Annotated in this window: 49 protein-coding genes and 1 pseudogene (2 of these 50 cut by a window edge); 18 read left to right on the top strand and 32 right to left on the bottom strand. The window is 69.8% G+C overall.

The genetic code is table 11. From position 1 onward, the window contains the following. On the bottom strand, nt 1-2,044 hold the 5' portion of the coding sequence (gene ppc, locus ABZ845_RS07485; RefSeq protein ID WP_360974154.1) for a phosphoenolpyruvate carboxylase. The gene continues 689 nt to the left of window position 1, outside the view; only the first 2,044 of its 2,733 coding nucleotides appear in the window; the start codon lies at nt 2,042-2,044; the stop codon falls past the left edge of the window. Nucleotides 2,045-2,363: 319 nt separating this feature from the next. Between ppc and ABZ845_RS07480 the strand changes: the two genes are divergently transcribed. Together ABZ845_RS07480 and ABZ845_RS07475 are read left to right on the top strand one after the other, a co-directional pair. Next, nucleotides 2,364-3,374, top strand: a complete 1,011-nt coding sequence (locus ABZ845_RS07480) for an acyl-CoA desaturase (RefSeq protein ID WP_360974151.1) — start codon at nt 2,364-2,366, stop codon at nt 3,372-3,374. Continuing rightward, complete coding sequence (locus ABZ845_RS07475) at nt 3,371-4,048, top strand: TetR/AcrR family transcriptional regulator (RefSeq protein WP_360974148.1); 678 nt, start codon at nt 3,371-3,373, stop codon at nt 4,046-4,048. The genes ABZ845_RS07480 and ABZ845_RS07475 overlap by 4 nt, the downstream gene beginning before the upstream one ends. 16 nt (nt 4,049-4,064) lie before the next feature. Here ABZ845_RS07475 and ABZ845_RS07470 read toward each other — a convergent pair whose 3' ends face one another. Together ABZ845_RS07470 and ABZ845_RS07465 are read right to left on the bottom strand one after the other, a co-directional pair. Then, on the bottom strand, nt 4,065-4,457 hold the full coding sequence (locus tag ABZ845_RS07470) for a VOC family protein (RefSeq protein ID WP_360974145.1): 393 nt from the start codon (nt 4,455-4,457) through the stop codon (nt 4,065-4,067). A 3-nt stretch (nt 4,458-4,460) separates the two neighbouring features. After that, on the bottom strand, nt 4,461-5,267 hold the full coding sequence (locus ABZ845_RS07465) for a trans-aconitate 2-methyltransferase (RefSeq protein WP_360974142.1): 807 nt from the start codon (nt 5,265-5,267) through the stop codon (nt 4,461-4,463). Between the two features lie 238 nt (nt 5,268-5,505). Here ABZ845_RS07465 and tamR point away from each other — a divergent pair, with 238 nt between their 5' ends. After that, nucleotides 5,506-6,003 carry a MarR family transcriptional regulator TamR gene (gene tamR, locus ABZ845_RS07460; RefSeq protein ID WP_360974139.1) on the top strand — a complete coding sequence of 166 codons (498 nt, stop codon included), beginning with the start codon at nt 5,506-5,508 and terminating at the stop codon, nt 6,001-6,003. Here the strand turns inward: tamR and ABZ845_RS07455 are convergent. Further along, a complete protein-coding gene (locus ABZ845_RS07455) occupies nt 5,962-6,735 on the bottom strand; it encodes a response regulator transcription factor (protein ID WP_360974136.1) in 774 nt (257 codons plus the stop codon). The two genes, tamR and ABZ845_RS07455, sit on opposite strands and share 42 nt — an antisense overlap. A 233-nt stretch (nt 6,736-6,968) precedes the next feature. Here ABZ845_RS07455 and ABZ845_RS07450 point away from each other — a divergent pair, with 233 nt between their 5' ends. Then, nucleotides 6,969-7,424 (top strand): GNAT family N-acetyltransferase, encoded by a 456-nt coding sequence (locus tag ABZ845_RS07450; RefSeq protein WP_360974451.1) that lies wholly within the window; start codon nt 6,969-6,971, stop codon nt 7,422-7,424. 34 nt (nt 7,425-7,458) lie between these two features. On the opposite strand, the gene galK is transcribed toward ABZ845_RS07450, so the two are convergent. The 3 genes from galK to galT are packed head-to-tail and all read right to left on the bottom strand — an operon-like array spanning nt 7,459 to nt 10,637. Next, entirely contained in the window at nt 7,459-8,601 is a 1,143-nt protein-coding gene (gene galK, locus ABZ845_RS07445; protein ID WP_360974133.1) for a galactokinase, read from the bottom strand. Continuing rightward, nucleotides 8,602-9,570: a UDP-glucose 4-epimerase GalE gene (galE, locus tag ABZ845_RS07440; RefSeq protein WP_360974130.1), complete on the bottom strand. Its 969-nt coding sequence runs from the start codon at nt 9,568-9,570 to the stop codon at nt 8,602-8,604. It lies immediately after the preceding gene. Further along, nucleotides 9,567-10,637, bottom strand: coding sequence for a galactose-1-phosphate uridylyltransferase (gene galT / locus ABZ845_RS07435; protein ID WP_360974127.1), 1,071 nt, complete (start codon nt 10,635-10,637; stop codon nt 9,567-9,569). The genes galE and galT overlap by 4 nt, the downstream gene beginning before the upstream one ends. Before the next feature lie 224 nt (nt 10,638-10,861). Between galT and ABZ845_RS07430 the strand changes: the two genes are divergently transcribed. Further along, nucleotides 10,862-12,541 carry a sodium:solute symporter family protein gene (locus ABZ845_RS07430; RefSeq protein ID WP_360974124.1) on the top strand — a complete coding sequence of 560 codons (1,680 nt, stop codon included), beginning with the start codon at nt 10,862-10,864 and terminating at the stop codon, nt 12,539-12,541. 21 nt (nt 12,542-12,562) lie between these two features. After that, the gene (locus ABZ845_RS07425; protein WP_360974121.1) at nt 12,563-12,883 is read left to right on the top strand and encodes a hypothetical protein; all 321 of its coding nucleotides are present in this window, start codon (nt 12,563-12,565) and stop codon (nt 12,881-12,883) included. A 94-nt stretch (nt 12,884-12,977) separates the two neighbouring features. Here the strand turns inward: ABZ845_RS07425 and ABZ845_RS07420 are convergent, their stop codons facing one another. The 4 genes from ABZ845_RS07420 to ABZ845_RS07405 all read right to left on the bottom strand — a co-directional run bounded on the left by ABZ845_RS07420 (nt 12,978) and on the right by ABZ845_RS07405 (nt 18,441). After that, nucleotides 12,978-13,691: a LuxR C-terminal-related transcriptional regulator gene (locus ABZ845_RS07420; RefSeq protein WP_360974118.1), complete on the bottom strand. Its 714-nt coding sequence runs from the start codon at nt 13,689-13,691 to the stop codon at nt 12,978-12,980. 249 nt (nt 13,692-13,940) lie between these two features. Beyond that, complete coding sequence (locus ABZ845_RS07415; RefSeq protein WP_360974115.1) at nt 13,941-15,749, bottom strand: PQQ-binding-like beta-propeller repeat protein; 1,809 nt, start codon at nt 15,747-15,749, stop codon at nt 13,941-13,943. Nucleotides 15,750-15,819: 70 nt separating this feature from the next. Continuing rightward, nucleotides 15,820-16,410, bottom strand: coding sequence for a hypothetical protein (locus tag ABZ845_RS07410; protein ID WP_360974112.1), 591 nt, complete (start codon nt 16,408-16,410; stop codon nt 15,820-15,822). A gap of 225 nt (nt 16,411-16,635) precedes the next feature. Then, nucleotides 16,636-18,441, bottom strand: a complete 1,806-nt coding sequence (locus tag ABZ845_RS07405) for an ABC-F family ATP-binding cassette domain-containing protein (protein WP_360974109.1) — start codon at nt 18,439-18,441, stop codon at nt 16,636-16,638. 144 nt (nt 18,442-18,585) lie between these two features. Here ABZ845_RS07405 and ABZ845_RS07400 point away from each other — a divergent pair, with 144 nt between their 5' ends. Next, nucleotides 18,586-19,188 (top strand): Uma2 family endonuclease, encoded by a 603-nt coding sequence (locus ABZ845_RS07400; protein WP_360974106.1) that lies wholly within the window; start codon nt 18,586-18,588, stop codon nt 19,186-19,188. Between the two features lie 3 nt (nt 19,189-19,191). Here the strand turns inward: ABZ845_RS07400 and ABZ845_RS07395 are convergent, their stop codons facing one another. The 7 genes from ABZ845_RS07395 to rsmI form a co-directional block, all read right to left on the bottom strand. Further along, nucleotides 19,192-20,508, bottom strand: coding sequence for an acyltransferase (locus tag ABZ845_RS07395; protein WP_360974103.1), 1,317 nt, complete (start codon nt 20,506-20,508; stop codon nt 19,192-19,194). Nucleotides 20,509-20,598: 90 nt separating this feature from the next. Then, entirely contained in the window at nt 20,599-21,492 is an 894-nt protein-coding gene (locus ABZ845_RS07390) for a 4-(cytidine 5'-diphospho)-2-C-methyl-D-erythritol kinase (protein WP_360974100.1), read from the bottom strand. Further along, on the bottom strand, nt 21,489-22,376 hold the full coding sequence (gene rsmA, locus ABZ845_RS07385) for a 16S rRNA (adenine(1518)-N(6)/adenine(1519)-N(6))-dimethyltransferase RsmA (protein ID WP_360974097.1): 888 nt from the start codon (nt 22,374-22,376) through the stop codon (nt 21,489-21,491). Before rsmA ends, ABZ845_RS07390 begins: the two co-directional genes overlap by 4 nt. A 115-nt stretch (nt 22,377-22,491) precedes the next feature. Further along, the gene (locus ABZ845_RS07380; protein ID WP_360974094.1) at nt 22,492-23,949 is read right to left on the bottom strand and encodes a ubiquitin-like domain-containing protein; all 1,458 of its coding nucleotides are present in this window, start codon (nt 23,947-23,949) and stop codon (nt 22,492-22,494) included. 177 nt (nt 23,950-24,126) lie between these two features. Then, complete coding sequence (locus ABZ845_RS07375) at nt 24,127-25,008, bottom strand: TatD family hydrolase (RefSeq protein WP_360974091.1); 882 nt, start codon at nt 25,006-25,008, stop codon at nt 24,127-24,129. Between the two features lie 67 nt (nt 25,009-25,075). After that, a complete protein-coding gene (locus tag ABZ845_RS07370; protein ID WP_360974088.1) occupies nt 25,076-25,483 on the bottom strand; it encodes a hypothetical protein in 408 nt (135 codons plus the stop codon). A gap of 354 nt (nt 25,484-25,837) precedes the next feature. After that, the gene (gene rsmI / locus ABZ845_RS07365) at nt 25,838-26,692 is read right to left on the bottom strand and encodes a 16S rRNA (cytidine(1402)-2'-O)-methyltransferase (protein WP_360974085.1); all 855 of its coding nucleotides are present in this window, start codon (nt 26,690-26,692) and stop codon (nt 25,838-25,840) included. A gap of 63 nt (nt 26,693-26,755) precedes the next feature. On the opposite strand from rsmI, the gene ABZ845_RS07360 reads away from it, so the two are divergent. Continuing rightward, complete coding sequence (locus tag ABZ845_RS07360) at nt 26,756-28,495, top strand: phospholipid carrier-dependent glycosyltransferase (protein ID WP_360974082.1); 1,740 nt, start codon at nt 26,756-26,758, stop codon at nt 28,493-28,495. Nucleotides 28,496-28,622: 127 nt separating this feature from the next. Here the strand turns inward: ABZ845_RS07360 and ABZ845_RS07355 are convergent, their stop codons facing one another. Next, entirely contained in the window at nt 28,623-29,159 is a 537-nt protein-coding gene (locus tag ABZ845_RS07355; protein WP_360974079.1) for a DUF3883 domain-containing protein, read from the bottom strand. A 62-nt stretch (nt 29,160-29,221) separates the two neighbouring features. Next, nucleotides 29,222-29,410 (bottom strand): hypothetical protein, encoded by a 189-nt coding sequence (locus ABZ845_RS07350; protein WP_360974076.1) that lies wholly within the window; start codon nt 29,408-29,410, stop codon nt 29,222-29,224. Nucleotides 29,411-29,580: 170 nt separating this feature from the next. On the opposite strand from ABZ845_RS07350, the gene ABZ845_RS07345 reads away from it, so the two are divergent. Next, complete coding sequence (locus ABZ845_RS07345) at nt 29,581-30,786, top strand: helix-turn-helix domain-containing protein (protein WP_360974073.1); 1,206 nt, start codon at nt 29,581-29,583, stop codon at nt 30,784-30,786. A gap of 663 nt (nt 30,787-31,449) precedes the next feature. Then, a complete protein-coding gene (locus ABZ845_RS07340) occupies nt 31,450-32,607 on the top strand; it encodes a hypothetical protein (protein WP_360974070.1) in 1,158 nt (385 codons plus the stop codon). Nucleotides 32,608-32,837: 230 nt separating this feature from the next. Here ABZ845_RS07340 and ABZ845_RS07335 read toward each other — a convergent pair whose 3' ends face one another. Next, on the bottom strand, nt 32,838-34,319 hold the full coding sequence (locus ABZ845_RS07335) for an IS1182 family transposase (protein ID WP_360974448.1): 1,482 nt from the start codon (nt 34,317-34,319) through the stop codon (nt 32,838-32,840). A gap of 317 nt (nt 34,320-34,636) precedes the next feature. On the opposite strand from ABZ845_RS07335, the gene ABZ845_RS07330 reads away from it, so the two are divergent. From ABZ845_RS07330 to ABZ845_RS07315, 4 genes and pseudogenes are all read left to right on the top strand, one after another. Continuing rightward, nucleotides 34,637-35,449 (top strand): hypothetical protein, encoded by an 813-nt coding sequence (locus ABZ845_RS07330; protein ID WP_360974067.1) that lies wholly within the window; start codon nt 34,637-34,639, stop codon nt 35,447-35,449. 473 nt (nt 35,450-35,922) lie between these two features. After that, nucleotides 35,923-37,092: pseudogene (locus ABZ845_RS07325) on the top strand (site-specific integrase). A 723-nt stretch (nt 37,093-37,815) separates the two neighbouring features. Next, nucleotides 37,816-39,444, top strand: coding sequence for a penicillin-binding transpeptidase domain-containing protein (locus ABZ845_RS07320; protein ID WP_360974064.1), 1,629 nt, complete (start codon nt 37,816-37,818; stop codon nt 39,442-39,444). 95 nt (nt 39,445-39,539) lie between these two features. Then, a complete protein-coding gene (locus tag ABZ845_RS07315; protein WP_360974061.1) occupies nt 39,540-41,207 on the top strand; it encodes a penicillin-binding transpeptidase domain-containing protein in 1,668 nt (555 codons plus the stop codon). A 43-nt stretch (nt 41,208-41,250) separates the two neighbouring features. On the opposite strand, the gene ABZ845_RS07310 is transcribed toward ABZ845_RS07315, so the two are convergent. Next, the gene (locus tag ABZ845_RS07310; protein WP_360974058.1) at nt 41,251-41,631 is read right to left on the bottom strand and encodes an SsgA family sporulation/cell division regulator; all 381 of its coding nucleotides are present in this window, start codon (nt 41,629-41,631) and stop codon (nt 41,251-41,253) included. A gap of 209 nt (nt 41,632-41,840) precedes the next feature. On the opposite strand from ABZ845_RS07310, the gene ABZ845_RS07305 reads away from it, so the two are divergent. Continuing rightward, nucleotides 41,841-43,004 (top strand): serine hydrolase domain-containing protein, encoded by a 1,164-nt coding sequence (locus tag ABZ845_RS07305; RefSeq protein ID WP_360974055.1) that lies wholly within the window; start codon nt 41,841-41,843, stop codon nt 43,002-43,004. A gap of 53 nt (nt 43,005-43,057) precedes the next feature. On the opposite strand, the gene ABZ845_RS07300 is transcribed toward ABZ845_RS07305, so the two are convergent. From ABZ845_RS07300 to ABZ845_RS07280, 5 genes are all read right to left on the bottom strand, one after another. Next, nucleotides 43,058-43,333: a DUF1876 domain-containing protein gene (locus tag ABZ845_RS07300; protein WP_360974052.1), complete on the bottom strand. Its 276-nt coding sequence runs from the start codon at nt 43,331-43,333 to the stop codon at nt 43,058-43,060. A gap of 79 nt (nt 43,334-43,412) precedes the next feature. Continuing rightward, entirely contained in the window at nt 43,413-44,312 is a 900-nt protein-coding gene (locus ABZ845_RS07295; RefSeq protein ID WP_360974049.1) for an NAD(P)-dependent oxidoreductase, read from the bottom strand. A gap of 512 nt (nt 44,313-44,824) precedes the next feature. Next, a complete protein-coding gene (locus tag ABZ845_RS07290; protein ID WP_360974046.1) occupies nt 44,825-45,670 on the bottom strand; it encodes a DMT family transporter in 846 nt (281 codons plus the stop codon). 184 nt (nt 45,671-45,854) lie between these two features. After that, nucleotides 45,855-48,080, bottom strand: coding sequence for an MMPL family transporter (locus tag ABZ845_RS07285; protein ID WP_360974043.1), 2,226 nt, complete (start codon nt 48,078-48,080; stop codon nt 45,855-45,857). 108 nt (nt 48,081-48,188) lie between these two features. Further along, nucleotides 48,189-48,788, bottom strand: coding sequence for a TetR/AcrR family transcriptional regulator (locus ABZ845_RS07280; RefSeq protein WP_360974040.1), 600 nt, complete (start codon nt 48,786-48,788; stop codon nt 48,189-48,191). Nucleotides 48,789-49,051: 263 nt separating this feature from the next. Here ABZ845_RS07280 and ABZ845_RS07275 point away from each other — a divergent pair, with 263 nt between their 5' ends. Further along, nucleotides 49,052-49,393, top strand: a complete 342-nt coding sequence (locus ABZ845_RS07275; RefSeq protein ID WP_360974037.1) for a hypothetical protein — start codon at nt 49,052-49,054, stop codon at nt 49,391-49,393. Between the two features lie 151 nt (nt 49,394-49,544). Beyond that, nucleotides 49,545-52,877, top strand: coding sequence for a S41 family peptidase (locus ABZ845_RS07270; RefSeq protein ID WP_360974034.1), 3,333 nt, complete (start codon nt 49,545-49,547; stop codon nt 52,875-52,877). Between the two features lie 90 nt (nt 52,878-52,967). On the opposite strand, the gene ABZ845_RS07265 is transcribed toward ABZ845_RS07270, so the two are convergent. The 4 genes from ABZ845_RS07265 to ABZ845_RS07250 all read right to left on the bottom strand — a co-directional run bounded on the left by ABZ845_RS07265 (nt 52,968) and on the right by ABZ845_RS07250 (nt 56,652). Continuing rightward, nucleotides 52,968-53,186 (bottom strand): hypothetical protein, encoded by a 219-nt coding sequence (locus tag ABZ845_RS07265; protein ID WP_360974031.1) that lies wholly within the window; start codon nt 53,184-53,186, stop codon nt 52,968-52,970. 87 nt (nt 53,187-53,273) lie between these two features. Beyond that, nucleotides 53,274-54,158 (bottom strand): SDR family oxidoreductase, encoded by an 885-nt coding sequence (locus tag ABZ845_RS07260; RefSeq protein WP_360974028.1) that lies wholly within the window; start codon nt 54,156-54,158, stop codon nt 53,274-53,276. After that, nucleotides 54,155-55,087 carry an alpha/beta hydrolase gene (locus tag ABZ845_RS07255; RefSeq protein ID WP_360974025.1) on the bottom strand — a complete coding sequence of 311 codons (933 nt, stop codon included), beginning with the start codon at nt 55,085-55,087 and terminating at the stop codon, nt 54,155-54,157. The genes ABZ845_RS07260 and ABZ845_RS07255 overlap by 4 nt, the downstream gene beginning before the upstream one ends. After that, nucleotides 55,084-56,652, bottom strand: coding sequence for an NAD(P)/FAD-dependent oxidoreductase (locus tag ABZ845_RS07250; RefSeq protein ID WP_360974022.1), 1,569 nt, complete (start codon nt 56,650-56,652; stop codon nt 55,084-55,086). The genes ABZ845_RS07255 and ABZ845_RS07250 overlap by 4 nt, the downstream gene beginning before the upstream one ends. A 174-nt stretch (nt 56,653-56,826) precedes the next feature. Between ABZ845_RS07250 and ABZ845_RS07245 the strand changes: the two genes are divergently transcribed. Continuing rightward, complete coding sequence (locus ABZ845_RS07245) at nt 56,827-57,486, top strand: MerR family transcriptional regulator (RefSeq protein WP_360974019.1); 660 nt, start codon at nt 56,827-56,829, stop codon at nt 57,484-57,486. Nucleotides 57,487-57,500: 14 nt separating this feature from the next. On the opposite strand, the gene ABZ845_RS07240 is transcribed toward ABZ845_RS07245, so the two are convergent. Continuing rightward, nucleotides 57,501-57,671, bottom strand: the end of a protein-coding gene (locus ABZ845_RS07240) for an exodeoxyribonuclease III (protein ID WP_360974016.1). The gene runs 633 nt beyond the window's last position; 171 of the gene's 804 nt are visible here — the last part of the coding sequence; its start codon lies off the right edge, out of view; the stop codon is at nt 57,501-57,503.

Here is a 57,671-nt window from a genome sequence, read left to right as displayed (position 1 = left end):
CGTCCCAGCGGTTGAGGGCCTCGTCGGACTGGCGGGGGGCGGTGTGCAGGGCGGAGGCCTGGAGGGTGGCGGCGACGGTGAGTTCCAGGTTCTCGCGGGCGAGGGAGGGGATGAGGTACTTGTCGGAGATGACCTCGCCCTGTTCGGTGACCTTGATCTCGCCTTCGAGGGTGCCCCAGGGCTGGGCGAGGATGGCGTCGTGGGTGGGGCCGCCGCCTCGGCCTACGGTGCCGCCCCGTCCGTGGAAGAGGCGCAGTCGTACTCCGTAGCGGTGGGCGACGTCGCGCAGGCGGCGCTGGGCGCGGTGGATCTCCCACTGTGAGGTGGTGATGCCGCCGAACTTGGAGGAGTCGCTGTAGCCGAGCATGACCTCCTGGACGTCGCCGCGCAGGGCGACGAGCCGTCGGTAGGAGGGGTCGGAGAGCATGTCCTCGAGGATGGTGTCGGCGGCCTTGAGTTCGTCGGTGGTTTCGAGGAGCGGGACGATGCCGATCTTGGCCCAGCCGGCGTGGAGGTCGACGAGGCCTGCCTCGCGGGCGAGGACGGCGGCGGCGAAGACGTCGTCGGCCCCCTGGCACATCGAGATGATGTAGGACTCGATGACTTCGGGGCCGAAGGCGTCGAGGGCACGTCCGACGGTTTCGAAGGTGCCGAGGGTCTTGGCGCCGGCGGCGTCGAGGGGGGCGGGGGTGGGGGCGAGGGGCCTGCGTGAGCGGAGTTCCTTGGCGAGCAGCTTGTGCCGGTACTCCCGGGGCATGTCGTCGTAGCGCCAGGATTCCTCGCCGAGGCGGTCGAATAGCTGGCCGAGGGCGTGGTGGTGGGCGTCGGCGTGTTCGCGGACGTCCATGGTGGCCAGTTGCAGTCCGAACGCGGCGAGGGTGCGGATGGTGCGGGCGAGGCGGCCGTCGGCGAAGAGTCCGCCGCGGTGGGCGCGCAGTGAGGTCTGGACGATCCTGAGGTCGTGGAGGAGTTCGGCGGTGCCGAGGTAGTCGCGTCCGGGTTCGTGCCGGGTGTTCGCGGCGAGGCGCTTCTTGGTGTTGGTGAGCTTCTCGCGGATGCAGGTGGCCTTGAGGCGGTAGGGCTCTTCGGCGTTGAGGCGCTTGTAGCGGGGGCTGATCCCGGGCAGGAGGTCCAGGTCGGCCCGGAGGGATTCGAGGAGTTCCTCGGTGGCTCCGGTGTAACGGATGGACTGGGAGAGCAGGCCGCGCAGTTCGTCGATGGTGTCGAGTGCGTCGTTGATGCCGTGCTCGTGCTGGAGGATCAGGACGTCCCAGGTGACCTGGGGGGTGACGTTGGGGTTGCCGTCGCGGTCGCCGCCGATCCAGGTGCCGAAGGTGAGGGGCCTGGTGGTGTCGGGGAGCTTGACGCCGACGCGTTCGAGTTCGGCGGTGAGGTCTTCGAGGACGTCTCCGACGGCGTGGGCGTGGAGTTCGTCGAGGTAGTAGATGGCGTTGCGGGCCTCGTCGGCGGGCTCGGGGCGTACGACGCGGAGTTCGTCGGTCTGCCATACGAGGTCGATGTTCTCGGCGAGGCGGGAGTCGTGGCGGCGGCGGTCGGCCGCGGTGACGGGGGTTTCGAGCAGTTCCGCGACGCGCCTGAGCTTGTTGAGGACCGAGCGGCGTGCGGCTTCGGTGGGGTGTGCGGTGAAGACGGGGCGCACGGTGAGGTTCTCGACGCTTTCGCGTACGTGCTGCGGGTCGGCGTCCTTGAGACGGTCGGCGGTGCGGGCGAGGAGTCCGCCTTCGGCTTCGCGCCGGGCGCGCAGTTCGCGGCCTCGGTGGACCTGTTCGGCGACGTTGGCCAGGTGGAAGTAGGTGGAGAAGGCGCGTACCAGTCTGGCGGCGGTCTCGAGTTCGGTGCCGCGCAGGAGTTCGGCGGCTGCCTCGCCGTCCTCGCGGGTCAGCCGGCGGACTCGTTCGACCAGCTCCAGGAGTTCGGGGCCTTCTTGCCTCACCAGGGTCTCGCCGAGCAGATCACCCAGTCGGCGGATGTCGGCGCGAAGTTCGCTGCTGGTCGTCGTGGTCTGGTCGTCGGCACTGCTCACAGGTGCGGCTCCTTGCAGTGTTGAAGCTCGTCTGGAGGGGACCCGGAAGGGGTGCCGTGCGGCGGGTGCCGCTCAGAGCCCTGGCGTCCGGGAAGGAATCAGAGCGGACCGCGCTGTCCGACCGGCTCCCAGGATAGGTGTCCACACGGACGCGCAGGGTCAGGGGCTCTTGCCGCGGGGTGGCACACTGCCATACTTACGACGCCGTAGGTTACGGAGCCGTAGGGACTCCCGTCAGATCCGGGGGGGCACCCTGTTCCGTATCCGGGCACTTGCCTCGACCCTCGACCCTCGACCCTCGACCCCCCAGGGGACGCCCATGGCCACAAGCTCCGACGTGATCGATGACGCCCCGGAGGCGGACGGCGACCTGCCGCAGCTCTCCGCGACGCTGGGCGGCGAGCACAAGGGCTCGATCGAGCAGTTCACGCTGCTGCTGTTCATCATCGTCCCGTTCCTGGCGCTCGTCGCTGCGGTGCCGCTGGTCTGGGGGTGGGGGGTGAGCTGGCTCGATCTGAGTCTGATGGTCTTCTTCTACTTCCTGGGCTGTCACGGCATCACGATCGGCTTCCACCGCTATTTCACGCATGGCTCCTTCAAGGCCAAGCGGCCGCTCAGGATCGCGCTGGCGATCGCGGGGTCGCTGGCGGTCGAGGGTCCGCTGGTGCGCTGGGTGGCCGACCACCGCAAGCACCACAAGTTCTCGGACGCGGAGGGCGACCCGCATTCTCCGTGGCGGTTCGGTGAGACCGTTCCGGCCCTGATGAAGGGCCTGTGGTGGGCGCATATCGGCTGGCTGTTCGACGAGGAGCAGACGTCGCAGGAGAAGTACGCGCCCGATCTGATCAAGGATCCGGCGATCCGGGCCATCTCCCGTCAGTTCGTGCTGTGGACGGGTGTGTCCCTGCTGCTGCCACCGCTGATCGGCGGGCTGGTGACGATGTCGTGGTGGGGCGCGTTCACCGCGTTGTTCTGGGGCTCACTCGTCCGGGTGGCGCTGTTGCACCATGTGACCTGGTCGATCAACTCGATCTGCCATGCGGTGGGCAAGCGCCCGTTCAAGTCGCGGGACCGTTCGGGCAATGTGTGGTGGCTGGCGATCCTGTCGTGCGGCGAGTCCTGGCACAACCTGCACCACGCGGACCCGACGTCGGCGCGGCACGGTGTGGAGCGCGGTCAGCTCGACTCCTCGGCGCGGCTGATCCGCTGGTTCGAACGGCTCGGCTGGGCGTACGACGTGCGCTGGCCGTCACGCTCACGTATCGATTCGCGCCGCAGCACGGGTGGGGACGGCTCCCGGCGCGGGAGGGCGACCGCTGACGCGGCATGATTGAGAGCGTGGCGACCGACTCATCCAGCACCCCGAGCAGCGAGAAGCAGCGGCGTACGCGCCGCACCCGGATGACCGGCGCGGAGCGGCGTCAGCAGTTGCTGGAGATCGGTCGCACGCTGTTCGCCGCGAAGGGGTTCGAGGGCACTTCGGTGGAGGAGATCGCGGCGAAGGCCGGGGTGTCCAAGCCGGTGGTGTACGAGCACTTCGGCGGCAAGGAGGGGCTGTACGCGGTGGTCGTGGACCGCGAGATGCGCCGCCTGCTGGACATGGTGACGAGTTCGCTGACGGCGGGACACCCGCGGGAGCTGTGCGAGCAGGCGGCCTTCGCTCTTCTGGATTACATCGAGGAGTACACGGACGGGTTCCGCATCCTGGTGCGGGACTCGCCCATTCCGCAGTCGACGGGTTCGTTCGCGTCGCTGATCTCCGACATCGCGACCCAGGTGGAGGACATCCTGGGCCGCGAGTTCAAGAGCCGCGGTTTCGATCCGAAGCTGGCTCCGCTGTACGCGCAGGCGCTGGTCGGCATGGTGGCGCTGACGGGGCAGTGGTGGCTGGACGTGCGACGCCCGAAGAAGGCGGAGGTGGCCGCGCATCTGGTGAACCTGGCGTGGCACGGGCTGGACGGGCTCGAGCCGAAGCCGCGGCTGATCGGGCACCGGAAGAGCTGAGGCGCGGGCGGCGCGGTCACTCGTCGTGATGACCGGTGCCGTGGCGGGCGGCCACCGGTTCCAGGAACTCCAGCCGGTTGCCCACGGGGTCCTCGGAGTAGAAGCGGCGGTGGCCGGGGAGGGTGTCGTCCCAGGTGACCGCCGCCCCATGGGCGACCAGCCGGGCGGCGCAGGCCTCGATGTCCGTCACCCGCAGCCCGGGATGTGCCTTCTTCGCGGGCCGGAAGTCTTTCTCGATGCCGAGGTGCAGTTGTACGGCCCCTGCCCGGAACCAGCAGCCTCCGCGTGCGGCGAGCACCGGCGGCTTGGGGATCTCGGTCATGCCGAGGGCGTCGGTGTAGTAGGCGCGCAGCAGGTTCTCCGAGCCGGGGGGTGCGGCGAGCTGGACGTGGTCGAGGGCGGCGAGCATCGCTCAGGCCTTTTTCGTGGCGACGGCGAAGACGCGGCGGAAGGGGAACACGGTGCCGTGGCCGGTGGGCGGGTATTCCTGGCGCAGTGCCGCGCGGTACTCGGTGACGAAGTCCTCCGCGTCCTCGCCCAGCTCGGTGAGCACCGGCCGCAGTCCGGTGCCCTTCACCCAGTCGAGGACCGGGTCCTCGCCCTCCAGCAGATGGAGGTAGGTGGTCTCCCAGACGTCGGCGGTGCAGCCGAGGGCGGTGAGGTGCTCCAGATAGGCCTCGGGCGTGAGGACGGCGTCGTCGTGGCGCAGGGTGTCGCCGAGGCGGTCCTTCCAGCGGGCGGAGTGGGCGATCTCCCGCATGAGGCGGTGGCTTGGCGAGCCGAAGTTGCCGGGCACCTGGAAGGCGAAGGTGCCGCCGGGGGTGAGGGCGCCGATCCAGTCGGGGAAGCGGTGGGCGTGTCCCGGTACCCATTGCAGGGTGGCGTTGCTGATGATCAGGTCGTAGGGCTCGGCGGGTGTCCAGTGCCGGGCGTCGGCGTGGGCGAAGTCGAGTCCGCCTCCGCCCCGGGTCGGGCCCTCGTGGTCGGTGTGGGCCTTGTCGAGCATCTCGGGTGAGTTGTCGTACCCGGTGATGTGCGCGGTGGGCCAGCGGTCGGCGAGCAGCACGGTGACATTGCCGGGGCCGCAGCCCAGGTCGGCGATGCGGGCCGGGTCGCGGGGAAGAGCGGGAACGCGGGCGAGCAGATCGGCGAAGGGGCGGGCTCGGTGGCCGGCGTGGCGCAGATACTGGCCGGGGTCCCAGGTGGGGGCGGTGGGCATGATGTGTGCCTCCTTCACGAGGGATGGGGGCGAGGTCCTCTCGAGGCTTTCGAAGGCTTTCGAAGGTTCTCGGGCGGAGGCGCCACCCCCGTGGACGCCTCCGGCGCATTGATCATCCTCGGAAAATTATCTCGATGTCAAGAGAGTCGATATCGAGAAACTTCATCTCAAGGGACTTGACCCCAAGAGGCTCCACCTCAAGAGACTCAATGTCGACACAACCACTACACTGATCGTCATGGAGGACGAGGTCGATCGGCTGGTCGCGGCGTGGCGTCGGGAGCGCCCGGACCTCGACGTGGAACCGCTCGAGGTACTCAGCCGTGTGAGCAGGCTGGCCCGGCACCTGGACCGCGCCCGCCGGCTGGCGTTCGCCGAACACAGCCTGGAACCGTGGGAGTTCGACGTTCTCACCGCGCTGAGGCGCGCCGGGGGCCCCTATCAGCTCTCCCCCGGCCAGCTGCTGACGCAGACCCTGGTCACCTCCGGCACGATGACCAACCGCATCGACCGCCTCGCGAAAAAGGGCCTGGTCGAGCGGCTGCCCGATCCCAGCGACCGCCGTGGTGTGCTGGTGCGTCTCACGGACGAGGGCCGGGACCGGGCGGATCAGGCGCTCGCCGGGCTGCTCGACCAGGAGCGCGCCATCCTGGCGGAGCTGAGCTCGGCCCAGCGCGGTGACCTGGCCGCGCTGCTACGCCAGCTGACCGCCCCGTTCGACAACATCCCCGGCTAGGTCGACGGGCCCTATGCCGGCCCGGCGGGCCAGGGCGACGGCGGCGAGGGTGGAGTGGACGCCCAGCTTCCCGAGGACGTTCTGCATATGGGTGCGGACGGTGTGCGGGGACAGGAACAGCCGCTCGGCGACGGCTTTGCGACCGAGTCCCGCGACCATGCAGCGCAGCACCTCGCGCTCCCGGGGCGTCAGTGACTCCACCAGGCGTTCGCTCTCGGTGCGGTGCTTGCGGGCCGCGGTCAGCTCGCGCAGCACACCGGTGAGCAGGGCGGGCGGAAGGTGCGTCTCGTCCCTCAGCACTCCCCGGATGACCGTGAGCAGCCGGGACAGCGAGCAGTCCTTGGCCACCCAGCCGGACGCTCCGGCCTGGAGGGCCAGGGCCGCGCGCCGCGGATCGTCCCGCTCGGCCAGGACGACGGTGCGCACACCCGGCTGCTGCCGCGCGGAACGCACCCCCGCGACCAGGGAGATGCCGTCGACCAGCCCTTCCTCGTCACCGTCATGGACGGGGACCGCCGGGCGCGAGCCCGGGACGTTGCCCCCGAGGTCCGCGTCGATGAGCATCACGTCGAACCCGCGGCCCTCGGCGGCGGCGCGTTCCAGACAGCGCAGCGCGGCCGGGCCACTGCCGGCCGCGGACACCTCGACGTCGGGCTCGGCCGCCAGTGCGGCGGCGAGGGACTCGGCGAAAATGCGATGGTCGTCGACGACCAGGACTCGGATACGAACCACTCAAACCCCCACTGCTCGGGGGACGACCGGTGCGGGGTACGGCACGCCCGGAATGCTCCCCGGATCCTCACCTGGGACAGGGCGACGCAGCCAACTGCTGCCCCGCTCAGGGCGTCGTACCCGGCTGTCTCGCCCCCTGGCCGGCACCGACCCCCCGATCGGCGCTGTTCACAGCGTAGGGCCAGGGGCGGGGAGTGGAAGGGGATTCACAGAACTGATTGGCCAGCGCGTTTATGGTGAGCCGCATGTTTCGTATCGAGACTGAAGTCCACAGGCAGCGGCGGGACTTGCTTCGCGCCCGGCTGCACGAGACGAACATGGCGGCGTCCCCGGTGGTGCGCGCACTGCGCGGAACGCCGCTGGAACGTGAAGTCCCCCTGCACGTATGGGCGTTGGATGCCTCGGGCGAGCTGGCGGGCGGGCTGGTCGGCCACACCTGGACGACATGGCTGCACATCGCCCATCTGTGGGTGGACGAACGGCACCGCGGCGCGGGCCTCGGCACCCGCCTGCTGGCCGAGGCGGAGCGCGTTGCGCGCCAGGGGCGCGGATGCACGGCCGCACGCCTGGAGACCTGGGACTTCCAGGCGCCGGATTTCTACCGTAAGCGGGGGTATGACGTGGTGTGCGTGATCCCCGACTATCCGCCGGGGATCACGGAGTACACGATGACCAAACGCCTGTCCTGACGTCCTGGTGCAGCGGCTCGGGCGGATGACGGTGTCAGCTCAGTCGGCGGGCGCCCGCCGACGGCGCCGCCGGGAACACCCGGGGCGTGGTGAAGCCGGCGGCGGCGAACGCCTCCTCGATCGCCTTGGTGATCGTGTCCGCGTCCGCGGCCTCGGCCAGGACGATCGCCGAACCGCCGAAGCCGCCGCCCGTCATCCGGGCACCGAGCGCGCCGGAGGCGTTCGCCGTGCCCACCACCAGATCCAGTTCCGGGCAGGAGATACGCAGGTCGTCCCGCAGGGAGCGGTGACCCTCGGTCAGCACGGGGCCGATCGCCCGGACCTCGCCCGCGTCGAGCAGGGCCACGACGCGTCCGACGCGGTGGTCGTCCGAGACGACATGGCGCACATAGCGGCGCACGCGCTCGTCGGTCAGGCGCCCGAGCGCGGCCGGCAGGTCCTCGTAGGCGAGGTCGCGCAGGTGCCTGATGCCGAGCTGCCGTGCGCCCTCCTCGCATCCCGCGCGCCGCTCGGCGTACGCCCCGTCGCCAAGGGCGTGCTTGACCCGGGTGTCGACGACCAGCAGCACCAGGCCGTGGGCGGCCAGGTCGAAGGGGATCTGGCGCAGGGACAGGTCTCGGCAGTCGAGGTGCAGGGCGTGGCCCTCGGTGGCGCAGGCGGACGCGGTCTGGTCCATGACCCCGCACGGCACGCCCACGAAGTCGTTCTCGGCGCGCTGGGCGAGCCGCGCGAGCCGGGGGCGGGTCAGGCCGAGGCCGTAAAGGTCGTTCAGGGCGAGGGCGGTGACGACCTCCAGCGCGGCCGAAGAGGACAGGCCCGCACCGGTCGGCACCGTCGAGGACAGGTGGAGGTCGGCGCCGGTGACCGGGTGGCCCGCCTCGCGCAGCACATGGACGACGCCGGCCGGGTAGGCGGCCCAGCCGGTGTCCGTCCGCGGTTCCAGCTCGTCGACGCGCAGTTCGACGATCGGTCCCCCGATGTCGGCGGAGTGCAGCCGCAGTACGCCGTCGGTGCGGCGGGAGACCGCCGCGAGGGCCGTGTGCGGCAGGGCGAACGGCATCACGAACCCCTCGTTGAAGTCCGTGTACTCACCGATCAGGTTGACCCGGCCCGGTGCCGCCCACACACCCTCGGGTGCCGTCCCGTACAGCTGCGCGAAGCCCTCGCGTACGCCCACCTACTGCTCCTCGGCGGTGTTCTGCGCGAACTCCCATGCGTCCGCGACGATGCCCGCGAGGTCCGCGCGGGACGGGTTCCAGCCGAGCCGTTCGCGGGCCGTGGCCGCGGAGGCGACCAGGACCGCCGGGTCGCCGCCGCGGCGCGGGGCCACGACCTCCGGGATCGGGTGCCCGGTGACCTTGCGGACGGTCTCGATGACCTCGCGCACGGAGAAGCCGTTGCCGTTGCCGAGGTTGCAGATCAGGTGCTCGCCGGGGGTGGCGGCGCCGACGGCCAGCAGGTGGGCCTCGGCCAGGTCCGCGACGTGGATGTAGTCGCGTACGCAGGTGCCGTCGGGTGTCGGGTAGTCGTCGCCGAAGACCGAGATCGCCTCGCGGCGGCCCTGTGCGACCTGGAGCACGAGCGGGATGAGGTGGGACTCGGGGTCGTGCCGCTCGCCGCAGCTGCCGTAGGCGCCCGCCACGTTGAAGTAGCGCAGGGAGACCGCGGCCAGGCCGTGCGCGGCGGCCTCACCGGTGATCATGTGGTCGACGGCCAGCTTGGAGGCGCCGTAGGGGTTGGTGGGCCGCGTCGGCGCGGTCTCGGCGATCGGCACCTGCTCGGGCTCGCCGTAGGTGGCGGCGGTGGAGGAGAAGACCAGCTTGCGCACGCCCGTCTCGCGCATCGCGCCGAGCAGCGCCATCGTGCCGCCGACGTTGTTGTCCCAGTACTTCTCGGGCTTCACCACCGACTCGCCGACCTGGGAGAAGGCGGCGAAGTGCAGGACCGCGTCGAACGAGGGGTCCAGCCATGTGGCGGCGTCGCGGATGTCGCCCTCGATGAAGGAAGCGCCCGCCGGTACGCCCTCGCGGAAGCCGGTGGAGAGGTTGTCGAGGACGACGACCTCGTGCCCCGCTTCCAGCAGGTGCTGCGCGACCACGCTCCCGACATAGCCCGCGCCGCCGGTGACCAGGTACTTCCCGCTCATGAACTCGCTACCTCTCGCAGTCGCTGGGCCGCGGATTCCGGCGGCACGTCGTTGATGAACACGTTCATGCCGGACTCGGAACCCGCGAGGAACTTCAGCTTGCCGGAAGTGCGGCGGACGGTGAAAAGCTCGAGGTGGAGCGCGAAGTCGTCCCGAGCGACGCCCTCGGGCCCGTCCCAGGCGCCGAACGGTGCCTGGTGCCATGCCGCGATGTACGGCGTCGGCGGCTCGCCACCACCTCGCCCGTCGAAGATCCGGTCGAAGCGCCTCAAGAGTTCCAGATACACCTTGGGGAACTCTGTGCGCGCGGCCTCGTCGAGCGCGAGCAGGTCGGGGACGCGGCGGCGGGGGTAGAGATGGACCTCGTAGGGCCAGTGCGCGGCGTACGGCACGAAGGCCACCCAGTGTTCACCCTCCAGGACGAGCCGCTGACCGGCGAGCTCGCGTTCCAGGACGGCGTCGAAGAGGTTGTCCCCGCCGGTCGCTTCCTTGTGGGCGGCGAGCGAACGGAGCATCAGGGCGGTGCGGGGGGTGGTGAAGGGGTACGCGTAGATCTGACCGTGCGGGTGGCCGAGGGTCACGCCGATCTCCTGGCCACGGTTCTCGAAGCAGAACACCTGCTCGACGGAGGGCAGGTGGGACAGCTCCGCGGTGCGGTCGGTCCAGGCGTCGAGGACCAGGCCGGCCTGCCGTTCGGTGAGGTCCGCGAAGGAGGCGTTGTGGTCGGAGGTGAAGCAGACGACCTCGCAGCGTCCGGAGTCACCGGCGAGGGAGGGGAAGCGGTTCTCGAAGACGACGACGTCGTAGGAGGAGTCGGGGATCTCGCTGAGCCTGCCGTGAAGCGAGGGGCACAGCGGGCATTCGTCGGCCGGGGGGTGGTAGGTGCGGCCCTGGCGGTGGGAGGCGACGGCGACCGAGTCGCCGAGCAGCACGTCACGCCGGGTCTCGGAGGTGGTGACGGTCCGCTGGAGCGGCCGGCGGTCCACCGCGTCCCGCACGGTGTCGTCGCGCAGGTCGTAGTAGATGAGTTCACGACCGTCGGCCAGCCGGGTCGAGGTCTTCTTCACGACTACTTGCCTTTCTGCCGCCAGGCCGGACGTGTCACCGGACGCGCCATCCGCGGCATCCGCACTCGAACCAGTCTTCAAACATAACTCAACACAACAAACCACGTTGCACCATCAGAGGTCAACATCACAATCAAACAAAGAGCGTCATCAGAACTGTTCAAATATCGAACGCAGGGGCGTAGGTTCCGCTCTGATCGGCTCACGCAACGAAGCGAGTACTCATGCAGACCCCCACATATCTGGCGGCAGGGCTACGACTCCCCACGAACGGCCTCGATTACACGATCCTCGGGATCTACTTCGCCGTCGTGCTGGGCATCGGCTTCGCCGCCCGCCGCTCCGTGAAGACCAGCCTCGACTTCTTCCTGTCCGGGCGCTCACTGCCCGCCTGGATCACGGGCCTGGCCTTCATCTCGGCCAACCTGGCCGCCACCGAGATCCTCGGCATGGCCGCCAACAGCGCTCAGTACGGGGCGTACACCGTCCACTGGTACTGGATCGGCGCCATCCCGGCCATGGTCTTCCTGGGTCTGGTGATGATGCCGTTCTACTACGGCTCCAAGGTCCGCTCGGTCCCGGAGTTCCTGCTGCTGCGCTTCGACAAGGGGGCGCATGTGCTGAGTTCGATCCTGTTCGCATTTGCCGCCATCCTGATCGCGGGTGTGAACCTCTACGCCCTCGCGATCGTCGTGGAGGCGCTGCTGGGCTGGCCGCAGTGGGTGGCGATCGTGGTCGCCGGTTTCTTCGTGCTCGCGTACATCACCCTCGGCGGGCTCTCGTCCGCGATCTACAACGAGGTGCTCCAGTTCTTCGTGATCCTGGCGGCCCTCATCCCGATCACCGTGCTCGGCCTGAGGAAGGTCGGCGGCTGGGGCGGACTGACCCACAAGCTCACCGCGGCCCACGGCCATGACTTCACCACCGCCTGGGGCGGCACCGGCATCGGGCACGCCAACCCGCTGGGCGCCAACTGGCTGACGATCGTCCTCGGCCTCGGGTTCGTGCTGTCCTTCGGCTACTGGACCACCAACTTCGCCGAGGTACAGCGCGCGCTGTCCGCGAAGAACCTCTCGGCCGCCCAGCGAACCCCGCTGATCGCCGCCTACCCGAAGATCTTCATCGTCTTCCTGGTGATGATCCCCGGCCTGGTCGCCGCCGCCCTCGTCCCGAAGATCGGCACCCCGGGCTCGGACCTCCAGTACAACGACGCGATCCCGTACCTGATGCAGGAGCTGCTGCCCAACGGCGTGCTCGGCATCGCCGTGACCGGACTGCTGGCGGCGTTCATGGCCGGCATGGCGGCCAACGTGTCGTCGTTCAACACGGTGTTCACCAACGACATCTGGGCGAAGTACGTGGTCAAGGACCGCGAGGACGCGTACTACGTGAGGTTCGGGCGGCTCATCACCGCGATCGGCGTGCTCGCTTCCATCGGCACGGCCTTCCTCGCCTCCTCGTTCTCGAACATCATGAGCTACCTCCAGACGCTGTTCTCCTTCTTCAACGTGCCGATGTTCGTGGTCTTCGTCGTCGGCATGTTCTGGAAGCGCGCGTCCGCGAAGTCCGGGCTGTGGGGCCTGCTCGCAGGCACGGTGACCGCGATGGTCAACTACTTCGTCATCTACAAGCACGGCCTCATCGGCATCCCCTCCGACCAGGGCGCCAACTTCGTCTCCGCCATCGCCGGTTTCGTGGCGGGCGCGGTCGTCATGGTGATCGTGTCCCTGTTCACCAGGCCGAAGCCGGAGGAGTCCCTGCAGGGACTGGTGTACGGCACCAGGTCCCCGGGGATGGCCGAGGCGCCCGCCGAGGGCGACGACGCCTGGTACCGCAAGCCGGCCCTGCTGGGCTGGGGCTCGGTCGTCCTCGCCGCCGCCTGCTACATCCCGTTCTCGCTCTGACCGCGGGAGGATTGAGAGACCATGTCCGAGTACTCCGAGCGTGACGTCCAGCGTGCGGTCACCGATCTCGAGGGCAAGTCCGCGACCGCCGCGCGGATCTTCGACCTGCGCCGCATCATCGGCGGTCTGTTCGTCCTGTACGGCGTCATCGTGATGATCGCGGGCTTCACCGCCTCCGACGCCGACATCCGCAAGGCCCAGGGCGTCAACATCAACCTGTGGACCGGCCTGGGCATGCTGCTGCTCGGCGTGTTCTTCCTTCTCTGGCTGAAGCTGCGCCCGGCGGCCCCGCCCGCGCCGCCGCTGCCGGAGAGCGCCGCGGAGACCACCGAGCAGGACTAGGGTCTTTCGTTCGGGCTCGCGGGCCGGCCGGCCCCTCCCCAGGGGCGGCCCGAGGGCGACCCGAGGGAGGGGTCCGTCTCCGCCGGGACACCGGCTACGGCTGTCCCGGCGCCGCGTCCGCCCTCGACGCGGAGGCGCCGGTGAACGGGCCCGCACGGTCCAGCAGACCTGTGCGGGCCGCGAGGGCGGCGGCCTCCAGGCGTGAGCCCACGCCCAGCTTCATCAGGACCCGCTGGACATGGGTGCGTGCCGTCGACGGGGCGATGCCCATACCGGCTGCGATCAGCCGGGTGTCCTCCCCGTCCGCGACCCGCACCAGGACCTCCACCTCGCGCGGGGTCAGCATCTGCAGCAGGCGCTGCCCCTCGTCGTCCGGCTGAGCCGCCGGATGGAGCAGTTCGCTGAACGCACCCTGCAGCAGCTGCGGTGCCACCGCAGCCTCACCGGCCCGGGCCTTCATGATGGCCCGCTCCACACCCTCGATGCGTTCGTCGTGCCGTACGTATCCCGAGGCGCCGGCGGCGAACGCCGCCGCGATCCCGCGCGGGTTCGGCACCGGCCCGAGGACCACCACCGCGACCTGCGGACGCTCCCGCTTGATCCGCACCACCGGGTCGAACGTGCCCGCCTCGGCGGGCGCCGCCGTGCCCAGCAGACATACCTCGGGCGCCCTGGTGATCACCAGTTCCGCCGCGCCCGCGCTGGGCGCCGCCGCGGCAAGCACCCGGTGCCCCCGCAGCTTCAGTGCCGAGGCCAGCGCCTCGGCCAGCAGCCTGTGGTCGTCGACCACCATGAGCCGCACTCCCATCGAGCAACCCCCCAGTCCCCCCACGGATGCCCACTATGGATGCCTGTCGGCCCTAAGGGACAGAAGGCCCCGGTGGCACCCTCTGCCTTTCATGCACCCGGAAGCTACACGCTTGTTCGACGTTGCGCTTCCCCAATCGGCGAGAAGTGCCTGGGATTTCCGAAATCCGTACCATTCGAGCCTGATGAGGGGTACGCGAAAGACCCCGCCCCTGAGCAGGAGCGAGGCCTTCCGTGCGCGCCGTGCGTACTACTTCACGCCGTAGCCGAGCGCTACGTTCTCCTTCTCATCCGCCGTGAATCTGTCCACCGAGTCCCGGGCGAGGAAGAGCCGGCCGTGGGCGAAGAGCAGCTCCGAGCTCTCGGGGTCCAAGTCGCTGATCTGGTTGCGCGCCTGCTCGGTGGAGGGCGTCTTCAGCAGAGTGCTCGCCTTCATGGTCCCGGCGTCGATCGTGACCACCTGCGCGCCCTCGTTGTACGAACCCTCCTTGTAGGCCAGCAGGTTCGGGCCGTCCATACGGATCGGGTAGAGCTCGCAGTCGTCGCCCGCGTCGGTCTTGTTCGGGCTCATCTTCCCGGTGGCCAGCGAGAACGCGACGATCTCGTTCGTGTCGCTGTAGTCGGCGGAGCCGTCGTGCTTCTTCGTCGGCACATAGAGCATGTCGTTGCCGACCGCGATGCCGTGGCAGGTGTTGATCTTTTCGCAGTCGGGGTCGTACTTGCCGCCCGACAGCGAGATCTTCGTGCGCAGCTTGCCGGAGTCGTCCAGCGAGAAGACATCCGAGATGCCGGTGTCGCTGTCGGTGGCACCGGATTCCACGCCGAACACCACCGGCTTGGTGGAGATCACCTTGGCGTCGCTCAGGCCCCTGGGGAGGGAGTAGGTCGACTTCACGGCGCCCGTCGCCGGTTCGAGGACCTGTATCTGGTACGTCTCGTTGTCGTAGTCGCCGCACTGGCGCTCCGCGACGAGCTGCTCGCCGCCCGCGTAGCCCATGTCCTGGCAGGAGCCGGCCTTGGGCTGCCACAGGATCTTGCCGTTGGCCAGGTCGAAGCCTGCGCCGCCCTCGTAGCCCGCGGCGGCGGCCGTGTTGCCGCTGATCGCGACCTCCTCGAAGCGGATCGGGTCGTCCGAGACGCTGATCGACTTGGTCCACAGCAGCTTGCCGCTGGAGACGTCGAACGCGGTCACGTCCCCGCATCCCACGTGGTCGTCCTTTCCGGTCCGCTTGCGCGTCTCGGTGATCACGACGGCGACGCCGGAGGAGCTGACCTCGTGCGAGCCCGCGCAGGCCTGGCCGTTCAGCGGCAGCGTCCACGCGGTGGTGCCGGTGTCCGCGCGGTATCCGACGATCTTGTTGATACCGGCCTTGGCGTAGACGGAGTCGGTGAGCCAGGAGCCGGCGATGGTGTCGTACTCGTCGTTGTCGGTGATCTTCGGGGCGGGCAGCTGCAGGACGAGCTCGGCCTTGGGGTCGGCCGGGACCTTTTCCTTGGCCGAGTTCGCACCGGGGTTCGGGTGAGGGTGGGGACGGGGGTGTGGCCCGTCGCCCCCCGACGAGCTCTTCGCGTACCAGACGCCGCCGCCGACGATCAGCGCGATGGCCACCACCGCCGAGACGATGATCCACACCTGGGCGCCCAGGCCCTTGCGGCCACTGCTCTGGGCGGGCCCCGGCTGCATGGGAACGGTCCCCGGCTGCGGATAGCCGTAGCCGGGCTGCTGGTTCGGGTAGCCGTACCCGGGCTGCTGATTCGGGTAGCCGTAGCCCGGCTGCTGCGGGTATCCGGTCGGGCCGGGCGGCGTCTGGGGGTAGCCGTACGGCTGCTGCGGCGGGGTCGCCGGCTGCGGATAGCCGTATCCCGGGCCCTGCGCGGGGGGCGGGGTCTGCGCGGGCGCGGGCGGAGACGCGGGGGGCATCGCGGGCGTGGACGCCGGTGGGCCGAAACCGCCGGGCTGCGGGTCCTGCTGGGGTCCGAAACCGCCCGGCGGCTGATCCTGGGGGGCGCCGAAGCCGCCCGATGGCGGCTGGTTCGGGGGCGGGGGCGGCTGGCTCATGATGTGGGTACCTCGAGGGACGGAAGAATCGGAAGGGTGGTGGACGGGGACGGAGAAGCCGGCAGCCGGGTCACTTGCCGCAGGCCGGCATCAGCTTGGCGTTCGTCTGGGTCTGGCCGAACAGCTGGGTCGCGGAGACACAGCCCGTCCACGTTGTCGGTCGCCTCGAACGTGAATGGTCAGGAAGGACGGCGCCGCGGCCGAACGCGACGATCTCGTTCGAGCTGCCTCGCTGCGTGCCGCTGGGCACGTACGGGGTGTTCGCGTCGACCACCACGCCGCTGCATGCCGTCAGGTCACTGCCGAAGAAGGCCGACTTGCAGTCGGGTGAGGGGGAATCGGCTTTGCCGGACCGGAGCGTGGAGCGCAGCGAGCCGTCACTGAAGGGGTTCCTGGAACCGCCGAGCGGCGCAGTGGGCGTACCGGGGAACTGCGGCTGCTGCTGCGGCGGACAGCCGTAGCCGGACCGGGGCGCGGCATTGGGACCGGGTTGCGCGTAGGGGCCGGGCCGGCTGTACGGGCCGGGCCGCTGGGGGTAGCCGGTGCCCGGCGGCGGCTGCGCGGGCGGCTGCGGGTCCGGCGGGGCTCCGAAGCCGCCCTGAGGCGAATTCTGCGGCGCCCCGAAACCGCCCTGCGCAGGCTGGTCCGGTGGCTGACTCATCAGCGTGTTCCCCCTTTGACCGATGTGGCCCCACGCTCGTGGTGCTCGGTTTCGGCCACACCGGTAGTACTCAGATCTCTTTCAAGACCGCTCTTTGTATCACTGCGGCGCCCATGAACATGGGGCCGGTCCCACCCCTGTTCCCAAGGGAGGACCGGCCCGTGATGCCCTCGTTACGCGCCTTCACGCGCCCTTCACGCCGCCTGCGCGCCGCCTGCCGAAGTCCTATGCGTCCTCGGCGAGTTCCAGCCAGCGAAGCTCCAGCTCCTCGCGCTCCCCGGTGAGTTCACGCAGCTCGGCATCCAGGCCGGCCACCTTCTCGAAATCCGTTGCGTTGTCGGCGATCTGACGGTGGAGTTTTTCCTCCCGCTCGGAGATCTTGTCCAACTGCCGCTCGATCCGCTGGAGTTCCTTCTTCGCGGCGCGTGCGTCGGCAGCGGAGACGGCGGACTTCTGCACGGCGGGCGCCGGGGCGGTGGCCGCCGCGGCGGCCTCCTCCATGCGGTGGCGCCGCTCCAGGTACTCGTCGATGCCGCGGGGCAGCATCCGCAGGGTGGCGTCGCCGAGGAGGGCGAACACCTTGTCCGTGGTCCGCTCCACGAAGAACCGGTCGTGGGAGATCACGATCATCGAGCCTGGCCAGCCGTCGAGGACGTCCTCGAGCTGGGTGAGGGTGTCGATGTCGAGGTCGTTGGTGGGCTCGTCCAGGAACAGGACGTTGGGCTCGTCCATGAGGAGGCGAAGCAGCTGGAGCCGTCGCCGCTCACCGCCGGACAGGTCTCCGACGGGCGTCCACTGCTTCTCCTTGGTGAAGCCGAAGGTCTCGCACAGCTGGCCGGCGGTCATCTCGCGCCCCTTGCCGAGGTCCACGCGCTCGCGGATCTTCTGCACGGCCTCCAGGACCCGCCAGGTGGGGTCGAGCTCGGCGACCTCCTGCGACAGGTAGGCCAGCTTGACGGTCTTGCCCACGGCGATCCGGCCGCCGGCCGGCTGCTTCTCGCCCTCGCTGCGGGCGGCGTCCGTCATGGCGCGCAGCAGGGAGGTCTTGCCCGCGCCGTTCACGCCGACGAGGCCGATGCGGTCGCCGGGGCCGAGCTGCCAGGTGACGTGTTCGAGCAGCGTCTTGGGTCCGGCCTGGACGCTGACGTTCTCGAGGTCGAAGACGGTCCTGCCGAGCCGCGACGAGGCGAACTTCATCAGCTCGCTGCTGTCCCGGGGCGGCGGCACGTCCTTGATCAGCTCGTTGGCGGCCTCGACGCGGAAGCGGGGCTTGGAGGTACGGGCGGGTGCGCCGCGCCGCAGCCAGGCCAGCTCCTTGCGGACGAGGTTCTGCCGCTTGACCTCCTCGGTGGCGGCGATGCGCTCGCGCTCGGCCCGGGCGAAGACATAGTCGGAGTAACCGCCCTCGTACTCGTAGACCGTGCCCCGCTGCACATCCCACATACGGGTGCACACCTGGTCCAGGAACCACCGGTCGTGGGTGACGCACACGAGCGCGGAGCGGCGCTCGCGCAGATGCTGGGCGAGCCAGGCGATGCCCTCGACGTCGAGGTGGTTGGTGGGCTCGTCGAGGACGATCAGGTCCTGCTCCTCGATGAGCAGCTTGGCCAGCGCGATCCGGCGCCGCTCACCACCGGACAGCGGTGCGATGACGGTGTCGAGCCCCTGGGGGAAGCCCGGCAGGTCGAGCCCGCCGAACAGCCCGGTGAGCACGTCCCGGATCTTGGCGTTGCCCGCCCACTCATGGTCGGCCATGTCCCGGATGACCTCGTGACGCACGGTGGCGGCCGGATCGAGGGAGTCGTGCTGGGTGAGCACGCCGAGGTGCAGTCCGCCGGAGTGGGTGACGCGGCCGGTGTCGGCCTCCTCCAGCTTGGCGAGCATCCGGATCAGTGTGGTCTTGCCGTCGCCGTTGCGGCCGACGACACCGATACGGTCCCCTTCGGAGACGCCGAGCGAGATACCGTCGAGCAGCGCACGGGTGCCGTACACCTTGCTGACGTTCTCGACATTGACCAGGTTGACGGCCATTTCACTCCTGACACGGGGCTCGATCAGCCTTCAAGCCTAGGCCCTCGGGGCAAGGCGACGGGACGCACGCGGGTCGTCACTCTTTGTGGTGACGTGATCGCCATCCGGCCGCTACCGTGGAGCCAGGGCAGCAGGATCCCGTCCATGGGAGGAACCATGACCGCCGAGTCCACCGGGCAGCCTCGCTGGCCGATGCCGCCGATGGACGGATACACGGTGGAGGACCTGTTCACACTGCCCGATCTCCCGCCGCACACCGAGTTGATCGACGGGAGCCTGGTCTTCGTGAGCCCGCAGCGCTACTTCCACTTCTCAGCGATCGACCTGCTGGTGAGCGGCTTGCGCGGCTCCCTTCCGCCTGAGCTGAAGGTTGTTCGCGAGATGACTGTCGTGCTGGACCGGCGCAACGGGCCCGAGCCGGACATTGCCGTCATCAAGGCGAGCGCCAAGACAGGGCCGGATCAGACGTACTTCCACGGGGGGGATGCAGTGCTGGCCGTTGAGGTCGTCTCCCCGGAGTCCGACTCACGCGACCGATTCACCAAGCCGCACAAGTACGCGGCAGCGGGCATCGGCCATTACTGGCTGGTCGAGATGGCAGGTCCGGCAAGCCGCCCGGTTGTCCAGGTCTACGAGTTGGCCCGGACTACCCGTACGTACGCCTTGACCGGAATTCACCACGATCGTCTCAAACTCGACGTGCCCTACTCCATCGACATCGACCTGACCGCCATCGACGACTTCTGAACCTCAGGCCGCCCGCCCCGCCCGTTCCACCAGCAGCCACCCCGCCAAGGTCATCGCCACCGACGCGGGGGCGGTGACATGTACGGCTATCAGCAGTGCCGTACTGCCTTCCAGAAGTCCCCCGAAGCCGACCAGCGACAGTCCGAGCACTCCGAGGAGGCTGAGGGTGGCGCCGAGCGCGGCGGCGGGTCCCGCCCAGGCGCGCGGCGCACGTGACTCCCGGGCGCCCGAGGGTTTTTCGAACGCACGGAAGACGGCCACCAGGACGCCGGTCAGCGCCGCGGCAGCCAGGAATCGCAAGGGTACCTGCATCCACCATGTACCGGATCCGGGTTCCGGCAGGCGGACATGAGCGGCCAGCAGCACCCCGTAGACGCCGAGCATCGCGGTGAGATGCCACAGGAACGCGGTCATGGAGACGGTGCCCGCGACGACGACCGTGCGCCACACGCGCGGGCGGTTCAGCCACCGGGTGGCGGGCCCGCGCAGCAGTTCCACCGCGCCGACCAGCCACAGCCCGTGGCACAGCAGCGCGAGTGTGGGAGGCGCCATGTTGGAGATCTTCTCGCCGGGCATCCCGACCATCGACAGCGGATACGGCCCGGACGCCACCAGCAGTACCGCCCCGGCGAGTCCGGCGCCCGCGAGGAGCCAGGGGCGGGTGAGCCGTCCGTCCGCGCGCAGGAACCCGAGCTGGTGGACCGCGAGCCAGACGAAGGCGAAGTTGAGGAAGGCGACATAGGGCACGTCGAGGCCGAAGCGCAGCACGTCGACCAGCACGGCCGCGGCGACGAGCGCGCCGAACACGGCCCATCCGTACCGCTCGTGGAGCCTGAGGAGCGGTGGGGTGAAGGCGGCCATGATGAGGTAGATCCCCACGAACCACAGGGGCTGCGCGACCAGTCGCAGGCTGACGTCGATCAACCCACCGCCCTTCCCGGTCAGTTCGAGTACGAGCGCCGCCGCGCCCCATATGCCGATGAAGGCGGCGGTCGGCCGCAGCAGCCGCTGGAGCCGGGCTCGAAGGAAGACCGGGTAGGCATGGGCGTGGGTGCGGCGGGCCGAGCGGCAGGAGAGGGCGTGGGCGAAGCCGCCGACGAAGAAGAACACCGGCATGACCTGGAACACCCAGGTCAGCAGCTGGAGCCGGGGCTGGAGGGCGAGCAGGTTGCCGACCTGGACCCGCCCGTCCGCGCCCAGGGACACGGCCGCCATCAGCCAGTGCCCGAGCACGACGGTGCCGAGCGAGGCGACCCTCAGCAGATCGGCGTAGCGGTCACGGGATGCCGGGGTGGCGGCGGCCAGTTCGCTGGATCTCATGGAGGTACGGTCGCGCGGGCGCCGGGGGGCGCGTGAGCGCGCTCGTACTCAACTGGATCTGAGTACGCGTACGTTGGCCGCGGGCCGGGTTCAGAGCACGGTCGCGCCCGGCGTCGGCGATGCCGCCACCCGCGCCGTCCTGCACGTGCCGGAGGCCGCCAGTGCCTCGGCGATCCGTACGGCCCCGGCCGCGTCGCGCGCCAGGAACGCCGTCGTCGGGCCCGAACCGGACACCAGAGCGGCCAGAGCCCCGGCCGCCCGGCCCTCCGCCAGCGTGGCCGCGAGTTCCGGGAACAGCGACAGCGCGGCGGGCTGGAGGTCGTTGGAGACCGCCGCCGCGAGCGCGTCGGTGTCCCCCTTCGCCAGCGCGTCCAGGAGGTCCTGTGAGGCGACGGGCTCGGGGATGCGTACGCCGTCGTTCAGCCGGTCGAACTCACGGAACACCGCCGGGGTCGACAGACCCCGCGCGGCCATGGCGAACACCCAGTGGAAGGCCCCGCCGGTCTCCAGCACCGTCAGCTTCTCGCCCCGCCCGGTGCCCAGCGCCGCCCCGCCCACCAGAGCGAACGGCACATCGCTGCCCAACCCGGCGCAGATGCCGAGGAGTTCCTCGCGGGACGCCCGGGTTCCCCACAGCGCGTCACAGGCCACCAGGGCTCCCGCCCCGTCCGCGCTGCCGCCCGCCATGCCGCCGGCGACCGGGATGTCCTTGGCGATGTGGATGTGCACGGCCGCGTCGAGCCCGTGGCGCTCGGCGAGGGTCAGCGCGGCGCGCGCCGCGAGGTTCGTGCGGTCGAGCGGCACCTGCGCGGCGTCCGGCCCCGAGCATGTGACGCGCAGCTCGTCGGCCGGGGACACGGTGATCTCGTCGTACAGGCCGACGGCCAGGAAGACGTTCGCCAGGTCGTGGAAGCCGTCGGGGCGGGCCGCGCCCACCGCGAGCTGCACATTGACCTTGGCCGGGACGCGAACGGTCACGCTCACTGCTGGGTCCGTCCCTTGCTCTCGGGCACCCGGTTCTCCGCGATGCGGGCGAACTCCTCCACCGTCAGCGACTCCCCGCGTGCCTGCGGCGAGACCCCGGCGGCGACCAGCGCGGCCTCCGCCGCGGCGGCCGAGCCCGCCCATCCGGCGAGCGCGGCCCGCAGCGTCTTGCGCCGCTGGGCGAACGCCGCGTCCACCACCGCGAACACCTCGCGCTTCGACGCGGAGGTCTTGACCGGCTCGGCCCGCCTGACCAGCGAGACGAGCCCGCTGTCGACATTGGGCGCGGGCCAGAAGACATTGCGCCCGATGGCTCCGGCGCGCTTGACGTCGGCGTACCAGTTGGCCTTCACGGACGGCACGCCGTACACCTTCGAGCCGGGTGCGGCGGCCAGCCGGTCGGCGACCTCGGACTGCACCATCACCAGCGTCCGCTCGATGCCCGGGAAGGTGTCGAGCATATGGAGGAGGACGGGCACGGCGACGTTGTAGGGCAGATTCGCGACGAGCGCGGTGGGCGCCGGCCCCGGCAGCTCCCGTACGTGCAGGGCGTCGGAGTGCACCAGCGCGAACCGCTCGGCGCGGCCCGGCATCCGGGCCGCGATGGTCGAGGGCAGCGCCGCCGCGAGCACGTCGTCGATCTCGACCGCCGTGACATGCCGGGCGACCTCCAGCAGCGCCAGGGTCAGCGATCCGAGCCCGGGGCCCACCTCCACCACGACGTCGTCGGGCCGTACGTCGGCGGTGCGCACGATGCGCCGCACGGTGTTGGCGTCGATGACGAAGTTCTGGCCGCGCTGCTTGGTGGGCCGTACGCCGAGGGCCGCCGCCAGTTCACGGACGTCGGCGGGACCCAGGAGGGCGTCGGGGGTGGGGCTGCTCACGGAGCAAGGGTACGGGGCGGCGCGGGGCGGCCGCGCACGCGTGCCCGCGGGCGGGCCGCGCCACCGGCCCGCCCGCTCACCGGTACGGGCACCGGCAGGGCACAGGAGCATCCGCTCACCGGTACAGCCGGTGCCCGCAGTGCGGCCAGGGGCTGGTGCCCTGGCGTACGTACAGCTTCTTCGCACGGTAGGTCTGCTCCTCGGCCGGGGCGTCCTCCGGTCTGCCGGACCCGCCCAGGCTGCGCCAGGTGGGCCGGTCGAACTGGTAGAGACCGCCGTAGGTACCGGAGGGGTCGACCGCGCCCGGCTTGCCCCCCGACTCGCAGTCCGCGAGCCGGTTCCAGTTCAAGGCCTCCGCGCCCGCCACCGAGGCCGGGCGCGCCTTGGCGCCCACCCTCACCAGCTGGGTCTGCGGCTGCTCCACCACCTCGGAGCCGATCCGCAGCGGTTCCTGTCTGACGCCGTTGACGGTCCGCAGGACGTAGGTCACCCGGCGCGTGCCCGGCCGGCCCGCGCGTGCCACGACCACCGTGCCCTGGAACAGGCTCGCGTCACGGGTGCGCTGCACCTCGAACGGGATCGGCTCCTCCCGGATCTCCTCGGAGCCCTTCACCCGCAGAACCGTCACCGTCTCCCCCTCGCTGGGGAAGCTCTCGGGCGCCGCGGAGGTGGTGTCCTGGCCGTGCAGGGTGACTCCGGCCTGTTCGACGGCCTCGCGGACGGTCGCCGCGTTGGTGCGGATCGTGCGCGCCTGCCCGTCCGCCATGACCGTCACCGAGCGCTGGGTACGGACGTCCAGCTCCAGCCCCTGGCGGCCGATACGCCGGGAACGCGAGGTGGACACGTACGCGCCCTCCGCGCGCACCCCGAGCTGCTGGAGCGCGCCGTCCACGGTGGGCGCGGTGGTCCACAGCCGGCGCCTGCGGCCGTCGATGGTGAGGACCACCGGGCGCCCGAAGCGGACCGCGATCTCGTCACCGCTGGCGATCGGCGTGCCGAGCGAGGGGGCGACGACATCGTGCCTGCCCACGGAGATGCCCTCATGGGCGAGGAGTTCCCCCACGTCGTCGGCGAAGGTGTGCAGAATGCGCGGCCTGCCGTCGACCATCAGCTCGACCGCCTTGTCCTTGGCGACGAACGCGGTGGTGCCGCCGGCGAGGAAGGCGACGACCAGCGCCTGGGGGAGGAGGCGGCGCATGGGGTCGGGGCGCTTGCGGGACTTCCTGCGGTGGGCGGCGTGCCGGGCCTGCGCTCGGGGGCCGGTGGCTGCGGGGCCGCCGCCTTCCGTGTCCGGACGGGGCAGCGGTTGCCTCGCCTGCGGGGGCTGCCACGTCTGCGGCGGCCTTATCTGCGCCTGCGTCTGCCCTGCGCGCGCCGCGCGGACCCGGGCCTCGTACGAGGCCCGGTAGGTGTCCGGGCACACCTGGGTGTATGGCGAGTGGTCCGTGTCCGGGTATGCCTGGGCGTACAGCTGGTGGTCCGTGTCCGGGTGTCCCCGGCCCTGCGGCTGTTGGTCCCCGTACGCCCGGGGCGGTTCGTACGTCCCATATGGCGAGTACTGCCGTTTGCTCACGACGACACGCTCCAGAGAGGATCCGAAACGGGAGACCAGAACCTAGCGCCTGGCCGTCACTCTCCCAAGCAACGCCGTTACTCGGTGTGGCGACACGGTTACACACGGGAACCATTCGCTCCGGGGGCGCCCGGAGGGGCATCGGGCGCCCCCGGACGTGCCTCCGCTCAGCGGCTGTCAGTAGTCGAAGGCGCGGGCCGTGTTCCGGGCGAGCGCCGCCGCCAGCACGTCCTCCTCGACCCCTCTGACCTCGGCCATCGCACGCACCGTGAGCGGAATGAGGTAGGGCGCGTTGGGCCGTCCGCGGTACGGCGCGGGCGTCAGGAAGGGGGCGTCGGTCTCCACCAGGACGAGGTCCATGGGAGCCACGGCGAGCGCGTCGCGCAGCGGCTGCGCGTTCTTGAAGGTGACATTGCCGGCGAAGGACATGAAGTACCCCGCACGGGCGCAGATCTCGGCCATCGCCGCGTCACCCGAGTAGCAGTGGAAGACCGTCCGCTCGGGCGCGCCCTCCTCCTCGAGGATGCGCAGCACATCGGCGTGGGCGTCGCGGTCGTGAATGACCAGCGCCTTGCGGTGCCGTTTGGCGATCTCGATGTGCGCGCGGAAGGAGCGCTCCTGCGCGGTCTTGCCCTCGGGGCCGGTGCGGAAGTAGTCGAGCCCCGTTTCGCCGACGCCCTTGACGTGCGGGAGGGCCGCGAGGGCGTCGATCTCGGCGAGGGCCTCGTCCAGGGCCGCGTCACCGCCCGGCTCCCGCGCCCCCTGCCGCGACCAGCCGTCAGGGTCACCGTGCACGATGCGCGGAGCCTCGTTCGGGTGCAGCGCCACGGCCGCGTGCACCTGCTCGTACGCCGCGGCCGTCTCGGCGGCCCAGCGGGAGCCCTTCACATCGCAGCCGACCTGCACGACCACGGTCACGCCGGCCGCCGCGGCCTTGGCCAGGCCCTCCTGCACCGTGCCGGACTGCATGTCGAGATGGGTGTGCGAGTCCGCGACGGGTACGCGCAGGGGCTCCGGCAGGGGCGGCGGCACGTTCTTGTCGGAGGTGTGGGAAGGCATGCCCCGATCCTACGAAAGGGGCACGCCACCCCTCACGGGGCCTTGCGGCCTCACGAGGAGCGGGCCCTCATCCTGCCTTGCGGTGGTGGAAGGGGTGCAGCAGGTCCGAGAGGTGCCAGTGGTGGCGCTCCTGCGGCTGCTGGTGCGCCGGGGGCTCGTCGTGGCCCTCCCCCGCGGACGGCCCGGCCTGGTGGTGCCGGTGCAGGGGGTTCTGCGCGGAGGCCACCCGGCCCGGGCGCATGATGCGCACCACATGGTTGTCGCAGTTCTGGCAGGTGGGGTGGCTCAGAGGCGACGGGACGACCCGGCCTCCGGCTACATACCTGACGTACTCATGGCCGTCGCCGTCGACGTGGTGCTCTATCTCGTACGACTGCTCCCAGCCGTGCCCGCACCGCATACAGGCGAACGAATAGGACTCGTGCACGACGGCTGTGGCGGTACCCCGACCGGCCTGCCCTGCGATCTCACTCATGCCAGCTCCTCTTGTCCGCTGGACAAGCGCCCCCGGTGCGGGGACGAGGGACGGGAACGTCCCTGCACCCAGTGGACGCCTTCGCCGACGCGAACGCACCAAGGCCTGTCGAGTGTTGGAGGCGATTTGGATCCCGCTTGCCAAACCACCCGATCGCGCCGTTTCGCCTTTGCCTTGCACAACCCCCCTTTTGCCCGCCCATGGGCCAAGCGCTCATGGGAGATAAGTCCTGCTCAGAGGGGCCCACGAAGGCACGCTCGAGGACGCGGGACACTGCGCATCACAGGGGAAACAGGGGGCACCGGGCCCCCAGATCCGCGGCTCCGCCGCGCGGGCGGCTGCTTCAAGCGCGGGTCAAGGACCGGCCGTCTTCGCCGCCACCACCGCGTCGAAGACCTCCCGCTTCGGCACCCCCGCCTCCACGGCCACCGCCGCGATCGCCTCCTTGCGCCGCTCCCCCGCCTCCTCCCGCACCCGCACCCTGCGCACCAGCTCCGCCGCGTCCAGCTCCCCGACCTTCTCCCCGGCGCCCTCCACGACGACGGTGATCTCACCCCGTACGCCCTGCCCGGCCCACTCCACCAGCTCGCCCAGGGGCCCGCGCCTGACTTCCTCGTACGTCTTGGTGAGCTCGCGGCACACGGCCGCCCGGCGCCCGTCCCCGAACACCTCGGCCATGGCGGCGAGCGCGGCCTGCAGCCGGTGCGGGGCCTCGAAGTAGACGAGGGTGCGCCGCTCCTCGGCGACCTCGCGCAGCCTCGACAGCCGCTCGCCCGCCTTGCGCGGCAGGAACCCCTCGAAGCAGAACCGGTCGACGGGCAGCCCGGACAGCGCGAGCGCGGTGAGCACGGCGGAGGGGCCGGGCACGGCGGTGACCCGGACGTCCTTCTCCACGGCGGCGGCCACCAGCCGGTATCCGGGGTCGGAGACGGACGGCATCCCCGCGTCGGTCACCAGCAGCACCCGCGCCCCGCCCGTCAGCGCCTCGACCAGCTCAGGCGTCCGGGCCGACTCGTTGCCCTCGAAGTACGACACGACACGCCCGGCAGGCTGCACGCCCAGCGCCTGGGTGAGCCGGCGCAGCCGCCGGGTGTCCTCGGCGGCGATCACATCGGCGGTGGCCAGCTCTGCGGCGAGCCGCGGCGGCGCGTCCTCGATGTCTCCGATGGGGGTACCGGCAAGGACCAGGGTTCCGGGCGTAACTGTCACGTTTTCCATCCTCCCAGGCACCGTGGGCGGGACTCACACAGACGTGTTCCCTACGATGGCGCGGTGACCAGTACCGCGTCCTCCACGCACACCCGGCAGGTCCAGGCCACCGAAGACCAGCGGCCGTGGTGGCAGCAGCGGCTGCGCCGTTTCGGGAACGCGGAGCCCCCGAGAAGCGATGTCCGCGACCGTCTGGTCCCCGCGTACAGCGAGCCCAGTCCGCGCCTGTGGGCGGCGATGGGCGTGCGCAAGGAGATCGCCGACCGCGCCACGCGCTGGCTCGCGTGGGTCGGACCGCTGCTCGTGACGCTCATGGCGGGCCTGATGCGGTTCTGGAACCTCGGCAAGCCCAATGCGGTGATATTCGACGAGACGTACTACGCCAAGGACGCCTGGGCGCTCGTCCACAACGGCTACGAGGCCAACTGGCCGAAGGACGCCAACAACCTGATCATCCACCACGCACACCAGGTGGTGATCCCGACGGACCCCGCCTATGTGGTGCATCCGCCGGTCGGCAAGTACGTGATCGGGCTCGGCGAGCTGGTCTTCGGTTTCCATCCGTTCGGCTGGCGCTTCATGACCGCGCTGCTCGGCACGCTGGCGGTGCTGATGCTGTGCCGTATCGGCCGCCGCCTGTTCCGCTCGACCTTCCTGGGCTGCCTGGCCGGGGCTCTGCTGGCGGTGGACGGTCTGCAGTTCGTGATGAGCCGTACCTCGCTGCTGGACGGCGTCCTGGAATTCTTCGTGCTGGCGGCCTTCGGCTGTCTGCTCATCGACCGGGACAAATCCCGGGCCAGACTGGCGGCGGCGCTCCCGGTGGACGCGGACGGCCGGGTGCGCCCCGATGCCCACACCGCCGACAACGTCTCCCTCGGCCGGCGACCCTGGCGCTGGATGGCCGGCATCATGCTCGGCCTCGCGATCGGCACCAAGTGGAACGGCCTCTACTTCCTCGTGTTCTTCGGCGTGATGGCCCTTCTGTGGGACGCGGGCGCGCGCCGGGTGGCCGGTGCCCGCCGCCCGTACCTGGCGGTCTTCAAGCACGACACGCTCATCACGGCCGTGGCGACGGTACCGGTCGCTCTCGCCGTCTACCTGATGTCCTGGATCGGCTGGATCCTCTCCCCCGCGGACGGCACCGGCGGCTACTACCGCAACTGGGCGGCCACCGACGGCAAGGGCGGCAACTGGACCTTCCTGCCCGACTGGCTGCGCAGCCTGTGGCACTACGAGCACGAGGTCTACCTGTTCCACATCGGGCTGACCTCCCCGCACACCTACCAGTCGAACCCGTGGAGCTGGATCGTGGCGGGCCGCCCGGTCTCGTACTACTACGAGTCCCCGCCCGCCGGCTCTCCCGGCTGCTCGGCGGCCCCGGGCCAGAAGTGCGCCAGCGAGGTCCTGGCCCTCGGCACCCCGCTGCTGTGGTGGGCGGCGTGCTTCGCGGTCCTGTACATCCTGTGGCGGTGGGCGTTCCGGCGCGACTGGCGGGCGGGCGCCATCGCCTGCGCCATCGCGGCGGGCTATCTGCCCTGGTTCATGTACCAGGAGCGCACGATCTTCTACTTCTACGCCGTCGTGTTCGTCCCGTTCCTGTGCCTGGCGGTGGCGATGATGATCGGCGCCATCCTGGGCCCGCCCGGCTCGGACGAACGCCGCCGCGTGGTGGGAGCGGCGGGCGCGGGCGTCCTCGTCCTGCTGATCGCGTGGAACTTCATCTACTTCTGGCCCATCTACACCGGCACGACGATCACCATCGACGAGTGGCGGTCGCGGATGTGGCTGGACACCTGGATCTAGCAGGGCGAACACACCACGAGGGCGCGGCATCCTGCCGCGCCCTCGTGGTCGTTGTTGGTCGTCAGGGGTTGCTGTTGGCCACCCTCAGACGGCCCAGAGACGGCCCGGTTCCTGCGGCACGGCAGATTTACGGCGGGCTCCGTCCGCCGTCTGCCACCTGCGGTGCTTCCTGCGCCTGCCGCTGTTGGGGGACGCCTGGGGGAAACCTTGTCCGTTCCCCGGCCACTTCGCCGGACGACTGCATGCCAACCTGCGTCCGATAGGCGTACGAGATCACCGTGAGGTGTTCGTCTTCCACGACCCACGGGGAGGTGCAGTGCAGGACACCCCCAGACGTGGCCGGTTCCTCTCCCGAACGGTCCAGCTCGATCGAGTGCACGACGACCAGGGCATTGTCGGGGTAGTGCTTCCGCTGTTTCTCGACCTCGGCGCGGGTCAGAATGACCTCCAGCCCCACGGATGTCGTCCCCTTGACCTCGACGTGCAGCCGTTTACCCTCCCCCGTGAGTAGGAGGTCAAAGGACTCCTTGTCGCCGACGTCCTTCACCGTCCACCCCTGTGTGTAGCTGCAGGGGGCGCTTGCGGTCCTCGCAAGGTCAGCCCTCGCCCCACCTGCAATACCTGCGGCGTGGCGACCCTCGGGCGCCAGGTAGATGGATCCCATCCACGCCTCGTCCAAGGAATGTCAAGCGTGACTGCGGTGAGCGCCTGTCAGGGACTGCTGCTCTAGCGGCGTTCCAGGAAGCTTGCCATGGCCAATAGCAGCAGCACGGTGCCGGAGAATGCGCCGGCGCCGACGAAGACGGCGTGAGCGGGCGTTGCGCCATCAAGTCGCGAGATCAGACCGCCGATCAGGGCCACCATGACAGCAAGTTGCAGCATCAGTGCAAGCCAGATCATCCGGATGCCAGACATACCGAGACCCCCCTCGAATCGATGCAGCCTCAACAGGCGCACCCCCAGGAAAAGGGGGACCTGCTGGGGCGATCAATGGAGCAGGGACGAGTCCGGTCTGATCCACATGAGGACACCCGACGTGGGAGATCATGGGACACGATGGGCTCGGTGTTGGACATAATGGGAAGGTGCGGGAAGTGACTCCACCGTCGACGGCGGGTGACGCCAGCCAGCCGGACCTGCAGCCGGATCCGGAATCCGTCACCAGCGTATCCGAACTCGGGCACCAACTGCGCCTGTTGCGCCTCTCGGCGGGTGCGCCCACCCTGCGGCAGATGGAGGCCTCGGCCGCTGAATGCGGCACATCCCTCTTCCGGAGCACCATCAGCAACGCCATGTCGGGGCAGCATCTACCCGGTCTGAGCACTGTCTTGGCGTTCGCGTCGGTCTGCGGATGCACCGCGGCTGAGAAGAGCCGGTGGCGGGCCGCCTGGCAGCGTGCATACGCCAGCCGCTACGTGCATCGCCCAGAGTCGGTGCCTTCAATCGCTCACCTCGAGGCGTCGGAGAGTGACGGCCCGGCGGATGCGATGGACGGTGTTCTCACCGCGCAGGTCGCTTCGCTGCCCATTGCTCAGTCTGCCAAGCGGCTGACAGCGCTGGAACCGCGCCAGGCTGCTGCGATCCTCACTGGTCTGGGCGCAAACCCGGCGTCAGCGCGGATGGCACTGATGCCGCACGAGCAGACCAGAATGATCCTGGTGGTGATGGCACCGGCAGTGGCCGCGGAGTGCATGGCCCAAATGGGCGCGGAAAAGCTCCTCTCGCTGGTGTCTGACATGGCGGAGGATGCTGCGGCTGCTCGGATAGGTGAACTGCCGCAACCCATCGCCGCCGATCTTCTGATCCGGGTGAGTGCGTCCCAGCGCGCCGGGATCCTGCCGTTCATGAACATGCACGTGATCAGTGAGTTGCTGGCACATTTGGAAGACGATGACGCACTTGAGCTGCTGCAGACCATGGACGTTGAGATGGCTGCCCGTGTGTGGTCACGCCGATTCCTCAGGCTGCTGGCTTTGGCCGATGCCCGGTGGGCGATCGACGTGCTGAACGCGAAAGCTCCCGGCAGCCTCTTCCCCCTGCTGGAAGGCGCGCCTGACGAGGAGCGTTTCGCCACGTTCCGGATGATCGGCCCGGAGCAGCGTGGCGAACTGATCCGTTTCATCGAACCCGACGAACCTCGCTACTGGGGCTGGATGAAGGCAATCGGCAGGGACAAGGTGACCGAAGCAATCGAGGCGATGGAGCCCGGTCGCGCCGACTACGTGCTTGCTATCGCACGACGGACTTGGGGGCCGGCGTTCCCCGACCCACGGCAGCATCGTCAGGAATGAGCAACCTTCCAGCGGGCTCCGTTAACCGCCTACGACCGGCGGCGTTCCGTGAGCCGCCCTCTGCCAGGGGACACCTGGGGGACCAGAGCCAGGTCAAGGGGGCCTGCGCAGGGATACATGGGCAGGCGATGAGCACCGCCTTAGGAGCGAGGTTGGGTAAACGGTTCCCTGACCTGCGAAGCGACTGCGTAGGCGGACGGGAGATCAGTCACCCGTCCGCCACTGTCGTTCCCCGTGGCTCCCCGCTGGATCTGGCACGGATGTGGCACGGGGACCTTCTGATCCGTAGCTCTACACAGATCGGTCAGTGACGGTCATACAGGTCGCCTCAGAGTCTCCGGCGGGTGTTGCTGGACGGGGAAGGACGCTGTGGTTGCTGTACTTCGCTGCTGTACGCGGGCGAGTTCTGCTCCTCAGGCGTTCGAACGTCGTTCTCCAATGTCCGCCTGCGGCTCTCGTCGGGAGGGTGTGAAGGAGGGCGTCATCGTCTTGCACCCCTGTCGGACGACGGATTCAGCTACTTGGCCGATTTGCTGCTGTGCCTGAGTGAGGAGAAGCTGCGGCTCGCCGGGAGAGGTGCTTGAGGCGGCTTTGCTCCCAGTGTCCGGGACGCGAACGAGGGGCCGTCTGTGCTCGGGCGGTCCCTGCACTTCAAGGAGAGTCATGCGATTCACCACATTGTCCGGCGTTGCCGCCTTGGCCATGATCGTGGTCAACGGCGTGAGTGCGGCACCGGCCGTCGCGGGAGGCGGAAGCGGGAACGGGATTTCGGTGCCGTGCGACACCGCGGCCCTGATCAACGCGATCGCGACGGCGCCGGCGGGATCCACGCTCGTCCTTGCCCGCCACTGCACCTACCACCTGACCACTGCCTTCTCCGGTGACGACGGACTTCCCCCCATCGACAGGCAGCTCACTATCGAGGGTCGGGATGCCACCATCGTCCGTGACGGGGTGGCGGCCGGTGCCTTCCGCATTTTCCACGTCACCTCCACCGGTGACCTACGGCTCGACGACATCACGATCCGTGGCGGCAACGAACCCTTGGACGGGGGAGGCATCCTCGTCGACGGCGGCGGCATGCTGAAGCTCCACGATGCCACCCTCGACAACAACCACGCCGACCAAAGGGGAGGCGGCGTTGCGGTCGAGTCAGGAGCCACGGCGTACATCACCCGCAGCCGGTTCACCTTCAACAACGCGGGGAACACCGGGGGCGGCCTGCAATCGAATGGCACCGTCACCACCGACGGGGTCGAGTTCTTCCGCAACTTCGCCGTGAACCACGGCGGTGCCATCGACCACGACACCGGTGACGCGGTCTACCGCAACACCACGCTGAAGAACAACGTCATCGCCGGCGACGGCGCTGGTATCGACATCGACAGCGGCACCGTGCAGTTCATCAACAGCAAGATCCTCGACAACACCACCACGGAAGATCAGGGCGGCGGGATCTGGAATCAGGCCTCGCTGACGCTCATCAAGACCGAGGTCTCAGGCAACGTCGTAGGAGGCTCCGACGGCAAGGGCGGCGGCATCTACAACACGGTTGCGGGCACCCTGGTGCTGCGGGACAGCAAGGTCGACCGCAACAGTGCGAACGGCTCCGGCACGTCACAGGGCGGTGGCATCTACAACAACAACACCAGCGGTTCGGTGACGCTCGATCGCAGTGAGGTGAACAACAACGCCTCCACCGTCGCACCGGGCGGCGTGTGGACCGACACCCAGTTCGTGGTGAACCGGTCCGAGATCCGGCGCAACATCCCCACCAACTGCGACGGCAGCCCCGTCATCGTCACAGGCTGCGTCGGCTGAGACCTCACGAACCAAACCGGGCGGGCATCGGACCAAACCCGAGCGCACCGTGACGAGGGTGATCGCTGGACCTTGCTAGGAGCGTGTCTCGGTAACCGGCTACTGGCCCGGGGGTCGTGATCGGCGGGATCGGTTGTGATCGTCCGTTGGTGGTCTGAGGTGCTCGGGTGGGTCGTGTGCCGCTGAGTTTCATGGCCCGGTGGGCGTGGCGGGCCGGTGAGCCCGGCTGGTCAGCCGGTCACGGTAGCGAGTCCTGCCGTTCCGGCGTGTCGGAAGATCTTGCGGAGGTTGTGGCAGGCGGCCAGCAGTCGCCACTCGCCGCGGGCTCCGTCTTCGCCGCGCAGGTGGAGTTGGCGGCCGTTCTGGCAGGTCATGATCTGACCGAAGACGGGTTCGACGATGACTTTTCGGCGGGCGTAGGCGGCTTTACCGAGCTTGGTCCGTAGCTTTCGGGCCATGCGTTTTTTGAGCGTGGCGTCCTTGGGGATGCGTCCGCGGGGTGCGGGTGGGACCTGTTCGTCGTGGGCGAGTCGGCCGGTGGCCATGAAGGTGTCGGTGCCGCAGGCCAGTTGGCGGTCCTTCGCCGCCTCAAGGTTGGTCTCGGAGCAGTATCCGGCGTCGACCAGCGCTTGCTTGGGATGCGTGCCAGTGTTCGCTGCGCACTGGTCGAGCATCGTGGTGTAGTTCAGCGCGTCCGAGGGGTTGCAGGTGACGTCGGCGGCGGTGATGACCTGGTGTTTATCGTCCACGACGGCCTGGGCGTTGCAGGCCTGGATGTAGGCGCCGTCGCTGTTCTTCATGATCCGCGAGTCGGGGTCGGTGAAGTTGGCCTGGGCCTTGGACTTGGGCCGGGCTGTGGCGGCAGCCTTCTGTCCCGCGTCGGTGACGGCCTGCTCGTCGCTACTGCCGGCGCGCTCCTGGCGGCGGCGTTCTTTGTCTTCCGCGTGGCGGCGAGCCTTCTCAGCCGCTTCGGCCTCGATCTGCGCGCGGGCGGCCTGCAACTTGGCCAGGCGCTTCTCGCGCCGGTCCAGCTCAGCGGGCAGGTCCACATCCTTGCCGTCGGGCCCGAAGACCTCATCCTCGGCTTCGTCGGTGGCCTCCGCGTCAGCGAGCAGGTCCCCAGCCCGAGCCTCCAAAGCGGCGATCTCGGCCTCGAGCCGCTCTTCCTTGTCGACCAGGCGGCCGTAGCTCATCGCCTTGTGCTGGGATGCGCTGGCCTCCAGCTTGGTGCCATCCAGCGCGACGCGGCCCATCTTGACCATTCCCAGCTTCTGGGCGAGGTGCAGGGACTGGGTGAACAGACCCGCGAGCGCGTCCAGGTGGCGGCGGCGGAACCGGGCGATCGAGCGGAAGTCCGGGGCCTGATCAGCGGCCAGGAACCGGAACGCAACGTCATCGACGCAACGGCGCTCGATCGCCCGCGAGGAGCGGACCCCGGTGGTGTAGCCGTAGATCAGCAGCCGCACCATCAGCCGCGGGTCGTAGGGCGGGTAGCCCCGCTTCTCGGTGTAGTCCGCCAGCACCGGCCCAAGATCGAGGACCTCGTCGACCAGCTCGGCGACGAACCGGGCCAGGTGGTCCTCGGGCAGCCACTCGTCCAGCGACGGCGGCAGCAGCAGGACCTGGTGCGGATCGAACGCCCGAAACGTCTTGTCCGCCGCTGCCGGGCGGGTCTGCGGCCGCTTGTTCTCCACCGGCTCGACCTCGAACAGCCCATCCCCACCACGCATACCAAAATCATCCCGTACGAATGATCACGGACCGCGCGCGGGTCGCCGGTTACAGAGACACGTTCCTAGCGCACCGGAAGGAGGAGACCCGCAGCACCCGCGGCGAGTGGACGCCGACGACCACCGCGACGACACGCGGCTCACCGGCCTGACCCGCAACAACCAGCCCACGGAACGAACTGTCAGAAATCGAACACTCCAGCCGAACCACTCACGCCGGCGCGCGCACGTGAATGATCGAAGTTACTCTTCGGAGCACCCGAGGTCAGACGGAACCCCAGGCCGGCGAAGGGAGAAGAATGCTCGTAGAGAAAAGCACGGCCATGCGCGGAGTCCAACCGGGTCTGTTGACCAAAGTCCCGGAAGTCACGCTCACATTCTGGGTGGCGAAGCTGGGGACGACGGCATTCGGAGAGGCATTCTCCGACTACGTTTTCTTCAACGACTACATCGGGAGGAACGCGGTCATTCTCATGGCCATGGCCCTGCTGGCAGGCTGTTTGATCGTGCAAGTGGCCACAAAGAGGTACATCCCGGTCGTCTACTGGCTGACGGTGACCGCCGTCAGCATCTTCGGCACCATGTCGGCCGACTACCTGAACCTGAACCTCGGAATGCCGCTGTGGGGTTCCACGGTCATGCTGCTGGGCCTGCAGGCAGTGGTGTTCATCGCCTGGTACACCAGCCAGAAGACGCTGGACATGCACTCCATCAACACCCGTCCGCGCGAGGTGTTCTACTGGCTCACCGTCATCTTCACCTTCGCCCTCGGCACGGCTGCCGGTGACTTCGCCGCCGGCCCGCTCGGCCTGGGTACCCTCGCGTCCACGTTCGTGTTCCTCGCGGTCATTCTGCTGCCGGCCGCGGGGTATCGGTGGCTGCGGTTCAACGAGGTGTTCGCCTTCTGGTTCGCCTACACCATCACGCGCCCGCTCGGTGCGTCCTTCGCCGACTGGCTCGGAGTTCCGGCCCCCTACGGCGACGGCCTCCAGCTCGGGACGGGCCCGATGAGCCTGGCCACCGGGGCCGTACTGGTCGCCGTCCTCGCCCTGGTCATCACCCGGCACCGGTCGGAGACCGCCCGGCAGAACCCGCTTCCCGAGGTGGGATGAACGAACACGCTGTACTTCCGCGCAGTGTTCGTGGGGTCGGACGGCACCCGCACCATCGTGCTCCAGCCGGCGGCCTTGCCTTACAACCCTTCACCGGCGCGGACCCCTGCGTGCCGGTGAAGGCCCGTGGCGCCGGTCCGGCATCTCCAGCGTGCCCGACCAGTGAATCCCGTTCACAGCGACAAGTGGGTCGCCACGGTCGGTACAAAGGGAAACAGACCGTCTACATCACGAATGCGCAGTACGTCGCCGATGGTCGGCCTTCAGTTCGCGCAATATCCGCAGCAGGACGTCTTCGGCCTTGGCGTACGACGTCGAACTCACCCTCAGCCGCAACACCGCACCGGACGGGGCGCGGGAGCGGCGTGCGCGGGAACGTCCGCGTCACGCAGAGCGGCAAGGACCGTGTCGACGCTTAGGGCGAAACGGGCACCGACGGCAAGCCCGTCAAACTCAAGACCGACCGCTACGGAATGGGACTCCGGTATCGCGCCAGGTACGTCGGCCCGGACGGCACCGAGAAGAGCAAGTCATTCCGCGACAAGGAGCTGCGGCTCGCCAAACAGTGGCTTGCGGAGATCGAAGCGGACATGTCGCGCGGTCACTACGTCGACCCGCGCGCCGCGCGAACGACGTTCCGGCAGTATGCGGAGCGTTGGGTCAAGACGCATACCGGCGAGATCAACAGCCGTGAGGCCGCAGAGCGACGGCTCCGACTTCACGCCTATCCTCACATCGGCTCACGCCCGCTGGGCTCCTTCAAGCCGGAGCATATCCGCGCCTGGATCGCCGATCTGGAAGATGCGGTGCCGGCGGAGTCGCATCGCCGCATCATCGTCGGCACCGTCTCTGCGGCCCTGAGCGCGGCGGTCGAAGATGGGCTGCTGAGCAAGAACCCCTGCCGTGCCCGCACGGTGAAGCTCCCGAAGCCGGGAAGGCCGCGCGTCGAACCCTGGACGTCAGCCCAGGTCTTCGGCGTACGCGCCGCCCTCCCCCATCGCTACCAGGCCGCTGTCGATGCCGGGGCAGGTTGCGGACTACGACAGGGCGAGATCTTCGGCTTGGCCCTCGAGGAGCTCGACTACGAGGGCGGTTGGCTGATCGTGGGGCACCAGCTCAAGCGCATCCGGGGCAAGTACGTTTTTGCTCTGCCGAAGGGCGGCAAGATCCGGGACGTCCCGCTGCCCAGGGCCGTGGCTGCTGTCCTTCGAGCCCACTCGAAGGCATTCAAGCCTGTCGACGTGACGCTGCCGTGGCGCACTCCTGACGGCCCTATGGTCACGAAGCGGCTGATCTTCAGTGGAGTTGAGGGGCGGCACGTGCGCGTGAGCAACTTCAACGATCACCAGTGGAAGCCCGCTTTGGCTTCCGCAGGCATCATCCCGTAGCGGAAAGCGGGCGAGCGGTACGCATCGGCGCCGGAGGACGGCATGCACGCGCTCAGGCACTTCTACGCGTCCGTACTGCTTGACGCTGGCGAGAGCATCCGAGCCGTGAGTTCGTACCTTGGCCACAGCGACCCGGGGTTCACCCTCCGGACCTATACGCACCTCATGCCGAGCAGTGAAGGACGTACCCGGAAAGCTGTCGACGGCCTCTATCGAGCAGGACGCAATGACCCTGCGATCTCTGTCCAACAATGACGGCAGAAGATCGAGTCGATGTCCTCATGGAATTCGAGATCCGCAGGCTGGCCCGGAACAGCTCTGGCGACCGCGAAGTCGATCGGCGCCTCCAGGTAGCACGCCCCCCAGTCCCTGTTCATCCAAAACGGGTCTGGGCCCTTGCAGGGCGGATAAGGGGTGGAGGCCCTGCCAGGCGGATGAAGGCGAAAGCTGTTGCCAGCCGCAACGAGCGCCTCGACCACGGCGTACATATGTTCATGCTCCACGGCGTACCGAGGTCGAGGCTCCATGGGCTAAGTGTGCACCGACTTGTTCGCACCCCCGGACCGCAGTCGACAGGCTTCGCTATGCACCAAGCCTTCAAGATCACGGCCCACAGACAGCCCAGGCAGCCTGACACGACCCCGATCAGAGCTAACCGCCCTGGTCAGGGCCGTCTCCGGGTAAATCTCGCAGACTTCATCTACTTCTGGCCCATCTACACCGGCACGACGATCACCATCGACGAGTGGCGGTCGCGGATGTGGCTCGATACCTGGATCTAGCTGGACGGACATCGCCCCCCCCCGCGTGCGACTCAACCCGTTGTACGTCGTCGACGTCCACCCCTACGGCTCACGGTCAACGACAGTCGCCGGTCGTGTTCCTGATCACTGTTCGGGCAACATATGAACACAACGGGTCACAATCCGTCCTCAGCCCGCCTAAGGTGTGATCTCCACGGGGAGGGAGTGACGCGCCATGCGCACGGGGGTCAAGGCCGCGATAGTCGGCGGGGTGTTCACGGTGATGGTGGGGGGCGCGGGGTACGGGGTGTACAACGTCCTGTCCGCGCTGCACGACGGCTCGGGGAGCGGGTCGGGCGGGCCCGCGGCGGTGAAGTCCGGGCCGCCGTCGGGGGACGAGGTCAAGGAGGCGAGTGCGAAGTTCCTCGCCGCCTGGGCGAAGGGCAACGCCTCCGAGGCGGCCTCGTACACGAACGACGCCGGGGACGCGGAGCCGTTGCTGAGCGCCTACGGCACCGGCGCGCACATCACCCATGTGACCATCACGCCCGGGGCGCCGAGCGGGACCTCGGTGCCGTTCTCCGTGAAGGCGACGGTGTCCTACGGCGGGCAGTCCAAGCCTCTCGCCTACGACAGCCGGCTGACGGTCGTGCGCGGGCTGACCACCGGGCGGGCCCTGGTCGACTGGAAGCCGTCCGTGATCCACCCCGCCCTGGAGAAGGGCGACACACTCACCACCGGTACGTCCTCGACCCCGCCGATCGAGGCGGTGGACCGCGACGGCGCGGTGCTGACGGCGGACAAGTACCCGTCCCTGGGACCGGTCCTGGAGGCGCTGCGCCAGAAGTACGGTGCCGAGGCCGGCGGTAAGCCGGGCATCGAGCTGTCCGTCGTGCATGCCGCCCAGGACACGCCGGGCAAGACCCTGCTGACCCTCGCCAAGGGCACCCCCGGCAAGCTCCGTACGACGCTCAGCGCCTCCGCGCAGGCGGCGGCCGAGCGGGCCGTGGCGCAGTACCCGGAGTCGTCGGTGGTGGCGGTCAAGCCCAGTACGGGTGAGGTGCTCGCCGTCGCCAACCACCGTCACGACGGGTTCAACGCGGCCTTCGAGGGGCGGCTCGCACCGGGCTCCACCATGAAGATCATCAGCTCGGCGACGCTCATCGACAACGGCCTCACCAGCATGACCGGCCCGGCGCCCTGCCCCGAGACGGCTGTCTGGCAGAGCCAGACCTTCCACAACCTCGCCGGCCTCGCGCCCGACGAGAAGGCGACGCTGGTCAACAGCTTCATACGGTCGTGCAACACGGCGTTCGTGAAGTTCGCGGACGATGTGAAGGTGGACTCGCTCACCCGGGAGGCCGAGGACCGCTTCGGACTCGGGCAGGACAACTGGAAGACCGGCATCGTCTCCTTCGACGGCTCGGTGCCCGCCTCCGGCGGCCCGGACACCGCGGCGAACCTCATCGGCCAGGGCCAGGTCCAGATGAGCCCGCTGAACATGGCTTCGGTCACGGCGACCGCCACCACGGGAGCCTTCCGCCAGCCCTACCTGGTCTCCCCGGACCTCGACCACCGCCGACTGGCAACCGCCAAGGGCCTGCCCGCCTCCACCGTCACCCAGCTCAGGGCGATGATGCGGCTGACGGCGACCCAGGGCACGGCCGAGCCCGTCATGGCGGGGCTCAGTGGCGACATCGGGGCGAAGACCGGGTCCGCCGAGGTCGACGGGCAGACGAAGTCCAACAGCTGGTTCACCGGCTACCGGGGCGACATCGCGGCGGCGGCCATGTCACAGGCGGGCGGGCACGGCGTCGACGCGGCCGGTCCGATCGTCGCAGCTGTGCTACGAACCGGCGGCTGAACTCACCCCTGTCACCACGGGACCCTAGTGTGGGCGGAGTCGTTGAAGAGAAATGAGGGCAGCGGGGGCCTGGGGACCGCGGAGGATCGGAAGCAGTGGGCAAGAGAAGGCGCGTCACCGAACGCAGGAACAACCAGCCGCTGGTGATCGGGGGGCTGATCGCCCTCGTGGGCGTGGCCGGGGCCGTGGGTGGCTACAGCCTGATGGGCGGCGCGGCGGCCGACGACGGCAAGTCGGCCGGGAGCGCCCACAAGCCCGTGAAGACCGGCCCGCTGTCGGCGTCCGAGATCCGTACGACGGCCACGGCGTTCCTCACGGCCTGGCAGCACGGCGACACGGCGCAGGCGGCGGCTGCCACGGACGACTCGGCCGCCGCGACGAGCGCCCTGACGGGGTACAGCAAGGACGCGCACATCACGGGCGTCACGCTCACCCCGGGTGCGGCGTCCGGGGCCTCGGTGCCGTTCGCCGTCAAGGGGACGGTGTCCTACCAGGGCAAGAGCAAGCCGCTGGCGTACGCGACGCGGCTGACCGTCGTGCGCGATCCCAAGACCGGTCGGCCGAGAGTGCGTTGGCAGCCGTCGGTGGTGCACCCGGATCTGACCGACGGCGACCGCCTGGTGACGGGCGAGGCGGGCACGCCTCCCATCAAGGCGCTGGACCGTGACGGCGGTGTGCTGACCGCCGACAAGTACCCCTCCCTCGGGACTGTGCTGGACGGCCTGCGCGAGAAGTACGGCAAGAAGGCCGGCGGCAAGGCGGGTATCGAGCTGCGCGTCGTGCGCAAGGCGGCGGGGAAGGGCACCCAGAAGACACCCGACAAGACGCTGGTGACGCTGAGCGAGGGCACGCCGGGCACCGTGAAGACCACGCTGAGCCCCGCCCTCCAGTCGAAGGCCGAGCAGGAGGTGGGGAGCAAGGACAAGGCGTCCGTGGTCGTCATGCGCCCGTCGACGGGCGAGATCCTGGCGGTGGCGAACTCCGACCACGGCTTCAACGTGGCCTTCCAGGGCTCCCTGGCCCCGGGCTCCACGATGAAGATCGTGACGTCGACGCTGCTGTTCGAGAAGGGCCTGGCGAAGCCGGACCAGCCGCATCCCTGCCCCAAGTATGTGACGTACGGCGGCTGGAAGTTCCAGAACGACAACAAGTTCGAGATCAAGAACGGCACGTTCAAGACGAGCTTCGCCGCGTCCTGCAACACGGCCTTCATCAGCCAGGCGACAAAGCTGCACAACGGAGACCTCACCGATGTCGCGCAGCAGGTCTACGGGCTGAGCATGAACAGCTGGGCCATCGGCGTGCCGTCCTTCGACGGTGCCGTACCGGTGCAGAGCGATGCCCAGATGGCGGCGTCCCTGATCGGGCAGGGCGCCGTGCGGATGAACCCGCTGAACATGGCCTCGGTGGTCTCGACGGCCAAGACGGGTGTGTTCCATCAGCCGTACCTGGTCTCGCCGTCGGTCGACAACCGGACCCTGGCCAAGGCGGCCCGCACGATGTCCGCGTCCACGCAGGCCCAGCTGAGGGAGGTCCTCCAGTACACGGCATCCTCGGGCACCGCCGCCAAGGCGATGGCGGGTCTGGGCCCGGACTACGGCGCGAAGACGGGCTCGGCGGAGGTCGACGGCCAGAAGCAGCCCAACGGCTGGTTCACGGCCTGGAAGGGCGACCTGGCAGCAGCGGGCGTGGTCCAGCAGGGCGGCCACGGCGGCGACTCGGCGGGACCGATCGTGGCGGCACTGCTGCGCGCGGGAAGCTGACCGGGCGGACGCGGCCGGCGCGGCCGGCCCGGCCCGCGCGGCCTCAGGACACCTGGTGTGCCGCGCTCGTCCCCGCCCGCACCCCGGTGGCCGTCGCGCCCGTCGTGTAGGTCCGCCGCAGGAAGCGCAGCAGCGCCTTCGACTCCAGCTGAACCACCTCGACACCCCGCTGCGAGTGGAACTCCATGACCGCCTGTACGCGGCCGCAGGGCCAGATCCGGACGTCTCCCGTGCCCGCGGGGCCGCGCAGGCCTCTTTCCAGGAGTTCCCGGGAGAAGGCCCACTCGTGGGGGCCGGGCAGTCCGATGCGTACCGAGCGCGGATCGGTCTCGGGGTCGTACCGCAGGACGATGGGGACGGCGTCCGGAGCCTCCGGGGAGTCCGTGACGACATGGGCTCGTGCGTACTGTTCCACCACGGGCATCGGACCACTCCTCACGCTGCAGAAGGTGAGTCCCTCACTACTCTCCAGTCACACCTTCCAATGTCGCACACAACGACAGAAGTGGCCTCGGCTGCACAGGTGAGCATCCCCACGTTTGATCTCCGCCCGCCAGCACCCGGCACAGGAATCGCAGGCGCCGTTTCGGTGTTGCACCCACAGTCGCAGGCAACGATGAGGAGAGTACGGCCGTGGACGTGAACGGCGTTGTGGCCGAGGGCTTCGAGCCGGTCAGGGAAGCGTTCGTACGGAACTTCGAGCTCCTCGGGGAGCGCGGCGCGGCTGTGACCGTGTACCGCGACGGGCACAAGGTCGTGGACCTGTGGGGCGGGACCCAGGACGTCGACGGCACCCTCCCCTGGGAGCGGGGCACCGCGCAGATAGTGCGCTCGGCGACCAAGGGCGTCGCCGCGGCCGTGCTGCTGATGCTGGCCGAGCGCGGTGAGCTCGACCTGGACGCCCCGGTCGGCCACTACTGGCCCGAGTTCAAGGCGCAGGGCAAGGACCGGACCCCGGTCCGGCATGTGCTGGCGCACCGGGCCGGAGTGCCGGTCCTCGACCGTCCGCTCACGCCCGCCGAGGCGGCCGATCCCGATCTGGCCGCCGCCGTACTGGCCGCGCAGGCGCCCGTCTGGGAGCCCGGCACGGACCACGGCTACCACGCGCAGACCTACAGCTGGCTGACCGGCGAGCTGGTGCGGCGGGTCACGGGCCGGTCCATCGGCGCGTGGACGGCGGCCGAGATCGCCCGGCCGCTGGGCCTCGATCTGTGGCTGGGGCTGCCCGAGACCGAGGCGCACCGCGTGGGCCGGGTCGGCCCGGTCGCGGCACCGGAGCAGGAACAGCAGGGCGCACTGCGCACACGGCCCAAGCGCACGGTCGCCGACGCCTACGCCGACCCCGGCAGCCTGACGCGCCGGGCCTTCGCCGCGATCACCCCGCTGCCCGACGAGAACGACCCCGCCTACCGCGCGGCGGTCCTGCCCGCCTCCAACGGCATCGCCACGGCCGACGGTCTCGCCCGCTTCTACGCGGCGCTGGTCGGCGAGGTGGACGGCGTGCGTCTGTTCGCACCCCAGACGATGGAGCGCGCCCGCGCGGAGGCCTCGGCCGGCCCCGACCGCGTGCTGGTGGTGTCCACCCGCTTCGGCCTCGGCTACATGCTGCACGGGGGCGCGTCCCCGCTCCTCGCCCCGGGCTCCTTCGGGCACCCGGGCCGCGGCGGCGCCCTCGGCTTCGCCGATCCCGAGTCGGGCATCGCCTTCGGCTATGTCACCAACGGCTTCCGCACCAGCGTGACGGCGGACCCGCGGGCCCAGACACTGGTGCGGGCGGTGCGCACCGCACTTGCCTAGGGTCCACTCGTTCGGATCAGGCCGGGCGCGTTCGGATCAGGCCGGGGGCGCGCTCAGTGGGTCAGCGGATGCGAAGTTCTCCCCGACGCCTCGTCGATCTCCTCGTGCGCCTTCGAGAGCAACTGCATGGCGAGGTCGTTGAGGGCGCGCGCTCCCGCGATCTCTTCCCCGACCCGGGGCTGATTGGAGTCGGAGTGATGGCGGCTCGCGTACCCGTGGGAGCGGACCTCGTTGCCGTCGGGGAGTCGCACGAGCGCCGCCGCCCGTGTGCGCTCCTCGTCCTCCGCGAATTCAAGCTCCACATGCCATCCGACAGTGGTGTGCATCATGACGATCACCTCTACCTCCGGAACCGCTGATTCCAGGGTGCCTCTCCTGGCCCCCGGGCGCACGGCGCGGCACAGGGCGTCAGGAACCCGGCTCCGCGGGCCCGTCGTCGAAACTCGCGAAGTACGCGGCGGCCATGTCCTCGTCCGCGTGCCCCTGGGCGGCTGCGCGGCGGAGACGCTCGGCGGTGGCGGCGGCGACGTCGAGCCGCGCGCCGCCTCGCTCCCCCGCTCCCACGATCAGCCGGGCGTCCTTCTCCGCGGTGGTCACCGTGAAACTGGGCGGAGTCAGGCGGCCGTTCACCAGGAGGTCGATCTTGGCGCGCAGGTAGCCCATGTCGAGGGGGCCGCCGGCGATGAGTTCGAAGAACTTCTCCGGGTCCACGTCCAGGGCCCGGGCCAGCGCCAGGACCTCACCGGCCGCGGCGGTGGCTGCGAGGACCCAGCTGTTGGCGACCAGCTTCAGCCGGCTTGCGCTGCCCTCCGCGGCGTCCTGCCCGGTCCACACCGTACGGGCGCCGACGGCGTCGAAGACGGGCACGACCGTCTCCCTGCCCTCTTCGGGTCCCGCGGCCAGGACGGTCAGCTGCCCGGCCTCCGCGGGCTGCCGGGTCCCGAGCACCGGTGCGTCGTAGAAGACCAGCGCGCACTCCCGTGCGAAGGCGGCCAGCTCGCCGACGGCCTCGCCCCCGGCGGTGGTCGACTGCACCCAGACGACACCGGGGCGCAGCCCGGGTGTGGCCTCCCGCATGACGTCCAGGACCGCGCCTCCGTCGTACAGCATGGTCAGGACGACGTCCGCGCCCTGCACGGCCTCGGCGGGGGTGTCGGCGATGTGCGCGCCGTCGGCGGCCAGGGGCTCCGCCTTGGCGCGGGTGCGGTTCCAGGCCCGCACCGAGTGTCCGGCGCGGGCGATGTTGCGGGCCATCGCGGCGCCCATGATTCCGGTGCCGAGAACGCTCACGGTGAACTTGTCCGTCATGAGGGCTCCTGTCCTTGTCGGATGTGTTCCCGTCCACGGGAAGTCTTCCCGTCCTGCGTCGTCCCGTGCGGGTGCGTCGCCATGATTCGCTTCCGGGCGGCGGATTCCGCGTATCGCGACAGCGGCGTGCGTTTGCCCTTGTCCCTGGCGGGGGTGCGGTATGTCGCATCGCGTGCGGGTGCGTCGTGGCGATTCGCGCAGTTCCCCGCGCCCCCGATCGAGACCACCCCCGCACGCCGCCACCTGCGAGCACGTCGCGGCGAATCGCGCTGTTTCTCGTGGCTCTGTGGGGCGTCCGTTGTGGCCTTGTCTGCGGTGGTCGTTGTGTCGCGTGGGGATGAGTGGTTCCGTCTCACCCGCGGGTCAGGACGCGCCGCAGCCGACCCGATGGGGGCGCGGGGAACTGCGCGAACAACCACCGCGTACCCGCAGGCCGCCGCCCACCCCGACCAACCCCGCAGGGGCGCGGGGAACTGCGCGAACATCCGCCACGCACCCGCAGGGACACGTCGCTACCCCCCGTGCAGCATCAGCCCGATCCCCACGACCAGCAGTCCCGCGGCCGCGATCCTCGGCATGCCGAAGCGCTCCTTGAAGAACACCGCGCCGATGGCCGCGCCCGCGATGATCGAGGATTCCCGCAGGGCGGCGATCGGCGCCAGCTCTGCCCGGGTCTGCGCCCACAGGACCAGCGCGTACGCCGCCACAGACAGGGCCGAGCCCAGCAGCCCCAGCGTCGCGAACGGCCTGAGGGTGGTCGTGAACGCACCCCGCCACCGCAGCGCGGCGTACGAGGGGATCGCGACGCCCTGCACCACGAGCAGCCACGCGATGTACCCGAGCGAGGTCCCCGAGGCGCGGACTCCGAGGCCGTCGACCACGGTGTAGCCCGCGATGGTCAGGCCCGTCGCGAGCGCGGCGCCGATGGCCGCCCAGTGGGGCCGGTGCCCGCGCATCCCCCACAGCGCGACCCCGGTCAGTCCCGCGCAGGACACGGCGACGCCCGCCGCCGCCCAGCCGTCCGGCATCTCGTGCGCGAACACCGCCGCCAGGACGGTGACGACCAGGGGCGAGGTCCCGCGCGCGATCGGATACGCCTGCCCGAAGTCGCCGAGCCGGAAGGACAGCATCAGCAGCGCCATGTAGACGACGTGGATGGCGGCGGAGGCCAGCAGGTACGGCCATGCCCGCGCCGCGGGGAACGCGGTGAACAGGGCGATCGCGAGACCGATGAGCACTCCGCCGCCCGCGATCAGCGTGAAGCCGACGAGTTTGTCGGTGATGCGGTGCGCGATGGCGTTCCAGCAGGCGTGGGTGACGGCGGCGAGCAACACCGCCGCGGTGACGACCGGCGTCACGACAGGACCGTGAACGGCAGGACCATGAACGGCGGGACCATGAACGGCGGGACCATGAACGGCGGGACCATGAATGACGGGATCATGAATGGCAGGGTCATGATCGGCAGGCTAATGCCCCGGCAGGCGACGTCCGCCCGCCGGGGCACTCACCGGTGGGGCCTCGGGCCCCGGCCGACTCGCTTCAGGCCCGGACCAGTTCCCGGTCCTGGTCGTTGTCGGGGTCCTTGCGGCCGTCGTCCGCCGACGTGCGCAGTCCCTCGCCCTCCACGTCCACGTTCGGCAGGGCGCGGTCCAGCCACCTCGGGAGCCACCAGGCCTTCTTGCCCAGCAGTGCCAGTACCGCCGGGACCAGGGCCATGCGGACGATGAAGGCGTCGAAGAACACCGCGATGGCGAGGCCGAAGCCGATCATCTTGATCATCGAGTCGTCCGAGCCTATGAAGCCCGAGAACACGGCGATCATGATGATCGCGGCGGCGGTGACGACCCGTGCACCGTGCCGGAAGCCGGTCACGATCGCCTGCCCCGGGGCCTCCCCATGGACGTATGCCTCCCGCATCCGGGTCACGAGGAAGACCTCGTAGTCCATCGCGAGGCCGAAGACCACGCCGACCATGAAGATCGGCATCATCGACATGACCGGGCCGGTCTCCTCGACGCCCATCAGGCCGGACAGCCAGCCCCACTGGAAGACCGCGACCACCGCGCCGAGCGCCGCCGTCACCGAGAGCAGGAAGCCGAGTGCCGCCTTCAGCGGGACCAGGATCGAGCGGAAGACCACGATCAGGAGGAGGAAGGCGAGGCCCACCACCAGCGCCAGATACGGGATCAGGGCGTCGTTCACCTTCTGCGAGAAGTCGATGTTCATCGCCGTCGTGCCCGTGACCAGCACCTTCGCGCCGGTGTCCGCGGTGATTCCGGCGCCCGCGCGACGGATGCCGTGCACCAGGTCCTCGGTCGTCGCCCCGGACGGCTTGGACTTCGGGATCACGGTGATCACCGCGGTGTCACCGGACTTGTCGAACGTCGCGGGCGTCACCGCCCCCACGTTGTTCATGCCCTTGATGTCGTCGGAGACCTTTGTGGCCGCCGTCTTGGGGTGTTCGCTCGCCTTGGCGTCGACCACGACCATGAGCGGGCCGTTGACGCCCGGTCCGAAGCCCTCCGCCAGGAGGTCGTACGCGCGGCGCTGCGTCGTGGACACCGGCTTCGAACCGTCGTCCGGCAGGCCGAGTTCGAGCTTGGAGGCGGGGACGGCGGCGGCGCCCAGGGCGACGATGCCGAGCAGCAGGACCGCGACGGGGCGGCGCACCACGAAGCTCGCCCAGCGCGTGCCCATGTTGGGCTTGTCCTTCTTGGCGGCGGCCCTGGCGCCGCCCAGCAGCTTGCTCTTCTCACCGGCGGGCTTGACGGTGCGGCCCGCGTACCCGAGCAGCGCCGGGATCATCGTCAGCGCGATGAGGACCGCGAGGGCGACCGTGCCCGCCGCGGCGACGCCCATCTTGGTCAGCATCGGGATGTTCACCACGGACAGGCCCACCAGCGCGATCACCACGGTGAGGCCCGCGAAGACCACCGCCGAGCCCGCGGTGCCGACCGCCCGGCCCGCCGCCTCCTCGCGTTCGCGGCCCTCGGCCAGTTCCGCACGGTAGCGGGAGACGATGAACAGCGCGTAGTCGATGCCGACCGCGAGGCCGATCATCATCGCCAGCGTGGAGGTGGTCGTGCCCAGGTCCAGCGCGTTGGCCAGCGCCGTGATGGTGGAGACGCCGATGCCGACGCCGATCAGGGCCGTGAGCAGCGGCAGCCCGGCTGCCACCAGGGAGCCGAAGGTGATGACGAGCACCACCGCGGCGACCGCGATGCCGACGATCTCGCTGGCGCCCTCCTTGGGCACCGCCTGGAGCGCGTCACCGCCGACCTCGACGGTCATCCCGCCCGCCTGAGCGTGGTGCGCGGCGTCCGTGAGGGCGTCCTTGGAGGAGTCCTTCAACTCCATCCCGGGGACCTTGTACTTCACGCTCGTGTAGGCGATCGTGCCGTCCTTGCTGACGGCGTGCGCGGTGTAGGGGTCGGTGACGGAGACGACCTCGGAGCCGCCGCGCAGCTCCTTCACGGTCTTCTCGACGACCGCCTTGTTGTCCGCGGCCGTTATCTTCTGACCGCCCGGCGCCTTGAAGACCACATGGGCCGTGCCGCCGTTGGCGCTCATACCGGGGAAGCGCTGCTCCAGCAGGTCGAAGGCCTTCTGCGCCTCCGTGCCGGGGATGGAGAAGGAAGAAGCACCGGCGGTAGGGGCGGTGGCGGCGCCGACACCCGCGAGGGTCAGCAGCGCCACCCATATCAGTGCAACGAAGTGCCGTCGCCGGAAGGCGAGTCGGCCGAGCCTGTAGAGGAATGTGGCCACGAGGGCGTACTCCCGTTAAGTCGTGGGGTGTTCAGGGCAGGTGTGATCAGCCCGACGACCAGAGCGGTGCCGTCAGATGGGGGCCAACTCGAGGGGGAAGGAGGATGGTCAGGTGGTGGGGACGCCGAGGGCGGGGAGGACCACGGCGTCGATGTATGAGGTGAGGAAAGCCTGTGTCGGCGGCTGGTCCTCGAGCAGCGCACGGGTGGCGAATCCGCCGACCATCATGTGCAGCAGGAAGTCCAGTGCCGGGCAGTCCGGCCGGATCTCTCCGCGGTCCACGGCGCGTTGCAGCACGTGCCGCATCTGCTCCATCTCCGGTTCCACGAGCTGCTCGCGGAACGCCTGGCGCAGATCCGGGTTGTGGTGGATCGCCATGGCCACGCCCCGCATCAGCGCGGAGTTCTGCTCCATCGTGCAGTCGTCCTCGAGGGTGACCAGCGCGTGCAGGTCACCGCGGAGCGAGCCGGTGTCGATCTCGTCGATGCATCCCGGCTTTCCCTGCCGGATGGCCTTCACCACCAGCTCGGCCTTGCCGCCCCACTGGCGATAGAGCGTGGCCTTGCTGGACCGGGTGCGGGCGGCCACGGCGTCCATCGTCAGGGCGTCGTAGCCGACTTCCCGGAGCAGGTCGAGCACGGCCTCGTACAGCTCGGCCTCACGCTCGGGGGTGATCCGGCTGCGGCGCCCGGTCGCGGACTCGGTCATGCGGTTCACCCTCCCTTCCTGCTCCGAACGAAACTGTTTCGTACTCTTACGACGATACTCCCCGGACATAGCGAAACGAAACCGTTTCGTACGTGTTCCGCGTCACGCTGTGAGCCCGTGGCCGGCTATCAGTCCGATCGACGCTCGAAGATCCCTCTCAAGGAGGATCCTTTGCCTCCCGCCCCGGGACAGGATCTTGAACGCGCCTTGGGCGCCCGCGGGTTGACCAGCCTGCGGCATCTTTTCGAATCACGGGGAAGATCATGAATCTCAATAAGCTCGCGGCCGCGACGGCGGGTGTCGGCATCGCTCTGTCGGCCGCCGTGGTGGGCGTGGCGACGCCCGCCATGGCCTCCACGAACTGCTCGACCTGGATGTCCGCCGACCGGGCGACCGGTTACGGCAAGTGCACCGGTGGAGACACCCGCTTCGACACCCACCGCGTGAAGGCGGTCTGCATCGGCCCCAGCGGCCACACGTTCAACGTCTTCGGCAAGTGGGTCAACACGCGCTCAGGAGAGACCTCCAAGGCCGTGTGCAGCACGGACACCAGGAAGTCCGGCGTCGAGGTCTACAGGTTGAGCATGGAGACGGACAGGCTCTGATCCGGTCCGTCCAAGGGCGTGCCCCAGTCGCCCGCGGACACATGATCCGCAAGCCCCGGGCCGGGCGGCCCGGGGCTTGCGCATGGCCGGGTCGGAGACTGTGCGCGGCGTACAAGTTGCCCGCGCCCGTCACCCGGCAAAGCATGGGTAGGTGAGCGATGCGAGCGATGTGTTCGAGAGCGCACCCGGCTACCTCCGCTTCCCGCATCTGCACGGTGACCGTCTGTGCTTCGCCGCCGAGGACGACCTGTGGGTGGCCCCGGTGGACGGCTCAGGACGCGCCTGGCGGCTCACCGTCGACCGTACGAAGATCGGCCACCCCCGGTTCTCGCCCGACGGCGGCCAGATCGCCTACACGAGCTGGCGCAGCCTCGTCCCGGAGATCCATCTGGCACCGGTCGACGGCGGCCCCGGGCGGCGCCTGACCTACTGGGGCAGCAGCGACACCCGGGTCTGCGGCTGGACCCCCGAGGGCGACATCCTGGCCGTCGCCTCGCACGGCGAGCCCTTCTCCTACTTCACCTGGGCCTACAAGGTCTCCACCGACGGCGACCCCGGCGGAAAGCTGCCCTGGGGCCCTGTCTCGGACATCTCCGTGGCCGACCTGGACGGCGAACGCAAGACGCTGCTGCTCACCGGCACCCCGCCGCACGAACCCGCCTCCTGGAAGCGCTACCGGGGCGGGGCCATGGGCCGGCTGTGGCTGCACGGGCGGCAACTGCTCGACGGCATCGGCGGCCACCTGGACTCGCCGATGTTCGTGGGCGGGCGGATCGCGTTCCTCTCCGACCACGAAGGCATCGGGAACCTGTACTCGTGCGCGTACGACGGCACCGACCTGCGCCGCCACACCGACCACGACGCCTTCTACGCCCGCCACGCCTCCAGCGACGGATCGCGGGTGGTGTACCAGTGCGCGGGCGACCTGTGGATCGTGGACGACCTCTCCCCCGACTCGGTCCCGCGCCGCCTTCGGGTGCGGCTCGGCGGACCGCGCGCGGGGCGCCGAAAGTACCAGGTTCCGGCCGCGCAGCACGTGGACGGGATCTCCGTGGACGAGACCGGGCGGGCCAGCGCGGTCGTCGTGCGCGGCAGCCTGTACTGGCTCACGCACCGGGACGGGCCCGCCCGGACGATCACGGACACCCCCGGCGTACGGGTCCGGCTGCCCGAGATGCTCGGCGTGGGGGGACAGGTCGCCTACGTCACGGACGCGGAGGGCGACGACGCGATCGAGATCGCCTATCTGCCCAGGGCGTCGGGCGACCGCGCGCCGCGCCGGCTGGCCTCGGGCCTGCTGGGCCGGGTGCAGGAGATGGTGGCCGACCCGGAGGGCGAGCGGCTCGCCATCGCCTCGAACGACGGGCGGCTGCTGCTGGTCGCCGTGTCCGAGGAAGAGACCGCCGGACCGGAGAAGGAAGAGACCGCCGGACCGGAGAACGGGAGCGCCGGGAAGCGGGACGGCCCGGACGGTGTGGTCACCGAGCTGGTCCGGTCCGACAACGGGCCGGTGCGGGACCTGGCGTTCTCCCCGGACGGGGCGTGGCTGACCTGGTCCCACCCGGGGATCGGACGTTCGCTGCGGCTGATCAAGATGGCCCGGATCAAGGACCGGCTGATCGTGGACGTCACGAACGGCCGCTTCGAGGACGAGAACCCGGTGTTCACACGGGACGGGCGCTATCTGGCGTTCCTGTCCTGGCGCGGCTTCGACCCGGTGTACGACGTGCACACCGGCGATCTGTCCTTCCCGCTCGGCTGCCGCCCCTACCTGGTGCCCCTGTCCTCGGCGACCCCGTCCCCCTTCGCCCTCAACCCGGAGGGACGGCCCGCCGCCGGCGGTCTCGACCCGGTGGAGGAAGAGGAGGGCGACGGCGTGGTGACCGTGGAGACGGAGGGGCTGGCGATGCGGGTGACGCCGTTCCCGGTCACGGCCTCGAAGTACTCGGAGCTGCGCCCGGTCGCGGGCGGCGGTCTCGTCTGGCTGCGCTGGCCGATCTCGGGCGCGCTGGGCGAGACCTTTGTGAACCCGGACGACACCTCAGGACGGCCGACCCTGGAGTTCTTCAACATCAGCAAGGCGAAGAAGTCCGAACTGGTGGGTCATCTGGACTGGTTCGCCATGAGCGGGGACGGCACGCGCCTGGTGGTCGTGGACGAGGGCGATCTGCGGGCGGTCCCCTCCGCCGAGTCCGGCGACGCCGACACGACGGTCTGGATCGATGTGCGGCGGATCATGCACGAGGTGGACCCGCCGGCTGAGTGGCGCCAGGCGTACGCGGAAGCGGGGCGGATCATCCGGGCCTACTTCTGGGACCCGGACATGTGCGGAATCGACTGGGACTCGGTCCTGGACCAGTACCGCCCGTTGCTCGACCGTGTCGCCTCACCGGACGAGTTCGCGGACCTGCTGCGCGAGGTGCTCGGCGAGCTCGGCACATCGCACGCGTATGTGTCGCCCGCCCGGCGCAACGAGGGGCCCGCCCACTACCAGCGCTGCCAGGGCCTGCTGGGCGCCAACCTGGTGCGCCGCGACGGGAAGTGGACCGTCAAGCGGATCCTGCCGGGCGACTCCTCGGACTCGAAGGCACGCTCACCCCTGGCGGGCACGGGGATCCGGGAGGGTGCCGTGCTGACCCATGTCGACGGACGGCCGGTGGACCCGCTCACGGGACCGTATCCCCTGCTGGCGGCGGCCGGCGGTACGACGGTGGAGCTCACGTTCGCCCCGGCCCAGGAGGGCAACGGGCCCCGTCGGGTGGCGGTGGTCCCGCTCGTCGACGAACGGCCGCTGCGCTATCAGGACTGGGTGGCCAAGCGCCGAGGTGTCGTACGGGAGTTGAGCGAAGGCCGCTGCGGCTATCTGCACATCCCGGACATGGGAGGCTCGGGCTGGGCGCAGTTCAACCGGGATCTGCGCATGGAGGTCTCCCGCCCGGCCCTGATCGTGGACGTCCGGGGCAACGCGGGCGGCCACATCAGCGAACTGGTCGTGGAGAAGCTGACCCGCACGATCCTGGGCTGGGACCTGACGCGCAACGCCCAGCCGGTGTCGTACGCGTCCAACGCCCCTCGCGGACCGATCGTGGCGCTGACGGACGAAGCGACGTCCTCCGACGGCGACATGATCACGGCGGCCATCAAACTGCTGGGCCTCGGCCCGGTGGTGGGCCAGCGCACATGGGGCGGCGTGGTCGGCATGACCGGCCGCCACCGCCTCGGCGACGGCACGGTGATCACGGTGCCGATGAACGCGGCGTGGTTCGAGGAGTACGGCTGGTCGGTCGAGAACCGGGGTGTGGAGCCGGATCTGGAGATCCTGCGCACCCCGCTGGACTGGGCCGAGGGCCGCCACAAGCAGATGGACGACGCGATCGAGATCGCCCTGGAGCTGCTGCGCACCAACCCGCCCGCCGCGCCCCCGGACTACAGCGACGTCCCGGACCGGACCCGCCCGAAGCTGCCGCCGAGGACGGCCCCTTAGACCGCGCGCCTCCGGGTAGAAAAAGGAGACGGGGTGCCCTCCCGGAAAGGGCACCCCGATCCCGGCCGAGGCCGGGCAGGAACGCGGTGACTAAGCGTCGTAGTCCTGGTTGAAGCGGTCCTGCGCGTCGTCCCGCTGACGCTCGGTGTCCTTCTGCGTCTGACGGCCACGCTGCGGGTTCTGCTGGGACTGCGACTGCTGGGACTGGCGGGAGCGCTGCTGCCCCTGTTGCTTTGCCTGGTCCGCCTTTTGCTTGGCCTGTTGCTTCATCTGCCCGGACTTCTCCTGGAACTGGTCCTTCATGCCCATGTGTGTTCACTCCCGTAGTGGGTGAGGGGATCGGGCCTCGACCAGATTTACACGAGTGGACACACTGCGCATTTCGATCAGTTACGATCAGTGACGCACGGTGCGGCGCTGCTGCTCATCGGCCTCGCCACCGGCCCCCACCAGCCCCGTGTCCATGCCCTTCAGCCGCGGTTCGAACCTGCGCATCTCCCGTTGTCCCACCGTCGCGATGATCCCCGGCAGACAGCTGCGCAGGGGCTGCATCGCGCGCAGCCACCCCTGCCCGTACACATGGCTCGACCGCCGCTCGATACCGGCCACGAGCCGGTCCACGGCCGGGCCCACCGGATTGGTCTTGTTGGACGGCCACGGCAGCCGCTGGCGCAGTTCCCGCATCACGTCGTCCTGGTCGGCACCGCGCACCATGTCCGTGTCGGTCCACGACAGATACCCGACACCGACCCGGACGCCCTTGTGAGCGACCTCCGCGCGCAGGCTGTGCGCGTACGCCTCCACGCCGGACTTGGACGCGCAGTACGCCGTCATCATCGGCGCGGGGGTGATCGCCGCGAGCGAGGCGATCTGGAGCAGATAGCCGCGGCTCTCCATCAGCACGGGCAGGAACGCGCGGGCCGTCACCGCCGAGCCGATCAGGTTGACTTCGATGACGCGCCGCCATGAGCCGGGGTCGGAGTCGAGGAACGGACCGCCGTTCGCGACACCCGCGTTGGCGACCACGATGTCGACCTTCCCGAACCGCTCCTTCACCTCCCGCGCGACAGCCGCCATCGCCTCGTGGTCGGTGACGTCGGCGTTCCAGTGGCCGCTCTCCCCGTACAACTGGTCCGAGACCTGCTTGAGTTCGTCCGGCTCCAGGCCCACTAGCGCGACCGTCGCGCCGCGCGCCGACAGCTTGCGGGCCAGCAGCGCGCCGAGGCCCCGAGCGGCGCCGGTGACGACCGCGACCTGTCCCGCCAGGCTCACCTTGCTCATGCGCTCTCCTCGATCCGTGCGTCCGCCGCCGTCGTGTACAGGGTGGCCAGTTCGCGGATCTTCCCGGTCACCAGCTCCGGCGCCTCCATGGGAGTCATATGGCCGATCCCCGGAAGTTCCGTGCTGCCGACGCAGTGGGGCAGGGCGGCGACCAGCGCCCGCGCGTGCACCGGCGGCGTGAGCCGGTCCGCCGTGCCGACCACCACCGCCGTGGGCACCGTCAACTCCCGTACTCCGCTGTCCAGGTCCAGGGTCTTGAGCACGCGCGACCAGGCATGGCGCGCGTCGCGGGGACAGGCGTGCACGATCCGCGCGCAGGCCTCGACCGTGTCCGGGGCCGCACCCGCGCCCATGGTCCCGTACTTGAGGACGCGCCTGGACACCGGCGTGACCGGCCCGAGCGGGAGCCGGGAGCCCAGGACGCGGGCCGTGAGCCAGGTGCGTACACGCCCGGCGCGCAGGGGCACGACCAGCGACTCGGCGACCAGGTCCGAACTTCCCGTGCTGCACAGCAGGACGGCCGCCGTGCGCTCCCGGAAGCCGGGGCGCTGCGCCGCGGCCATGACGGTCATCCCGCCCATGGAGTGGCCGGCTACCACGGCCTTCTCGCCCGGCGCGAGCGTGGCGGCGAGCACCGCCTCCAGATCGTCGGCCAGCGCCGCGGTGCTGCACGCGGCGCTCACCGGGCTGCGCCCGTGTCCCCGCTGGTCATAGACGATCACCCGGTGGTCGGCGGCGAGGTCCCGTATCTGTGCCGCCCAGAAGGCGGTCGAGCAGGTCCAGCCGTGCGCGAGGACGACCGGCGGGGCACCATCGGCTCCGTGGACCTCGACATGCAGCCGGGCGCCGTCTGCGGAGCGTACGGTCAGCTCCCGGGCGGGTACCGGGGGCGCGTACCGCCCGCTCACCACATGCGTCATCCGGTTCATGCCCGTGCCTCCACCTTGGTCTCGTTCTCGTCCGTGTCCATGTCCGTGTGCTCGGTCCCCGGGGCGCGGACCACGTCGTACTCCCCCAGGTCGACACGGCGCGTGGCGCTGCGGAACTCCGTTGTCGTACCGGGCCAGATGGTGGTGTTGCGGCCGCTCGCGTCGAGATACCAGCTGGTGCAGCCGCCGGTGTTCCACACCGTGCGCTTCATCCGCTCCTGCACCTTGTGGTTCCAGGCGTCGACGGCGCCCGGCCGGGCGTCGAGCGCGACCCGGCCGCCCAGGACATCCAACTGCCGTACGTAGTCGGCCATGTAGTTCAGCTGGGACTCGATCATGAGGATCATCGAGGAGTTGCCGAGCCCGGTGTTGGGCCCGATGATCGTCATCCAGTTGGGGAACCCCGCTGCCGTCGCGCCCCGAAGCGACTTCATGCCCTCGCTCCACGTCTCCGCCAGCGTGCGTCCCCCGGCGCCGACCACCCGGTCGGCGATCGGCATGTCGGTGACGTGGAAGCCCGTGCCGAAGACGATCACGTCGGCCTCGGTCTCGGTGCCGTCGGCGGCGACCAGGGTGGAGCCGCGGATCTCGCTCAGGCCGCTGGCGACGACATCGACGTTGGGCCTGGCGAGCGCCGGATAGTAGGAGTTGGAGAGCAGGATCCGCTTGCAGCCGATGCGGTAGTCGGGGGTCAGTTCGGCGCGCAGGGCCGGGTCCTTGATGGACCGGGCGAGGTTGCGCCGTGCCATCCGCTCCACCAGGCCCAGTTCGTCGGGGTGCTTGGTGAACGCCTGGACCTGGAGTTCCCGGATGCCCCACAGGAAGCCGCGGCGCATCTGGGTGGTGAACGGCAGCGCGCGGTGCAGCCGCCGCTCGAGGGAACTGATGGCGCGGTCGACGCGCGGCATCACCCAGGGCGGGGTGCGCTGGAAGAGGGTGAGCCTGCCGACGAGCGGCTGGATCTCGGGAACGATCTGGATCGCGGACGCGCCCGTGCCGACGACGGCGACGCGCTTGCCGCGCAGGTCGTAGTCGTGGTCCCAGCGGGCGGAGTGGAAGACCTTGCCCGGGAAGGAGTCGAGGCCGGGGATGTCGGGCACCTTGGGGTCGGACAGCGGACCGGTCGCGGAGACGACGACGTCGGCGGTGAGCGGTCCGGAGCTGGTCTCGATCGCCCAGTGCAGCTTCCGGGCGTCCCACGTCATCATCTTCACCTCGGAGTCGAAGCGCAGATGGGGCCGCAGGCCGAAGACGTCGGTCACATGCTCCAGGTAGGCGCGGATGTACTCCTGCCCGGAAAAGGTGCGCGGCCAGTCGGGGTTGGGGGCGAACGAGAAGGAGTAGAGGTGGGAGGGGATGTCGCAGGCACAGCCCGGGTAGCTGTTGTCGCGCCAGGTCCCGCCGACGCTCGCGGCGCGCTCCAGCACGACGAAGTCCGTGATCCCCTCCCGGCGCAGCCGCACGGCGGCCCCGAGCCCGCCGAACCCGGACCCGATCACCGCCACCCGCACATGCGGCACATCCGGTGCCTCCGGCACATCCGGCGCATCCTCGTGCTCGGCCATCCCGAGGCCTCCCGTCCGTACGAATCCGGCGCTGAGCTCGTGGGCCCTTGTCCGCAAAGACCCCCTCAACCGTGCCAGTGAACACTGGCGCAGTCAGAGCGTAGGTCAGCGGCGTACCGATGGGTAGAGGGTGGACCAAGGAAAGTTACCGGGGGTACGACGTAGGGTGCGGGAGTGGCAGACGACGGGGAGCGGCGCGAGTACCGCATGGAAGAGCTGGCCAGGGAAGCCGGCATCACGGTGCGCACGCTGCGCTTCTACCGCGAGCGCAAGCTGATCCAGCCGCCGCGCCGCGAGGGCCGTATCGCCTGGTACGACGACACGCACCTGGCCCGGCTGCGGACGATCTCCGCGCTCCTGGAGCGGGGGCACACCCTCAGCGGCATCGCGGAACTGGCCGAGGCTTTCGATCACGGCCGTGGCGTGGGCGACCTGCTGGGCGTGGGTGCGCCCACGGAGGAGACCCCTGTCCGCCTCACCCCCGAGGCCCTGGCCGATGTGTTCGGCGCCGAGGCGACCCCCGAGAACCTCGTCGCGGCCCTCGACCTCGGCTATCTCGGCACGGACGGCGGGGAGATCGTCCACATCAGCCGGCGGCTGATGGACGTCTCGGCGGCGCTGGTGCGCGAGGGCATCCCGCTCGCGGACGTCCTGACCGCCGGCCGCCGGGTCCGCGAGCACGCGGAGGCCCTGGCGGACCTGTTCACCGACCTGATGACCGCGCACGAGCGCACCCCGGACGACGTCCTGCGGCTGCGCCCCCTGGCGAAGAGCGTGGTGGAGGCGGAGCTCTCCCTGGCCCTGGACCGGCGTCTGCGCGAGCGGGGGGCGTAGCGGGCAGGGGCCGCTCAGAGGTCGTAGACCACCGTCACCGGGGCATGATCGGACCAGCGCTCCGCATGGGTGGCCGCGCGCTCCACATAGCCCTTGACCGCCCTGGCGGCGAGCCCCGGCGTGGCCACCTGGAGGTCGATGCGCCAGCCCGAGTCGTTGTCGAAGGCCCGGCCGCGGTAGGACCA

Origin of the sequence: Streptomyces sp. NPDC047022, from assembly GCF_040644155.1 — a bacterium.
Classification (GTDB): domain Bacteria; phylum Actinomycetota; class Actinomycetes; order Streptomycetales; family Streptomycetaceae; genus Streptomyces.
The sequence above is the reverse complement of the archived record's forward strand: the minus strand, read 5'-3'. Positions and strand labels throughout refer to the sequence as shown.

Bases quoted from the DNA above. Each gene is read 5' to 3' on its own strand.
- ABZ845_RS07480 (WP_360974151.1), top strand. From the start codon at position 2,364: ATGGCCACAAGCTCCGACGTGATCGATGACGCCCCGGAGGCGGACGGC.
- ABZ845_RS07475 (WP_360974148.1), top strand. From the start codon at position 3,371: ATGATTGAGAGCGTGGCGACCGACTCATCCAGCACCCCGAGCAGCGAG.
- ABZ845_RS07470 (WP_360974145.1), bottom strand. From the start codon at position 4,457: ATGCTCGCCGCCCTCGACCACGTCCAGCTCGCCGCACCCCCCGGCTCG.
- ABZ845_RS07465 (WP_360974142.1), bottom strand. From the start codon at position 5,267: ATGCCCACCGCCCCCACCTGGGACCCCGGCCAGTATCTGCGCCACGCC.
- tamR (WP_360974139.1), top strand. From the start codon at position 5,506: ATGGAGGACGAGGTCGATCGGCTGGTCGCGGCGTGGCGTCGGGAGCGC.
- ABZ845_RS07450 (WP_360974451.1), top strand. From the start codon at position 6,969: ATGGTGAGCCGCATGTTTCGTATCGAGACTGAAGTCCACAGGCAGCGG.
- galE (WP_360974130.1), bottom strand. From the start codon at position 9,570: ATGAGCGGGAAGTACCTGGTCACCGGCGGCGCGGGCTATGTCGGGAGC.
- ABZ845_RS07430 (WP_360974124.1), top strand. From the start codon at position 10,862: ATGCAGACCCCCACATATCTGGCGGCAGGGCTACGACTCCCCACGAAC.
- ABZ845_RS07425 (WP_360974121.1), top strand. From the start codon at position 12,563: ATGTCCGAGTACTCCGAGCGTGACGTCCAGCGTGCGGTCACCGATCTC.
- ABZ845_RS07420 (WP_360974118.1), bottom strand. From the start codon at position 13,691: ATGGGAGTGCGGCTCATGGTGGTCGACGACCACAGGCTGCTGGCCGAG.
- ABZ845_RS07415 (WP_360974115.1), bottom strand. From the start codon at position 15,749: ATGAGCCAGCCGCCCCCGCCCCCGAACCAGCCGCCATCGGGCGGCTTC.
- ABZ845_RS07410 (WP_360974112.1), bottom strand. From the start codon at position 16,410: ATGAGTCAGCCACCGGACCAGCCTGCGCAGGGCGGTTTCGGGGCGCCG.
- ABZ845_RS07405 (WP_360974109.1), bottom strand. From the start codon at position 18,441: ATGGCCGTCAACCTGGTCAATGTCGAGAACGTCAGCAAGGTGTACGGC.
- ABZ845_RS07400 (WP_360974106.1), top strand. From the start codon at position 18,586: ATGGGAGGAACCATGACCGCCGAGTCCACCGGGCAGCCTCGCTGGCCG.
- ABZ845_RS07395 (WP_360974103.1), bottom strand. From the start codon at position 20,508: ATGAGATCCAGCGAACTGGCCGCCGCCACCCCGGCATCCCGTGACCGC.
- ABZ845_RS07375 (WP_360974091.1), bottom strand. From the start codon at position 25,008: ATGCCTTCCCACACCTCCGACAAGAACGTGCCGCCGCCCCTGCCGGAG.
- ABZ845_RS07370 (WP_360974088.1), bottom strand. From the start codon at position 25,483: ATGAGTGAGATCGCAGGGCAGGCCGGTCGGGGTACCGCCACAGCCGTC.
- ABZ845_RS07355 (WP_360974079.1), bottom strand. From the start codon at position 29,159: ATGGGATCCATCTACCTGGCGCCCGAGGGTCGCCACGCCGCAGGTATT.
- ABZ845_RS07350 (WP_360974076.1), bottom strand. From the start codon at position 29,410: ATGTCTGGCATCCGGATGATCTGGCTTGCACTGATGCTGCAACTTGCT.
- ABZ845_RS07340 (WP_360974070.1), top strand. From the start codon at position 31,450: ATGCGATTCACCACATTGTCCGGCGTTGCCGCCTTGGCCATGATCGTG.
- ABZ845_RS07330 (WP_360974067.1), top strand. From the start codon at position 34,637: ATGCTCGTAGAGAAAAGCACGGCCATGCGCGGAGTCCAACCGGGTCTG.
- ABZ845_RS07320 (WP_360974064.1), top strand. From the start codon at position 37,816: ATGCGCACGGGGGTCAAGGCCGCGATAGTCGGCGGGGTGTTCACGGTG.
- ABZ845_RS07310 (WP_360974058.1), bottom strand. From the start codon at position 41,631: ATGCCCGTGGTGGAACAGTACGCACGAGCCCATGTCGTCACGGACTCC.
- ABZ845_RS07300 (WP_360974052.1), bottom strand. From the start codon at position 43,333: ATGATGCACACCACTGTCGGATGGCATGTGGAGCTTGAATTCGCGGAG.
- ABZ845_RS07295 (WP_360974049.1), bottom strand. From the start codon at position 44,312: ATGACGGACAAGTTCACCGTGAGCGTTCTCGGCACCGGAATCATGGGC.
- ABZ845_RS07280 (WP_360974040.1), bottom strand. From the start codon at position 48,788: ATGACCGAGTCCGCGACCGGGCGCCGCAGCCGGATCACCCCCGAGCGT.
- ABZ845_RS07275 (WP_360974037.1), top strand. From the start codon at position 49,052: ATGAATCTCAATAAGCTCGCGGCCGCGACGGCGGGTGTCGGCATCGCT.
- ABZ845_RS07265 (WP_360974031.1), bottom strand. From the start codon at position 53,186: ATGGGCATGAAGGACCAGTTCCAGGAGAAGTCCGGGCAGATGAAGCAA.
- ABZ845_RS07260 (WP_360974028.1), bottom strand. From the start codon at position 54,158: ATGAGCAAGGTGAGCCTGGCGGGACAGGTCGCGGTCGTCACCGGCGCC.
- ABZ845_RS07255 (WP_360974025.1), bottom strand. From the start codon at position 55,087: ATGAACCGGATGACGCATGTGGTGAGCGGGCGGTACGCGCCCCCGGTA.
- ABZ845_RS07250 (WP_360974022.1), bottom strand. From the start codon at position 56,652: ATGGCCGAGCACGAGGATGCGCCGGATGTGCCGGAGGCACCGGATGTG.